The organism is Escherichia sp. E2586, assembly GCF_005781105.1.
Classification (GTDB): Bacteria; Pseudomonadota; Gammaproteobacteria; order Enterobacterales; family Enterobacteriaceae; genus Escherichia.
This window is the reverse complement of record NZ_VATN01000007.1, coordinates 1-57,671: the sequence shown is the minus strand read 5'-3', so window position 1 is coordinate 57,671 and position 57,671 is coordinate 1. Positions and strand designations below refer to the sequence as shown.

Annotated in this window: 57 protein-coding genes, 1 tRNA gene, 1 pseudogene and 1 riboswitch (1 of these 60 running past the window's edge); of the genes and pseudogenes, 24 read left to right on the top strand and 35 right to left on the bottom strand. The window is 51.5% G+C overall.

The genetic code is table 11. From position 1 onward, the window contains the following. Both FEK50_RS08185 and FEK50_RS08180 read right to left on the bottom strand, forming a co-directional pair. Positions 1-191: the start of an iron ABC transporter permease gene (locus FEK50_RS08185; RefSeq protein WP_131162525.1), read on the bottom strand. The gene continues 793 nt to the left of window position 1, outside the view; 191 of the gene's 984 nt are visible here — the first part of the coding sequence; it begins with the start codon at positions 189-191; its stop codon lies off the left edge, out of view. Then, complete coding sequence (locus tag FEK50_RS08180) at positions 188-997, bottom strand: ABC transporter ATP-binding protein (RefSeq protein WP_130210349.1); 810 nt, start codon at positions 995-997, stop codon at positions 188-190. The genes FEK50_RS08185 and FEK50_RS08180 overlap by 4 nt, the downstream gene beginning before the upstream one ends. A gap of 373 nt (positions 998-1,370) precedes the next feature. Here FEK50_RS08180 and FEK50_RS08175 point away from each other — a divergent pair, with 373 nt between their 5' ends. Continuing rightward, the gene (locus tag FEK50_RS08175) at positions 1,371-3,512 is read left to right on the top strand and encodes a TonB-dependent siderophore receptor (RefSeq protein WP_131162526.1); all 2,142 of its coding nucleotides are present in this window, start codon (positions 1,371-1,373) and stop codon (positions 3,510-3,512) included. Between the two features lie 63 nt (positions 3,513-3,575). Here the strand turns inward: FEK50_RS08175 and parE are convergent, their stop codons facing one another. Genes parE through nudF form a run of 5 tightly spaced genes read right to left on the bottom strand, consistent with a single transcriptional unit; the run spans position 3,576 to position 7,982 of the window. Continuing rightward, positions 3,576-5,468, bottom strand: coding sequence for a DNA topoisomerase IV subunit B (gene parE / locus FEK50_RS08170; protein ID WP_130210353.1), 1,893 nt, complete (start codon positions 5,466-5,468; stop codon positions 3,576-3,578). 28 nt (positions 5,469-5,496) lie between these two features. After that, positions 5,497-6,078 carry an esterase YqiA gene (gene yqiA, locus FEK50_RS08165; protein WP_000105733.1) on the bottom strand — a complete coding sequence of 194 codons (582 nt, stop codon included), beginning with the start codon at positions 6,076-6,078 and terminating at the stop codon, positions 5,497-5,499. Continuing rightward, on the bottom strand, positions 6,078-6,905 hold the full coding sequence (cpdA, locus tag FEK50_RS08160; protein ID WP_130218206.1) for a 3',5'-cyclic-AMP phosphodiesterase: 828 nt from the start codon (positions 6,903-6,905) through the stop codon (positions 6,078-6,080). The genes yqiA and cpdA overlap by 1 nt, the downstream gene beginning before the upstream one ends. 24 nt (positions 6,906-6,929) lie before the next feature. Beyond that, a complete protein-coding gene (locus tag FEK50_RS08155; RefSeq protein ID WP_000833390.1) occupies positions 6,930-7,352 on the bottom strand; it encodes a DUF1249 family protein in 423 nt (140 codons plus the stop codon). After that, positions 7,353-7,982 carry an ADP-ribose diphosphatase gene (nudF, locus tag FEK50_RS08150; RefSeq protein WP_021564655.1) on the bottom strand — a complete coding sequence of 210 codons (630 nt, stop codon included), beginning with the start codon at positions 7,980-7,982 and terminating at the stop codon, positions 7,353-7,355. Positions 7,983-8,186: 204 nt separating this feature from the next. On the opposite strand from nudF, the gene tolC reads away from it, so the two are divergent. The 6 genes from tolC (at position 8,187) to dsbI (ending at position 15,304) form a co-directional block, all read left to right on the top strand. Continuing rightward, the gene (gene tolC / locus FEK50_RS08145; protein ID WP_130210361.1) at positions 8,187-9,668 is read left to right on the top strand and encodes an outer membrane channel protein TolC; all 1,482 of its coding nucleotides are present in this window, start codon (positions 8,187-8,189) and stop codon (positions 9,666-9,668) included. A 147-nt stretch (positions 9,669-9,815) separates the two neighbouring features. Next, entirely contained in the window at positions 9,816-10,487 is a 672-nt protein-coding gene (locus tag FEK50_RS08140) for a DUF1190 family protein (RefSeq protein WP_000831534.1), read from the top strand. Between the two features lie 5 nt (positions 10,488-10,492). Beyond that, complete coding sequence (locus tag FEK50_RS08135) at positions 10,493-11,653, top strand: glutathionylspermidine synthase family protein (RefSeq protein WP_130210363.1); 1,161 nt, start codon at positions 10,493-10,495, stop codon at positions 11,651-11,653. Between the two features lie 482 nt (positions 11,654-12,135). Then, complete coding sequence (locus FEK50_RS08130; protein WP_131162527.1) at positions 12,136-13,932, top strand: aryl-sulfate sulfotransferase; 1,797 nt, start codon at positions 12,136-12,138, stop codon at positions 13,930-13,932. A 17-nt stretch (positions 13,933-13,949) separates the two neighbouring features. Beyond that, the gene (locus tag FEK50_RS08125) at positions 13,950-14,618 is read left to right on the top strand and encodes a thiol:disulfide interchange protein DsbA/DsbL (protein ID WP_131162528.1); all 669 of its coding nucleotides are present in this window, start codon (positions 13,950-13,952) and stop codon (positions 14,616-14,618) included. Between the two features lie 14 nt (positions 14,619-14,632). After that, positions 14,633-15,304, top strand: a complete 672-nt coding sequence (gene dsbI / locus FEK50_RS08120) for a protein-disulfide oxidoreductase DsbI (RefSeq protein WP_130218214.1) — start codon at positions 14,633-14,635, stop codon at positions 15,302-15,304. A 47-nt stretch (positions 15,305-15,351) separates the two neighbouring features. Here the strand turns inward: dsbI and ygiD are convergent, their stop codons facing one another. Beyond that, entirely contained in the window at positions 15,352-16,140 is a 789-nt protein-coding gene (gene ygiD / locus FEK50_RS08115; protein ID WP_167852359.1) for a 4,5-DOPA dioxygenase extradiol, read from the bottom strand. 142 nt (positions 16,141-16,282) lie between these two features. Between ygiD and zupT the strand changes: the two genes are divergently transcribed. Then, on the top strand, positions 16,283-17,056 hold the full coding sequence (gene zupT, locus FEK50_RS08110; RefSeq protein ID WP_001295627.1) for a zinc transporter ZupT: 774 nt from the start codon (positions 16,283-16,285) through the stop codon (positions 17,054-17,056). A gap of 55 nt (positions 17,057-17,111) precedes the next feature. Here the strand turns inward: zupT and yqiD are convergent, their stop codons facing one another. Together yqiD and ribB are read right to left on the bottom strand one after the other, a co-directional pair. Next, a complete protein-coding gene (yqiD, locus tag FEK50_RS24170) occupies positions 17,112-17,282 on the bottom strand; it encodes a protein YqiD (RefSeq protein WP_165382779.1) in 171 nt (56 codons plus the stop codon). A 263-nt stretch (positions 17,283-17,545) separates the two neighbouring features. Continuing rightward, a complete protein-coding gene (ribB, locus tag FEK50_RS08105) occupies positions 17,546-18,199 on the bottom strand; it encodes a 3,4-dihydroxy-2-butanone-4-phosphate synthase (RefSeq protein ID WP_131162530.1) in 654 nt (217 codons plus the stop codon). A 103-nt stretch (positions 18,200-18,302) separates the two neighbouring features. After that, a riboswitch (FMN riboswitch) is annotated at positions 18,303-18,451 on the bottom strand. Positions 18,452-18,572: 121 nt separating this feature from the next. Here ribB and ubiK point away from each other — a divergent pair. After that, positions 18,573-18,872 carry a ubiquinone biosynthesis accessory factor UbiK gene (ubiK, locus tag FEK50_RS08100; protein ID WP_064529620.1) on the top strand — a complete coding sequence of 100 codons (300 nt, stop codon included), beginning with the start codon at positions 18,573-18,575 and terminating at the stop codon, positions 18,870-18,872. Between the two features lie 34 nt (positions 18,873-18,906). On the opposite strand, the gene glgS is transcribed toward ubiK, so the two are convergent. Next, complete coding sequence (gene glgS, locus FEK50_RS08095; protein WP_130210460.1) at positions 18,907-19,107, bottom strand: cell surface composition regulator GlgS; 201 nt, start codon at positions 19,105-19,107, stop codon at positions 18,907-18,909. Between the two features lie 266 nt (positions 19,108-19,373). Between glgS and FEK50_RS08090 the strand changes: the two genes are divergently transcribed. The 5 genes from FEK50_RS08090 (at position 19,374) to ibsE (ending at position 22,740) form a co-directional block, all read left to right on the top strand. Further along, positions 19,374-20,003, top strand: a complete 630-nt coding sequence (locus FEK50_RS08090) for an OB-fold-containig protein (protein WP_131162531.1) — start codon at positions 19,374-19,376, stop codon at positions 20,001-20,003. Positions 20,004-20,029: 26 nt separating this feature from the next. Beyond that, positions 20,030-21,691 carry a flotillin family protein gene (locus FEK50_RS08085; protein WP_130218218.1) on the top strand — a complete coding sequence of 554 codons (1,662 nt, stop codon included), beginning with the start codon at positions 20,030-20,032 and terminating at the stop codon, positions 21,689-21,691. A gap of 238 nt (positions 21,692-21,929) precedes the next feature. After that, positions 21,930-21,989, top strand: coding sequence for a type I toxin-antitoxin system Ibs family toxin (locus FEK50_RS08080; protein WP_001387081.1), 60 nt, complete (start codon positions 21,930-21,932; stop codon positions 21,987-21,989). 316 nt (positions 21,990-22,305) lie between these two features. Beyond that, positions 22,306-22,365, top strand: coding sequence for a type I toxin-antitoxin system Ibs family toxin (locus FEK50_RS08075; RefSeq protein ID WP_104917541.1), 60 nt, complete (start codon positions 22,306-22,308; stop codon positions 22,363-22,365). A 315-nt stretch (positions 22,366-22,680) separates the two neighbouring features. Then, positions 22,681-22,740 carry a type I toxin-antitoxin system Ibs family toxin gene (ibsE, locus tag FEK50_RS08070; protein ID WP_001387082.1) on the top strand — a complete coding sequence of 20 codons (60 nt, stop codon included), beginning with the start codon at positions 22,681-22,683 and terminating at the stop codon, positions 22,738-22,740. Positions 22,741-22,859: 119 nt separating this feature from the next. Here ibsE and hldE read toward each other — a convergent pair whose 3' ends face one another. From hldE to ygiF, 3 genes are read right to left on the bottom strand one after another with little or no spacing between them, the layout of a single operon-like run. After that, complete coding sequence (gene hldE / locus FEK50_RS08065; protein ID WP_130210454.1) at positions 22,860-24,293, bottom strand: bifunctional D-glycero-beta-D-manno-heptose-7-phosphate kinase/D-glycero-beta-D-manno-heptose 1-phosphate adenylyltransferase HldE; 1,434 nt, start codon at positions 24,291-24,293, stop codon at positions 22,860-22,862. 47 nt (positions 24,294-24,340) lie between these two features. Beyond that, positions 24,341-27,181 carry a bifunctional [glutamate--ammonia ligase]-adenylyl-L-tyrosine phosphorylase/[glutamate--ammonia-ligase] adenylyltransferase gene (gene glnE / locus FEK50_RS08060; RefSeq protein WP_131162532.1) on the bottom strand — a complete coding sequence of 947 codons (2,841 nt, stop codon included), beginning with the start codon at positions 27,179-27,181 and terminating at the stop codon, positions 24,341-24,343. Positions 27,182-27,203: 22 nt separating this feature from the next. Continuing rightward, positions 27,204-28,505 carry an inorganic triphosphatase gene (ygiF, locus tag FEK50_RS08055; RefSeq protein WP_130260133.1) on the bottom strand — a complete coding sequence of 434 codons (1,302 nt, stop codon included), beginning with the start codon at positions 28,503-28,505 and terminating at the stop codon, positions 27,204-27,206. Between the two features lie 243 nt (positions 28,506-28,748). Here ygiF and FEK50_RS08050 point away from each other — a divergent pair, with 243 nt between their 5' ends. Together FEK50_RS08050 and cca are read left to right on the top strand one after the other, a co-directional pair. Further along, positions 28,749-29,369, top strand: coding sequence for a TIGR04211 family SH3 domain-containing protein (locus FEK50_RS08050; protein ID WP_130210468.1), 621 nt, complete (start codon positions 28,749-28,751; stop codon positions 29,367-29,369). Positions 29,370-29,432: 63 nt separating this feature from the next. Next, positions 29,433-30,671: a fused tRNA nucleotidyltransferase/2',3'-cyclic phosphodiesterase/2' nucleotidase/phosphatase Cca gene (gene cca, locus FEK50_RS08045; protein ID WP_131162533.1), complete on the top strand. Its 1,239-nt coding sequence runs from the start codon at positions 29,433-29,435 to the stop codon at positions 30,669-30,671. Positions 30,672-30,861: 190 nt separating this feature from the next. On the opposite strand, the gene bacA is transcribed toward cca, so the two are convergent. Together bacA and folB are read right to left on the bottom strand one after the other, a co-directional pair. Continuing rightward, positions 30,862-31,683 carry an undecaprenyl-diphosphate phosphatase gene (gene bacA, locus FEK50_RS08040; protein WP_130210446.1) on the bottom strand — a complete coding sequence of 274 codons (822 nt, stop codon included), beginning with the start codon at positions 31,681-31,683 and terminating at the stop codon, positions 30,862-30,864. Positions 31,684-31,773: 90 nt separating this feature from the next. Further along, positions 31,774-32,142, bottom strand: coding sequence for a bifunctional dihydroneopterin aldolase/7,8-dihydroneopterin epimerase (folB, locus tag FEK50_RS08035; RefSeq protein WP_010347879.1), 369 nt, complete (start codon positions 32,140-32,142; stop codon positions 31,774-31,776). Between the two features lie 104 nt (positions 32,143-32,246). Between folB and plsY the strand changes: the two genes are divergently transcribed. Continuing rightward, positions 32,247-32,864 (top strand): glycerol-3-phosphate 1-O-acyltransferase PlsY, encoded by a 618-nt coding sequence (gene plsY / locus FEK50_RS08030; RefSeq protein WP_130210442.1) that lies wholly within the window; start codon positions 32,247-32,249, stop codon positions 32,862-32,864. Between the two features lie 12 nt (positions 32,865-32,876). Here plsY and ttdR read toward each other — a convergent pair whose 3' ends face one another. After that, positions 32,877-33,809, bottom strand: a complete 933-nt coding sequence (gene ttdR / locus FEK50_RS08025) for an L-tartrate utilization transcriptional activator TtdR (RefSeq protein WP_130210440.1) — start codon at positions 33,807-33,809, stop codon at positions 32,877-32,879. A gap of 206 nt (positions 33,810-34,015) precedes the next feature. Between ttdR and ttdA the strand changes: the two genes are divergently transcribed. From ttdA to ttdT, 3 genes are read left to right on the top strand one after another with little or no spacing between them, the layout of a single operon-like run. Further along, complete coding sequence (gene ttdA, locus FEK50_RS08020) at positions 34,016-34,927, top strand: L(+)-tartrate dehydratase subunit alpha (RefSeq protein ID WP_130210438.1); 912 nt, start codon at positions 34,016-34,018, stop codon at positions 34,925-34,927. Further along, positions 34,924-35,529: a L(+)-tartrate dehydratase subunit beta gene (gene ttdB, locus FEK50_RS08015; RefSeq protein ID WP_021559517.1), complete on the top strand. Its 606-nt coding sequence runs from the start codon at positions 34,924-34,926 to the stop codon at positions 35,527-35,529. The genes ttdA and ttdB overlap by 4 nt, the downstream gene beginning before the upstream one ends. Before the next feature lie 48 nt (positions 35,530-35,577). Beyond that, positions 35,578-37,041, top strand: coding sequence for an L-tartrate/succinate antiporter (gene ttdT / locus FEK50_RS08010; protein ID WP_131162534.1), 1,464 nt, complete (start codon positions 35,578-35,580; stop codon positions 37,039-37,041). 42 nt (positions 37,042-37,083) lie between these two features. Here the strand turns inward: ttdT and tsaD are convergent, their stop codons facing one another. Further along, complete coding sequence (gene tsaD, locus FEK50_RS08005; RefSeq protein ID WP_001264352.1) at positions 37,084-38,097, bottom strand: tRNA (adenosine(37)-N6)-threonylcarbamoyltransferase complex transferase subunit TsaD; 1,014 nt, start codon at positions 38,095-38,097, stop codon at positions 37,084-37,086. A 237-nt stretch (positions 38,098-38,334) separates the two neighbouring features. On the opposite strand from tsaD, the gene rpsU reads away from it, so the two are divergent. The 3 genes from rpsU to rpoD all read left to right on the top strand — a co-directional run bounded on the left by rpsU (position 38,335) and on the right by rpoD (position 42,442). Then, the gene (gene rpsU, locus FEK50_RS08000) at positions 38,335-38,550 is read left to right on the top strand and encodes a 30S ribosomal protein S21 (protein WP_001144069.1); all 216 of its coding nucleotides are present in this window, start codon (positions 38,335-38,337) and stop codon (positions 38,548-38,550) included. A 110-nt stretch (positions 38,551-38,660) separates the two neighbouring features. Further along, positions 38,661-40,406, top strand: coding sequence for a DNA primase (gene dnaG, locus FEK50_RS07995; RefSeq protein WP_131162535.1), 1,746 nt, complete (start codon positions 38,661-38,663; stop codon positions 40,404-40,406). Between the two features lie 194 nt (positions 40,407-40,600). After that, positions 40,601-42,442 (top strand): RNA polymerase sigma factor RpoD, encoded by a 1,842-nt coding sequence (rpoD, locus tag FEK50_RS07990; protein WP_064529606.1) that lies wholly within the window; start codon positions 40,601-40,603, stop codon positions 42,440-42,442. 78 nt (positions 42,443-42,520) lie between these two features. Here rpoD and mug read toward each other — a convergent pair whose 3' ends face one another. After that, positions 42,521-43,027: a G/U mismatch-specific DNA glycosylase gene (gene mug / locus FEK50_RS07985; RefSeq protein ID WP_131162536.1), complete on the bottom strand. Its 507-nt coding sequence runs from the start codon at positions 43,025-43,027 to the stop codon at positions 42,521-42,523. Between the two features lie 125 nt (positions 43,028-43,152). On the opposite strand from mug, the gene FEK50_RS07980 reads away from it, so the two are divergent. Beyond that, positions 43,153-43,228: transfer RNA gene (locus FEK50_RS07980), tRNA-Ile, on the top strand. Positions 43,229-43,326: 98 nt separating this feature from the next. Here FEK50_RS07980 and FEK50_RS07975 read toward each other — a convergent pair. From FEK50_RS07975 to FEK50_RS07895, 16 genes and pseudogenes are all read right to left on the bottom strand, one after another. Further along, complete coding sequence (locus FEK50_RS07975; protein ID WP_001696810.1) at positions 43,327-44,172, bottom strand: DUF4942 domain-containing protein; 846 nt, start codon at positions 44,170-44,172, stop codon at positions 43,327-43,329. An 84-nt stretch (positions 44,173-44,256) separates the two neighbouring features. Next, entirely contained in the window at positions 44,257-44,454 is a 198-nt protein-coding gene (locus FEK50_RS07970; RefSeq protein WP_001696812.1) for a DUF957 domain-containing protein, read from the bottom strand. 11 nt (positions 44,455-44,465) lie between these two features. Next, positions 44,466-44,954, bottom strand: a complete 489-nt coding sequence (locus FEK50_RS07965; protein ID WP_089581165.1) for a DUF5983 family protein — start codon at positions 44,952-44,954, stop codon at positions 44,466-44,468. Then, positions 44,951-45,325 (bottom strand): TA system toxin CbtA family protein, encoded by a 375-nt coding sequence (locus FEK50_RS07960; RefSeq protein ID WP_089581164.1) that lies wholly within the window; start codon positions 45,323-45,325, stop codon positions 44,951-44,953. The genes FEK50_RS07965 and FEK50_RS07960 overlap by 4 nt, the downstream gene beginning before the upstream one ends. A gap of 82 nt (positions 45,326-45,407) precedes the next feature. Next, a complete protein-coding gene (locus tag FEK50_RS07955) occupies positions 45,408-45,776 on the bottom strand; it encodes a type IV toxin-antitoxin system YeeU family antitoxin (protein ID WP_109955364.1) in 369 nt (122 codons plus the stop codon). Positions 45,777-45,938: 162 nt separating this feature from the next. After that, positions 45,939-46,160 (bottom strand): DUF987 domain-containing protein, encoded by a 222-nt coding sequence (locus FEK50_RS07950; RefSeq protein ID WP_000692345.1) that lies wholly within the window; start codon positions 46,158-46,160, stop codon positions 45,939-45,941. Positions 46,161-46,222: 62 nt separating this feature from the next. Next, positions 46,223-46,699, bottom strand: a complete 477-nt coding sequence (locus FEK50_RS07945; protein WP_001186747.1) for a RadC family protein — start codon at positions 46,697-46,699, stop codon at positions 46,223-46,225. 15 nt (positions 46,700-46,714) lie between these two features. Next, positions 46,715-47,188: an antirestriction protein gene (locus FEK50_RS07940; protein WP_001367563.1), complete on the bottom strand. Its 474-nt coding sequence runs from the start codon at positions 47,186-47,188 to the stop codon at positions 46,715-46,717. Positions 47,189-47,281: 93 nt separating this feature from the next. Further along, positions 47,282-47,527, bottom strand: coding sequence for an antirestriction protein (locus FEK50_RS07935; protein ID WP_131162537.1), 246 nt, complete (start codon positions 47,525-47,527; stop codon positions 47,282-47,284). Continuing rightward, a complete protein-coding gene (locus FEK50_RS07930) occupies positions 47,527-48,345 on the bottom strand; it encodes a DUF932 domain-containing protein (protein ID WP_089581163.1) in 819 nt (272 codons plus the stop codon). The genes FEK50_RS07935 and FEK50_RS07930 overlap by 1 nt, the downstream gene beginning before the upstream one ends. Before the next feature lie 339 nt (positions 48,346-48,684). Next, positions 48,685-49,755, bottom strand: coding sequence for a patatin-like phospholipase family protein (locus tag FEK50_RS07920; protein WP_109955363.1), 1,071 nt, complete (start codon positions 49,753-49,755; stop codon positions 48,685-48,687). Continuing rightward, positions 49,752-50,657: a diguanylate cyclase regulator RdcB family protein gene (locus FEK50_RS07915; protein ID WP_001696852.1), complete on the bottom strand. Its 906-nt coding sequence runs from the start codon at positions 50,655-50,657 to the stop codon at positions 49,752-49,754. The genes FEK50_RS07920 and FEK50_RS07915 overlap by 4 nt, the downstream gene beginning before the upstream one ends. Continuing rightward, complete coding sequence (locus FEK50_RS07910) at positions 50,654-53,038, bottom strand: dynamin family protein (protein WP_109955362.1); 2,385 nt, start codon at positions 53,036-53,038, stop codon at positions 50,654-50,656. The genes FEK50_RS07915 and FEK50_RS07910 overlap by 4 nt, the downstream gene beginning before the upstream one ends. A 110-nt stretch (positions 53,039-53,148) precedes the next feature. Continuing rightward, on the bottom strand, positions 53,149-55,995 hold the full coding sequence (locus FEK50_RS07905; RefSeq protein WP_109955361.1) for an Ag43/Cah family autotransporter adhesin: 2,847 nt from the start codon (positions 55,993-55,995) through the stop codon (positions 53,149-53,151). A 372-nt stretch (positions 55,996-56,367) separates the two neighbouring features. Next, a pseudogene (locus FEK50_RS07900) lies at positions 56,368-57,239 on the bottom strand (GTPase family protein). Between the two features lie 286 nt (positions 57,240-57,525). Further along, positions 57,526-57,671: transposase domain-containing protein (locus tag FEK50_RS07895; RefSeq protein ID WP_131162538.1), on the bottom strand; the 146-nt coding region annotated here is incomplete at its 5' end.

Genomic DNA, 57,671 nt, shown 5'->3' with positions numbered 1-57,671 from the left:
AATGCTGCAGCTAAACGCGGCAAACGGAGTCTTACAATTACGTTGTGATCGAAGTTTTGCGGTTCAAAATGAAGAAATGCCTGCAACACCGTTTGTGGTGCAATAAATCGGGCACCAATCCCTGGATATACCACGCATCCCACCAACAGTAAGGCGAGGAAAAAAACAGTAACCAGCCCCGTGCGCATCATACTTTTTCTACACCACGAAACGGCATGAAGAACGGTTTCCCCGTCAGAGGATTTATTGATGCGTGAACATCAACGTCAAAAACCGCTTTTACCAGCTCAGGCGTGCAATATTCCCCCTCATTTAACACACGCACCACTTTCCCCTGGCGTAAAAATATCAGCGTATCGCCATAATTCACGGCAAAATTCAGATCATGCAACACCACGACGACAGTACGCCCGTGATGACGCGTTAAATCATGTAATAACTCAAGAATTTCAACCTGATAACGTAAATCAAGCCAGGTTGTGGGTTCATCCAGCAGGATATAAGGCGTCTTTTGCGCCAACACCATCGCAATCCAGCAACGCTGGCGCTGCCCACCAGAGAGTTTTTCAACAGGTAAATGTGCAAACTCCTGCGTACCGGTTAATTTCAGAGCCTCTTCTACCGCCAGCTCATCGGCGTCGCTCCATTGACGTATGAAATTTTGCCAGGGAAAACGCCCACGCGACACCAGTTCATAAACGGTTAAGCCCTCCGGCAATAATGGCGACTGCGGCAAGATCCCAAGTCTACGGGATAACGCTTTCGTTGGTTGCTCGTGAATCGCTTTACCATCCAGCAATATCGCGCCGCCCATGGGTTGCAAGATACGTGCAATGGTGCTGAGCAACGTCGACTTTCCACAGCCGTTTGCCCCAACCAGAACGGTCATTTTTTCTGTGGGAACGGAGAAAGAAACACCATCAACAATGATTTTCTTGTGATACCCGGCAGAAACATTGTCGAGGATCAGCCCCTGCCCTTTTGCGTTATGTGCCACGTGTACGCCAACTTAATCAAAGACAAACAAAAATAAAACTCATTCTCCTTTGAGAGTTTGACGCCACAAAATGTAGTAGTCAAGAAGTTAAAAGCCATACAAAAACAAGGTAAATAACAGGTGAAATATTTTTAAAAATAAAAACAAAACCATTAAATATTAATAAGTTACCATCAATTTAATTGCATTAACCTCTCATAAAAACACATGTAGCAATTTTTTGTTATTTCTAATTTACTACTACATCACCGCATGATTGAATGATTCTCAATTACATATCCGATGGCGAAATAACAAACGGATAGTGCTTAGTGAGCAACAAGAAACAATTTTCACTCGCGACAATCCGTGAGTTTTTGGGATAACAGACTAAATGGCTAAGTTCACACCTTCATTCTCAGGAATCAAAGGTCGGGCGCTCTTTTCACTGCTCTTTGCAGCACCGATGATTCATGCAACCGACACTGTAACGACCAAAGATGGCGAAACAATCACTGTTACAGCGGATGCAAATACCGCAACTGAGGCGACCGATGGTTATCAACCCCTGAGCACCTCCACGGCGACATTAACCGATATGCCGATGCTGGATATCCCGCAGGTGGTCAATACGGTTAGCGATCAGGTTCTGGAAAATCAGAATGCGACGACGCTGGATGAGGCGCTTTATAACGTCAGTAACGTGGTACAGACCAATACATTAGGCGGAACTCAGGACGCCTTTGTACGTCGTGGGTTTGGTGCTAACCGGGATGGCTCCATCATGACCAATGGTCTGCGAACCGTACTTCCTCGTAGCTTCAACGCTGCAACTGAACGTGTGGAAGTGCTAAAAGGTCCGGCCTCCACGCTGTATGGCATTCTCGATCCTGGCGGACTGATTAACGTCGTGACAAAGCGCCCGGAAAAAACATTCCATGGTACTGTCTCAGCCACTTCCTCCAGTTTTGGCGGAGGCACTGGGCAACTGGATATCACAGGCCCCATTGAAGGTACTCAGCTGGCATATCGCCTGACGGGGGAAGTGCAAGATGAAGATTACTGGCGGAATTTCGGTAAAGAGCGCAGCACATTTATTGCCCCATCACTCACCTGGTTTGGTGATAATGCAACAGTAACCATGCTCTATTCACATCGGGATTATAAAACGCCGTTCGATCGTGGAACGATTTTCGACCTTACGACGAAACAGCCCGTCAACGTTGATCGAAAAATACGTTTCGACGAACCGTTTAATATTACAGATGGTCAGTCCGATCTGGCGCAACTCAACGCAGAATATCATCTCAATAGCCAGTGGACAGCGCGCTTTGATTACAGCTACAGCCAGGATAAATACAGCGATAATCAGGCTCGTGTTACCGCGTATGATGCAACGACAGGAACGCTGACACGGCGTGTTGATGCAACTCAGGGATCTACCCAGCGTATGCATTCTACTCGTGCGGATCTGCAAGGGAATGTTGATATTGCTGGATTCTATAATGAGATTCTGGGTGGGGTGTCATATGAATATTATGATCTTCTGCGCACAGATATGATTCGCTGTAAAAACGCTAAAGATTTCAATATCTACAACCCCGTTTATGGCAATACCAGCAAATGCACAACGGTTTCGGCGTCGGACAGTGATCAGACGATCAAACAGGAGAGCTACTCAGCTTATGTACAGGATGCGCTCTATCTGACAGATAACTGGATTGCTGTCGCCGGGCTCCGCTATCAGTATTACACGCAATATGCGGGTAAAGGCCGTCCTTTTAATGTCAATACTGACAGCCGCGATGAACAATGGACGCCCAAACTGGGGTTAGTCTACAAACTGACGCCATCGGTATCTTTATTTGCCAATTATTCGCAAACATTTATGCCGCAATCGTCAATTGCCAGCTACATTGGCGATCTTCCACCGGAATCATCTAATGCTTACGAAGTCGGGGCAAAATTCGAGCTGTTCGATGGTATAACCGCAGATATTGCGCTGTTTGATATCCATAAACGTAATGTGTTGTATACCGAAAGTATTGGTGATGAAACCATCGCCAAAACGGCGGGCCGCGTTCGTTCAAGAGGGGTAGAAGTCGACCTTGCAGGAGCATTAACAGAAAACATTAATATCATTGCCAGCTACGGCTATACCGATGCTAAGGTTCTGGAAGATCCTGATTATGCAGGAAAACCATTGCCGAATGTTCCTCGTCATACCGGTTCGCTATTCCTGACCTATGACATTCATAACATGCCTGGCAATAACACACTGACGTTTGGCGGTGGCGGACATGGCGTAAGCCGTCGTTCGGCAACCAATGGGGCTGACTATTATCTGCCAGGCTATTTTGTTGCCGATGCCTTCGCCGCATACAAAATGAAATTGCAGTATCCAGTCACTCTGCAATTAAACGTCAAAAACCTGTTTGATAAAACGTATTACACCTCTTCCATCGCCACAAATAATCTGGGTAATCAGATTGGCGATCCGCGTGAAGTACAATTCACGGTGAAAATGGAATTTTGATAAAAAAAGCCCGGTATACGCGTGTATACCGGGCTATGTTTTATTCTCCTGACGGGAAGATCATCAGACCTCAATCTCCGCCATGTCACCTTTCTCTTGCAACCAGTTACGGCGGTCTTCCGAGCGTTTCTTCGCCAGCAGCATGTCCATCATCGCGTCGGTACGCTGATCGTCTTCATCGTCGATGGTCAACTGCACCAGACGGCGAGTGTTCGGGTCGAGCGTGGTTTCACGTAGTTGCAGCGGGTTCATTTCACCCAGACCTTTAAAACGCTGGACATTTGGCTTGCCTTTCTTGCGTTTTAATTGTTCGAGCACGCCCTCTTTCTCTTCTTCCGTCAAGGCGTAATAGACCTCTTTACCAAGGTCAATGCGGTAGAGCGGTGGTAGCGCTACATATACGTGACCGTGTTTCACCAGCGTACGGAAGTGTTTTACAAACAAGGCGCAGAGCAACGTGGCAATGTGCAGACCATCGGAGTCAGCATCCGCCAGGATACAGATCTTGCCATAACGCAGTTGGCTAAGATCGTCGCTGTCAGGATCGATACCGATCGCTACCGAAATATCGTGTACTTCCTGTGAGGCCAGCACTTCGTCGGAAGAAACTTCCCAGGTGTTAAGGATCTTACCTTTCAGCGGCATGATCGCCTGATATTCACGATCGCGCGCCTGCTTGGCAGATCCGCCTGCAGAGTCCCCTTCCACAAGGAACAGTTCGGTACGGTTAAGATCCTGCGCGGTACAGTCTGCCAGTTTGCCAGGCAGTGCCGGGCCGCTGGTCAGCTTTTTACGCACCACTTTTTTGGCCGCACGCATACGGCGCTGGGCGCTGGAAATCGCCATCTCCGCCAGCAGTTCAGCCGCCTGAACGTTCTGGTTCAGCCACAAGGTGAAGGCATCTTTCACCACGCCCGAAACGAATGCCGCACACTGACGCGAAGAGAGACGCTCTTTGGTCTGCCCGGCAAACTGCGGATCCTGCATTTTCACCGACAGCACATAAGCACAGCGATCCCAGATATCTTCCGCCGACAGCTTCACTCCGCGCGGCAGAATGTTGCGGTATTCGCAAAACTCACGCATCGCGTCCAGCAGCCCCTGACGCAGACCGTTAACGTGCGTACCGCCCTGCATCGTTGGGATCAGGTTGACGTAACTTTCGGTCAGCAGTTCGCCACCTTCAGGAAGCCACAATAGCGCCCAGTCCACCGCTTCGGTATCGCCAGAAAAATTACCGATAAACGGTTTTTCTGGCAGCGTCGGCAGACCATTTACCGCTTCCGCCAGGTAATCATTCAGACCGTCCTGGTAGCACCAGCGTTGTTCGGTATTGTTGATCTCATCTTTAAAAGTGATCTCAACGCCAGGGCACAGTACCGCTTTGGCTTTCAGCACATGTGTAAGACGGGAAACAGAGAAGCGCGGGCTGTCAAAGAAAGTTTCATCCGGCCAGAAGTGCACGCTGGTACCAGTGTTGCGTTTACCGCAAGTACCAACAACCTGCAAATCCTGCACCTTTTCGCCATTTTCAAAGGCGATGTTATAAATCTGACCATCGCGGCGCACGTTAACTTCTACGCGCTTCGACAGGGCGTTAACCACCGAGATCCCCACGCCGTGCAGACCGCCAGAGAACTGGTAGTTTTTGTTAGAAAATTTACCGCCCGCGTGCAAACGGCAAAGAATCAGTTCTACCGCCGGAACACCTTCTTCCGGGTGAATATCCACCGGCATCCCACGGCCATCGTCAATCACTTCCAGCGACTGGTCAGCATGTAAAATAACGTCCACGCGTTTTGCGTGACCGGCCAGTGCTTCATCCACACTGTTATCAATGACTTCTTGCCCCAAATGGTTAGGGCGAGTGGTATCGGTATACATCCCCGGACGGCGGCGAACCGGCTCAAGCCCGGTGAGTACCTCAATGGCATCAGCGTTATAAGTTTGCGTCATGGTTTAAGTTAGTAATTCGAGTTGATCGTCAGAGATGGTGCAGACCAAGAAAATCGACGATCGGGTTGAAATAATCTTCGAAGCCCGTGAATGCGTGGTTGCCGCCTTCTATAACAGTCTGGCGGCAGGAAGCGTAGTACGCCACCGCCTGGCGGTAATCCAGCACTTCATCTCCCGTCTGTTGCAGCAGCCAGATCAAATCCGGCGCTTCCAGCGGGTCAATCTGCATGACTTTAAGATCGTAAATATGGCGAGACTCTAGCACATATTGCTGCCCGGTGTAGGGGTTCTCGTTCTGACCGAGATAGTCAGTAAGCAGTTCAAACGGGCGCACCGCCGGGTTTACCACCACTGCGGGCAGCATAAAACATTGCGACAACCAGGTGGCGTAATATCCCCCCAGTGACGAACCGACAATACCCAGCGAATCGCCGCCATGTTCCAGGACAATGGATTCCAGCAGTTCTGCCGCATCGGAAGGATACGGCGGTAACTGCGGAATAATCATCTCAACGTCAGGGTGATGTTCCGCCAGCCAGTTTTTCAACAAGCTCGCTTTCGCAGAACGCGGCGAACTATTGAAACCGTGTAAATAAAGAAGCGTCGACATCAGTAACCTTCTGAAGCGGTATCTGGTTGGAAACGGGAGTCTGCCAGGCGGTGTACTTCTGTGGTCAGCGTACCATCGGCATGGAGTTCCAGCGTACGCCAACCGGGCGCGATAGTGTCCAGCGTGAAGTTGGAACAGTGCGGCTTAAACTGCACGCAGGTCGATGGCGTTGCCAGCAGGCGACGACCATTCCAGTCGAGATCCAGTTCCTGATGGATATGGCCGCATAACAGATATTTGACGTGCGGAAACTTCACCAGCACGTTATCCAGTTCACCCGCGTTACGCAGACTGTGTTGGTCAAGCCAGCTACAGCCCGCAGGCAACGGATGATGATGCAGCAAAAGCAAGGTATGGCGCTCTGGCGCATCAGCCAGTTTACGTTCCAGCCACTCGAGTTGAAACTCGCTTAGCTCACCGTGCGGTACGCCAAACACCTGGCTGTCCAGCAACAGGATTTGCCACTGTTCACCGATAAACACGCGTTTCGCTGAAGATATACCCGCGTCCTGTAGCGCGCTGTACATCGCAGGCTGGAAATCATGGTTGCCCGGCAGCCAGACGCAGGGCGCACGAAAACTTGCGATGCCTTCAGCGAAGTGCTGATAGGCCGCAGCCGTTTGATCCTGCGCTAAATCACCTGTCGCGACAATCAGGTCGAATTCGTGCTGGTGTGGGCGAATCGCCTCCAGCACCGCCTGGTAACTTTCCCAGGTGTTCACCCCTAACAGGGCTTCGTGCTTTTGCGCAAACAGGTGAGTATCGGTAATTTGTAAAATCCTGACTCTGGACTCACCAGCCAGAGGAAGGGTTAACAGGCTTTCCAAATGGTGTCCTTAGGTTTCACGACGCTAATAAACCGGAATCGCCATCGCTCCATGTGCTAAACAGTATCGCAACCAGTCCGCTAAAAACTGATTAATTTGATGCTTTTCGTCGCGTTGATGCAACTTTTTATTAGGATAATCATACCGCGCTTTGAAGCGAAAAATCTGCTGACTTGAACACACTTCAGCCACCATCGCGTCATGATACAGACGCACAGTCATCGACGGAAGGCTCCAGTAACTGATCGCTGGCGCAATCTGTTCAATAGTCACCAGGGTAGTGTATCGGGTCGATTCCACAATCGTTAGCCGATATTGTGCGTTTGCCACCTGATAGCTTACAGTTTCACCGGGTGCGTCATTGCGCGGTAACAAACGGCGCAATTGTGAAAAGTTCATCTCGCACAGGCGCATCATTTCAGGAAAGTCAGGTGTGTAACGCTTCATTTATGCCCACTCATTTTTTAACGCTTGATGATGCAGTTGCAGCCATTGCAAAGCGATGACCGACGCTGCGTTGTCGATTTTCCCCTCTTCTACCCATTGGTATGCCTGTTCCCGACTTACCACATGAACGCGAATATCTTCGTTTTCATCAGCCAGACCGTGAATGCCGCTTGCGGTCGTGGCGTCCACTTCGCCCACCATAATTGACGAACGCTCGCTGGTGCCGCCTGGGCTTGCCAGGAAACTTAACACCGGTTTGGTCCGTTTCACTTTTAGTCCCGCCTCTTCAATCGCTTCGCGACGGGCAACATCTTCCACACTCTCACCTTCTTCAATCATCCCGGCAACCATTTCCAGTAACCAGGGCGTTTCGCTGGTGTCATACGCGGCGATTCGTATCTGCTCAATCAGTACAACTTCATCGCGCACTGGGTCAAAGGGTAGCAAGACTGCGGCGTGACCGCGTTCAAAAATTTCCCGCCGGACCTCATGACTCATTTGCCCGTTGAATAAACGATGACGAAATCTATAAAGATCTAATGAAAAAAAGCCGCGATAAAGTGTTTCTCGTGCAATAATTTCTACATCGTTTTTGCCAAATGTAACGGGCAGGTTGTCTGGCTTAAGCATGGCTAATGTCCTGGCACTAATAGTGAATAAAATGTGAATTTCAGCGACGTTTGACTGCCGTTTGAGCAGTCATGTGTTAAATTGAGGCACATTAACGCCCTATGGCACGTAACGCCAACCTTTTGCGGTAGCGGCTTCTGCTAGAATCCGCAATAATTTTACAGTTTGATCGCGCTAAATACTGCTTCACCACAAGGAATGCAAATGAAGAAATTGCTCCCCATTCTTATCGGCCTGAGCCTTTCTGGGTTCAGTTCGTTGAGCCAGGCCGAGAACCTGATGCAAGTTTATCAGCAAGCACGCCTTAGTAACCCGGAATTGCGTAAGTCTGCCGCCGATCGTGATGCTGCCTTTGAAAAAATTAATGAAGCTCGCAGTCCATTACTGCCACAGCTAGGTTTAGGTGCAGATTACACCTACAGCAACGGCTACCGCGACGCGAACGGCATCAACTCTAACGCAACCAGTGCGTCCCTGCAGTTGACCCAGTCCATTTTCGATATGTCGAAATGGCGCGCACTGACCTTGCAGGAAAAAGCTGCCGGTATTCAGGACGTCACTTACCAGACCGATCAACAAACTTTGATCCTCAACACCGCGACCGCTTATTTCAACGTGTTGAATGCCATTGACGTGCTTTCTTATACTCAGGCACAAAAAGAGGCAATCTACCGTCAGTTAGATCAAACCACCCAACGCTTTAACGTGGGCCTGGTGGCGATCACCGACGTGCAGAACGCCCGCGCACAGTACGATACCGTGCTGGCGAACGAAGTGACCGCACGTAACAACCTCGACAACGCCGTTGAGCAGCTGCGTCAGATCACCGGTAACTACTATCCGGAACTGGCGGCGCTGAATGTCGAAAACTTCAAGACCGACAAGCCACAGCCGGTTAACGCGCTGCTGAAAGAAGCCGAAAAACGCAACCTGTCGCTGTTACAGGCACGTTTGAGCCAGGATCTGGCGCGCGAGCAAATTCGCCAGGCGCAGGACGGTCACTTACCGACTCTGGATTTGACGGCCTCTACCGGAATTTCTGACACCTCTTACAGCGGTTCAAAAACCCGTGGTGCGACAGGTACCCAATATGACGACAGCAATATGGGCCAGAACAAAGTGGGCCTGAGCTTCTCGCTGCCGATTTATCAGGGCGGAATGGTTAACTCGCAGGTGAAACAGGCACAGTACAACTTTGTCGGCGCCAGCGAGCAACTGGAAAGCGCCCATCGTAGCGTCGTGCAGACCGTGCGTTCCTCCTTCAACAACATTAATGCATCTATTAGTAGCATTAACGCCTACAAACAAGCCGTGGTTTCCGCCCAAAGCTCTTTAGACGCGATGGAAGCGGGCTACTCGGTCGGTACGCGTACCATTGTTGACGTGTTGGATGCGACCACTACGCTGTACAACGCCAAGCAAGAACTGGCGAATGCGCGTTATAACTACCTGATTAACCAGCTGAATATTAAATCAGCTCTGGGTACGCTGAACGAGCAGGATCTGCTGGCACTGAACAATGCGCTGAGCAAACCGGTTTCCACTAACCCGGAAAACGTCGCGCCGCAAACGCCAGAACAGAATGCTATTGCTGATGGTTATGCACCTGATAGCCCGGCTCCAGCCGTTCAGCAAGCATCCGCACGCACTAACACCAGTAACGGTCATAACCCTTTCCGTAACTGATGACGACGACGGGGCTTCGGCCCCGTCTGAACGTAAGGCAACGTAAAGATACAGGTTATCTGCCGCATTCTTCCCCCTTCTCGCTTCAATTTCGACCAGCCATCCTCTATTCTGATGGGTATTTACCACTGGTCCCGGAAGACAAAAATGAAACGGACAAAATCCATACGCCACGCATCGTTCCGCAAAAACTGGAGCGCACGCCACCTGACACCTGTCGCTCTCGCTGTTGCTACTGTTTTTATGCTGGCAGGCTGTGAAAAGAGTGATGAAACAGTGTCTCTCTATCAAAATGCTGACGACTGTTCAGCTGCAAACCCAGGCAAAAGCGCCGAATGTACCACCGCGTACAACAATGCGCTGAAAGAAGCAGAACGTACTGCGCCGAAATACGCCACTCGTGAAGACTGTATTGCCGAATTTGGTGAAGGTCAGTGCCAGCAGGCACCAGCCCAGGCTGGCATGGCACCTGAAAACCAGGCGCAGGCCCAGCAATCCAGCGGGAGTTTCTGGATGCCGCTGATGGCCGGCTACATGATGGGACGTCTGATGGGCGGCGGCGCGGGATTTGCACAGCAGCCGCTGTTCTCCTCGAAAAACCCAGCCAGCCCGGCTTATGGTAAATATACCGACGCGACGGGTAAAAACTATGGCGCAGCCCAGCCAGGCCGCACCATGACCGTACCGAAGACGGCAATGGCACCAAAACCGGCGACCACCACTACCGTTACCCGTGGCGGTTTTGGTGAATCTGTTGCCAAACAAAGCACTATGCAGCGTAGCGCAACCGGCACCTCTTCTCGTTCAATGGGTGGCTGATACCGATGGAAAGAGTCAGTATTACCGAGCGCCCAGACTGGCGTGAAAAAGCCCACGAATACGGTTTCAATTTTCACACCATGTACGGCGAGCCGTACTGGTGTGAAGATGCTTACTACAAGTTGACCCTCGCCCAGGTTGAAAAGCTGGAAGACGTCACCGCCGAACTGCACCAGATGTGCCTGAAAGTGGTGGAAAAAGTGATCTCCAGCGATGAGCTGATGACCAAATTCCGCATTCCAAAGCACACGTGGAGTTTTGTGCGTCAGTCATGGTTGACGCACCAGCCGTCGCTTTATTCACGCCTTGATCTGGCGTGGGATGGCACTGGCGAACCTAAACTTCTGGAAAATAACGCTGATACGCCCACGTCACTGTATGAAGCAGCATTCTTTCAGTGGATCTGGCTGGAAGATCAGCTTAACGCGGGCAACCTGCCGGAAGGCAGCGACCAGTTTAACAGTCTGCAAGAAAAGCTGATCGATCGCTTTGTCGAGCTGCGTGAACAGTATGGCTTCCAGTTGCTGCATCTCACCTGCTGTCGTGACACGGTGGAAGATCGTGGCACCATCCAGTATTTGCAGGACTGCGCGACGGAAGCTGAAATCGCTACCGAGTTCCTGTACATCGACGATATTGGTTTAGGCGAAAAAGGTCAGTTCACGGATTTGCAGGATCAGGTGATTGCTAACCTGTTCAAGCTTTATCCATGGGAATTTATGCTGCGCGAGATGTTCTCCACCAAGCTGGAAGATGCTGGCGTACGCTGGCTGGAACCGGCGTGGAAGAGCATTATCTCCAACAAAGCACTTCTGCCGCTACTATGGGAGATGTTCCCGAATCATCCGAACCTGTTGCCCGCTTATTTTGCTGAAGATGATTATCCAGAAATGGAAAAATATGTGGTTAAGCCAATCTTCTCGCGTGAAGGCGCAAACGTGTCGATTATCGAGAATGGCAAAACCATTGAAGCAGCAGAAGGTCCGTATGGCGAAGAAGGCATGATTGTTCAGCAATTCCATCCGTTACCAAAATTTGGCGACAGTTATATGCTGATTGGTAGCTGGCTGGTGAACGATCAACCCGCCGGAATTGGCATTCGTGAAGACCGTGCGTTGATCACCCAGGATATGTCTCGGTTTTATCCACATATTTTTGTTGAATAACACTGCTTAATATTGCCCCGATAATCGGGGCAACTTTTCATAATCCATCATTTATAATCTTCATCAATATATAAATCCATACATCTCCAACTTTTATTTAACATTAATAACCAATTTAATGTTAAATCGTCATATGTAAGTGGTATTGCAATTAAAGTAAGTAAATAAATCACCGCACAACACATTGATATATATTAAATATTTTATATTTACCTCTTCATATTTTAATTTAATAATTAAAAAACAATGTCGCAGAGATCACACTACGCAATATTGAACATTGTTATTGATATATCGCCACCCTACTATCCATTAAAAATAAATAGTTATTTCAACAAATAACAACATATTCAAAAGCAGCAAAACATTCTCATGTTTTATTAGAGTTACATTATTTATTCACAAAACAAATTTATTAGTACCATCTCAACAGTCGATATTCATCATTATTATATATTTGCGTTATATAAGGAGATATATCCATGTTTGATAAATATAGAAAAACACTAGTAGCCGGAACAGTAGCATTAGCCCTGGGGTTGTCTGCAACTAGCGTAATGGCGGCGGGTTTTAAACCTGCACCACCTGCCGGGCAACTCGGTGCAATCATTGTCGATCCCTACGGCAATGCACCACTGACCGCTCTGGTTGACTTAGATAGCCACGTCATTTCTGACGTCAAAGTTACCGTCCACGGGAAGGGCGAAAAAGGCGTTGAAATCAGCTATTCCGTGGGCCAGGAGTCACTAAAAACTTACGATGGTGTACCGATTTTTGGTCTTTATCAGAAATTTGCCAACAAAGTGACCGTTGAGTGGAAAGAAAACGGCAAGGCCATGAAAGATGATTACGTGGTGCAAACTTCAGCCATCGTCAACAATTACATGGATAACCGTTCCATCTCTGATCTACAGCAGACCAAAGTCGTTAAAGTCGCACCTGGTTTTGAAGATCGCCTCTATCTGGTTAATACCCACACCTTTACTGCACAAGGTTCCGATCTCCACTGGCACGGTGAGAAAGATAAAAATGCAGGGATCCTCGATGCAGGTCCGGCAACCGGCGCACTGCCCTTTGATATCGCGCCCTTTACTTTCATTGTCGATACCGAAGGTGAATACCGCTGGTGGCTGGATCAAGACACCTTCTACGATGGCCGTGACCGTAATATCAACAAACGTGGTTATCTGATGGGTATCCGCGAAACACCACGCGGCACCTTTACCGCAGTACAAGGCCAGCACTGGTACGAGTTCGACATGATGGGTCAGGTGCTGGAAGATCATAAACTGCCGCGCGGATTCGCTGACGCCACTCATGAATCCATTGAGACGCCTAATGGTACGGTACTGTTGCGCGTAGGTAAGAGTAACTACCGTCGCGATGACGGCGTACACGTCACCACCATTCGTGATCATATCCTCGAAGTCGATAAATCTGGTCGCGTTGTCGATGTATGGGATCTGACGAAGATCCTCGATCCGAAACGTGATGCTCTGCTCGGTGCACTGGATGCAGGCGCAGTTTGCGTTAACGTTGATCTTGCTCACGCCGGACAGCAGGCAAAACTGGAACCAGATACGCCGTTTGGCGACGCGCTGGGTGTAGGACCAGGTCGTAACTGGGCGCACGTCAACTCCATCGCCTATGACGCGAAAGATGACTCAATTATCCTCTCGTCTCGTCACCAGGGCGTTGTGAAAATTGGTCGTGATAAACAAGTGAAATGGATCCTTGCCCCCTCGAAAGGCTGGGAAAAACCATTGGCCAGCAAATTGCTGAAACCCGTTGACGCTAACGGTAAGCCGATCACCTGTAACGAAAATGGCCTGTGTGAAAACTCAGACTTCGACTTTACCTATACCCAGCATACCGCATGGATCTCCAGCAAAGGTACACTCACTATCTTTGATAACGGCGACGGTCGCCATCTGGAACAACCTGCCTTACCAACCATGAAATATTCCCGTTTTGTGGAATATAAGATTGATGAGAAGAAAGGTACCGTTCAGCAAGTTTGGGAATACGGTAAAGAACGCGGTTACGATTTCTATAGCCCAATCACCTCCATTATCGAATACCAGGCTGACCGTAACACCATGTTCGGCTTCGGTGGCTCCATTCATCTGTTTGACGTCGGCCAGCCGACCGTCGGCAAGTTGAACGAGATCGACTACAAAACCAAAGAAGTGAAAGTGGAAATCGACGTGATGTCTGATAAACCCAACCAGACTCACTACCGTGCGCTGTTAGTCCGTCCAAAACAGATGTTTAAATAATTAAGAAGGGAATAAAAATGTCGAAATTAGAGATCTCATCACTGTTTAAAAGCGTACTGCTTACTGCGGCTCTGGCGGTTTCATTTACTGCTTCTGCATTTACCGAAGGCACGGATTATATGGTACTGGAAAAACCGATTCCGAATGCCGACAAAACGCTGATTAAGGTATTCAGCTACGCCTGCCCGTTCTGTTACAAGTACGACAAAGCGGTTACCGGTCCGGTATCGGAAAAAGTGAAAGATGTCGTTGCTTTCACGCCGTTCCATCTGGAAACCAAAGGCGAATATGGTAAACAGGCGAGCGAAGTCTTTGCTGTCTTGATCAATAAAGATAAAGCAGCAGGTATTTCCTTATTTGATGCTAACTCTCAGTTTAAGAAAGCCAAGTTTGCCTACTACGCGGCTTATCACGACAAAAAAGAACGCTGGTCTGACGGTAAAGATCCCGCTGCCTTTATCAAAACGGGTCTGGATGCTGCTGGTATGAGCCAGGCAGATTTTGAAGCTGCACTGAAAGAGCCAGCGGTACAAGAAACACTGGAAAAATGGAAAGCCTCTTATGAAGTCGCCAAAATCCAGGGTGTTCCGGCTTATGTCGTTAATGGTAAGTACTTGATCTACACCAAGAGCATCAAATCCATCGACGCGATGGCAGACCTTATCCGTGAGTTAGCAAGCAAATAACAGGGAAACAGGCTATGGGTATTAAGGGAATGTGGAAAGACCTTCGCACATCACCAGTCGACACACTGGTCAGATGGCAGGAGCAACGCTTTTTGTGGTTGTTAATGGCCGTTGCGATGGGCGCGTTAATTATCCTGGCGCACTCTTTCTTCCAGATCTATCTCTACATGGCCCCCTGTGAGCAATGTGTATACATTCGCTATGCCATGTTTGTGATGGTTATTGGAGGATTGGTTGCGGCGATCAACCCGAAGAACATCATCCTTAAGCTGATTGGCTGCGTGATGGCATTTTACGGCAGCATCATGGGGCTGAAGTTTTCATTCAAACTGAACGATATCCACCATGCGGTGCATAACCCGGATCCCGATTCACTGTTTGGCGTTCAGGGTTGCTCTACCGATCCAACTTTCCCATTTAACCTGCCGCTGGCACAGTGGGCACCAAACTGGTTCAAACCTACCGGAGATTGCGGCTATGATGCGCCAATCGTTCCCGATGGCGTCACACTGAGCAGTATGCAGCAGTGGTTTGTGGCGATGTATCAGCAATCTGAAGGCTGGTATCTGCTACCACCGTGGCACTTTATGAACATGGCTCAGGCCTGTATGTTGGCTTTTGGTCTTTGCTTATTGCTGCTATTAGTGATGAGCGGCGCATGGGGACTCAAGCTGCTGAGAAAGTAAGGTAATGCAAACCGAAGCCAGAAATTGGCTTCGGTTTTCTTCATCTATTAACCTACCTGCACCGACAACATACTTAAACTGCCCATTTCTATACCATCGACCGGAATGGTAATTGGCTCCTGCCCATCCCATGCACCTAAAACATACAATAGCGGCAGGTAATGCTCCGGTGTTGGATTCGATAACGCGCCACCTTCATGGTCGAGATAATTCACCAGAGGATGCTGCTCCACCGGTCCTTGCCACGTCAGATTCGCTTTCACATACTCATTAAACGACGTCGCCCACGGATAGGGGGAACTATCGCCATGCCATTTCACCGTGCGCAGGTTATGCACCACGTTACCGCTGGCGACCAACATTATTCCTTCATCTCGCAGCGCTGCCAGTTTACGCCCCATCTCAAAGTGCCAGGCGGCGGGTTTGGTACTGTCGATACTCAACTGCACCATCGGGATATCCGCTTGCGGATACATCTTAATTAGTACGCCCCACGAGCCGTGGTCAAAGCCCCAGGCTTCTTTATCCAGTGTGACAGGCACTGGCGCTAACAGCTCAACCAATCGCTGAGCCAAAGCCGGTGAGCCAGGAGCCGGATAATGGGTGTCGTACAGCGCCTGCGGAAAGCCGCCAAAGTCATGAATCGTTGGCGGCGTCTCCATCGCAGTCACTCCTGTACCACGGGTAAACCAGTGAGCCGAAACCACGACAATCGCTTGCGGGCGTGGCAATGTCATCCCCAACTTCTGCCAGCTGCGGGTATACAAATTATCTTCCAGCACGTTCATCGGACTACCGTGACCTAAAAACAATGCTGGCATACGTGTTGAAGACATGATGATATCCTTAACTAAAGGTGTCATTTTGATATCCTCACAATACGCTTGTTCGGCGGAGTAAGAACCCGGATAACGATGATGATCATCATCAGTTATTTTGACGATCTGCCTGAAGGTGAAGATTTATAAGGAGTTGTCGATGTCAGTACCTCTCATTCTGACCATACTGGCGGGGGCAGCCACGTTTATTGGCGCGTTTCTCGGCGTTCTCGGGCAAAAACCCTCGAACCGACTGCTGGCATTTTCGCTAGGGTTTGCGGCGGGGATCATGTTGCTTATCTCATTGATGGAGATGCTCCCTGCCGCATTAGCCGCCGAAGGAATGTCCCCCGTTCTGGGCTACGGGATGTTTATTTTTGGTCTGCTGGGCTATTTTGGTCTGGACCGCATGTTGCCGCATGCGCATCCGCAGGATTTAATGCAAAAATCGGTGCAACCGTTGCCCAAATCAATCAAGCGCACTGCTATTCTGCTCACTCTTGGAATCAGTCTGCATAACTTCCCGGAAGGGATTGCCACCTTTGTTACGGCAAGCAGTAACCTGGAGCTGGGCTTTGGCATCGCACTGGCCGTGGCTTTGCACAATATTCCTGAAGGTCTGGCGGTTGCGGGGCCGGTTTACGCGGCAACGGGGTCGAAACGCACCGCAATTCTGTGGGCGGGGATTTCTGGGCTGGCGGAAATTCTCGGCGGCGTTCTGGCGTGGTTAATCCTTGGTAGCATGATTTCCCCGGTGGTCATGGCGGCAATCATGGCGGCGGTTGCAGGAATCATGGTGGCGCTCTCCGTGGACGAATTAATGCCGTTAGCCAAAGAGATTGATCCCAATAATAATCCCAGCTATGGCGTGCTGTGTGGGATGTCAGTAATGGGATTTAGTTTAGTGCTGTTACAAACGGCGGGAATTGGTTGAAAACAACTTCAGATGTTGTCCAGCATGGACAACATCTGCAGGCATCGCAGAAGCACTACTCCAGCTTTTCTGCTGTCTCTTCTCTCGCACTGTTTAAGTATTTGTTTCTCGCTTCAAGCAGTGCGTCTCTGTCCTGGCGAAACGCCCGGCAATAACGTTTCAAATGCAGGAAATACCCCACCACAACCAGCGCAATCAATACAATCCAGTACCAGGAGATAAACATCCTTTTTACCCTTAATATTTAACAATACCAAACATTTAGCGCATAAATTTCACATATCCATTTTCGGATATATTTATATGGTCGCATAATATCGGAACATTTATATGATTTTGATCATAATGAAAAAGGTTGTCTGATATTAGTGAAATTTACTCATAGATAAAGCGGTGAAATTTACATTCAGCAGGGTAAGGGCAAAATAAAACCGAAGCCTTCAACAGCTTCGGTTTCTTTGATTATCGCACCAGTTTTAGCAGTTATTTTCAGCTAGCTTTGCGCTCATGCGCCTGACGGTATGCAACCAGATCCTCAATAGTGACCAGCGCCATATTGTGTTTGTTGGCAAACTCGATGCACTCTGGCGCGCGGGCCATAGTGCCATCGTCATTAGTCAGTTCACACAGCACACCTGCAGGTTTAAAGCCTGCCAGCGTCATCAGATCAATAGTCGCTTCGGTATGACCGCCACGAGTCAGTACACCCCCCGCCTGTGCGCGCAATGGGAAAACGTGGCCAGGGCGATTCAAGTCTGAAGGTTTAGCACCATCAGCAATCGCAGCGCGAACAGTCGTGATACGGTCAGCGGCAGAAACACCGGTAGTCACACCTTCAGCAGCTTCAATGGTCACGGTAAAACCAGTGCCATAGGCGCTGGTATTATTTTCGACCATCATTGGCAGATCGAGTTGTTTACGGCGTTCTTCGGGTATGCACAAGCAAACAATACCGCTACCGTGGCGAATGGTCAGAGCCATCTGCTCAACGGTCATGGTTTCTGCCGGGAAGATCATATCGCCTTCGTTTTCACGGTCTTCATCATCAAGCACCATCACACCGCGTCCTTCACGCAGCGCAGCCAGTGCATTTTCAACACGTTCGAAAGGCGTACCAAAAGAGGAAAGTAGCGTCTGATTCATGGTAAAAAAACCTCACTAAAATTATGGTTACCAGAATCAGGGCAGTCTTAGGAGTGGCGGCATATAGCCAAAATAACGTGAGCGGGTCCATGCCCGACAGAATCGTTACTCTCTCCCATCCGGACTCTAACCGTCGGCCCCGGAATTACACCGGATCTGCTGTCCTTTGAGTTTGCACCCAAAGCGCTCGCGGGCTTTCAACTGAGTTGATTTACCGCCGGTGGGGAATTTCGCCCCGCCCTGAGAATAAGCGGATTCACTATAACGCTAATGATTAGCGGCAGCAACGCATAGGTTCACATAATTCTGGTTTATGACTTACCCTTATCGCACTACAATGGCACCAAACACCTATCAGTACAGGGAAACTACAATGATTGACCCGAAAAAAATTGAGCAAATTGCTCGCCAGGTTCACGAATCAATGCCTAAAGGAATCAGGGAGTTCGGGGAAGATGTGGAGAAAAAAATCCGCCAAACCCTACAAGCACAGCTGACTCGCCTCGATTTGGTAAGCCGCGAAGAATTTGATGTGCAGACGCAGGTCCTGTTACGGACTCGTGAGAAACTGGCGTTACTGGAGCAGCGCATCAGTGAACTGGAAGCTCGTAGTAATCCGGCAGCAGAAGTTCAATCTCCTCCCGCCATCCCGCCAGTTGATAAAGCAGAATAGAGCACCACAAAAACGGGCCTGACGGCCCGTAATCTCAATGTTCTAGTTCCAGTTCTCTTGACTGTGTCATTTGCTGGCAATACCAGGCATAACGAGCGCAAAACCAGGTTCTGTGTTCTTCATCCATATTACCAGTGACGGCCAGAATATCGACCGGTCGACCTTCAGCATTCATTCTGGCAAAACTACGCGCCAGGAAATCGAAATTATTTAAAGAATTAAGACCATGATCCATAAGCACATCCTCCGGTTATCGCATACCTTTTAAGGCCATATGCTTTTTCTGATTTCAGTATTCCTTAATCAGTGTAGTGCCTTTAAACATAACGTGCGTAAATATATTGTTTTGGATCACACTTTTTATTGAAAATAATTACAACGTTAAAAGACTTTCCCTTTTAAAATTTCACTAACGCATGTTATTATTAGCAAAGATAAATGTAAGAAAGGAAATCATACCATAGTAAACAATGCGTCACTGAATGGACGATGGAGTGACTGATGATTTTATTTGCCGACTATAACACACCTTATCTTTTCGCTATTTCCTTTGTACTTTTGATCGGCCTGTTAGAAATTATTGCTATTGTCTGCGGTCACATGCTCTCCGGTGCTCTTGATGCACATCTTGATCATTACGATTCCATAACCACAGGTAATATTAGTCAGGCACTTCATTATCTTAATATTGGAAGGCTACCAGCCCTCGTCATCCTCTGCCTGTTGGCTGGTTTTTTTGGCCTTATCGGCATCGTTCTACAGCATGCCTGCGTGACGGTCTGGAAAGCTCCACTCTCAAACCTGTTGGTGGTTCCTATTTGTTTACTGCTCACTGTTATTACAGTGCATTATATCGGCAAGGCGATCGCCCCCTGGATTCCTCGCGATCATAGTTCTGCTATTACAGAAGAAGAATATATTGGCTGCATGGCATTAATTACCGGTCATCAGGCAATATCAGGCAGACCCTGTGAAGGAAAACTTACCGATCAATTTGGTCAAATACACTATTTATTACTGGAACCTGAAGAAGGAAAAAACTTCACCAAAGGTGACAAGGTATTGATTATTTGCCGACTTTCTGCAACACGATATTTAGCAGAAAAAAATCCCTGGCCAAATATATTGTAAATATTTAAACAAAAGGAAATTTAATAATGGATGATATCGTTAACTTAGTACCGTCATGGATGTTTATGGCGATTGTTGCCGTATGTGTTCTGTTTATTATCGGTATTATTTTCGCGCGACTTTATCGTCGGGCATCTGCCGAGCAGGCATTTGTTCGTACCGGGTTAGGCGGGCAAAAAGTGGTAATGAGCGGCGGCGCAATCGTAATGCCGATCTTCCACGAAATCATTCCTATCAATATGAATACGCTTAAGCTGGAAGTCAGCCGTTCTACTATTGATAGCCTGATTACGAAAGATCGTATGCGTGTTGATGTTGTAGTGGCTTTCTTTGTACGGGTAAAACCGTCAGTAGAAGGCATCGCCACTGCGGCCCAGACGTTGGGGCAACGCACGCTATCACCAGAAGATTTACGTATGCTGGTCGAGGATAAATTCGTCGATGCCCTACGCGCCACCGCTGCGCAAATGACCATGCATGAGTTACAGGATACCCGCGAGAACTTCGTGCAGGGTGTACAAAATACCGTGGCAGAAGACTTGTCGAAAAACGGACTGGAACTGGAAAGTGTTTCACTCACCAACTTTAACCAGACTTCGAAAGAGCATTTTAACCCGAACAACGCTTTTGACGCCGAAGGTTTGACCAAACTAACCCAGGAGACGGAACGCCGTCGTCGCGAGCGTAACGAAGTTGAACAGGATGTAGAAGTTGCAGTTCGTGAGAAAAATCGAGACGCTCTTTCGCGGAAGCTGGAGATTGAACAGCAAGAAGCGTTTATGACGCTTGAGCAGGAGCAGCAGGTTAAAACCCGTACCGCTGAGCAGAATGCGAAAATTGCGGCTTTTGAAGCTGAACGTCGTCGTGAAGCAGAGCAGACGCGAATTCTGGCTGAACGACAGATTCAGGAAACGGAAATCGACCGCGAACAGGCCGTCCGCTCAAGAAAGGTTGAGGCTGAACGTGAAGTTCGCATTAAAGAGATCGAACAGCAGCAGGTTACCGAAATCGCCAACCAGACGAAATCGATCGCTATTGCGGCAAAATCAGAACAACAATCACAGGCGGAAGCGCGTGCCAACCTCGCACTTGCAGAAGCGGTAAGTGCGCAACAAAACGTAGAAACCACTCGCCAGACAGCCGAAGCCGATCGTGCTAAGCAGGTGGCGCTGATCGCAGCAGCGCAAGACGCAGAAACCAAAGCGGTCGAACTGACCGTCCGAGCAAAAGCAGAGAAAGAAGCCGCAGAAATGCAGGCGGCAGCGATCGTTGAGTTAGCCGAAGCTACGCGTAAAAAAGGTCTGGCGGAAGCAGAAGCGCAACGTGCGCTGAACGATGCAATCAACGTGCTTTCTGATGAACAAACCAGCCTTAAATTCAAACTGGCGCTATTACAGTCGTTACCTGCGGTAATAGAGAAATCCGTTGAACCGATGAAGTCTATCGACGGCATCAAGATTATTCAGGTCGATGGATTGAACCGTGGTGGCGCTGCGGGAGATGCGGCATCAGGCAGCGTTGGTGGCGGAAATCTGGCGGAACAGGCATTGTCTGCCGCCCTTTCTTACCGCACACAGGCACCGCTGATTGACTCCTTGCTCAATGAAATTGGCGTTTCAGGCGGCTCGCTGGCGGCATTGACTTCACCCTTAACCTCAACAACTCCCGTCGCAGAAAACGTAGAATAAATTTTCATCTATGAACATCCCTGGCCCAAAAAGCCGGGGATTTTTTATATCTGCGTTCCACTAAAAAGTGCAAATGATCAGTTTGTTACAGCGTTTTACGTGACCGCTCGGGGAAGAGAAAACTGTATCAGGGAAAGCGTTGCGCGGGGTCCAGCGCTAATCAACAATCGGGGAGTCAGCAAGGGGCTGAAACGGGAAAGCCCCTCCCGAGGAAGGGGCCTTACAGAAGGAAAGGGTTATGATGAAGCTTGTCATCATACTGATTGTGTTGTTACTCGTAAGTTTCGCAGCTTATTAACAGCCAATCAGAGGGGGGAGAAATCCTCCCTCACCCTTGTTCCTTTACTCTAGGTTGAAAAAACAACAGCGTCAAGAAGGTTTCATTAACACACATCCCTGGCCCAAAAAGCCGGGGATTTTTTATATCTGCATTCCGCTAAAAAGTGCAAATGATCAGGTTGTTACAGCGTTTTGCGAGTCGACTCGGGGAAGAGAAATCTGTATCAGGGAAAGCGTTGCGCGGGGTCAGGCGCTAATCAACAACCGGGGAGTCAGCAAGGGGCTGAAACGGGAAAGCCCCTCCCGAGGAAGGGGCCTTACAGAAGGAAAGGGTTATGATGAAGCTCGTCATCATACTGATTGTGTTGTTACTGATAAGTTTCCACGCTTACTAACAGCCAATCAGAGGGGGGAGAAATCCTCCCTCACCCTTGTCCCTTTACTCTAGGTTGAAAAAACAACAGCGTCAAGAAGGTTTCATTAACACACATCCCTGGCCCAAAAAGCCGGAGATTTTTATATCTGCGTTCCGCTAAAAAGTGCAAATGATCAGGTTGTTACAGCGTGTTGCGAGTCAACTCGGGGAAGAGAAAACTGCATCAGGGAAAGCGTTGCGCGGGGTCATGCGCTAATCAACAATCGGGGAGTCAGTAAGGGGCTGAAACGGGAAAGCCCCTCCCGAAGAAGGGGCCTTATAGAAGGAAAGGGTTATGATGAAGTTCGTCATCATACTGGTTGTGTTGTTACTGTTAAGTTTCCCGACTTACTAACAACTCATCAGAGGGGGGAGAAATCCTCCCTTACCCTTGTTCCTTTACTCTAGGTTGAAAAAACAACAGCGTCAATAGGTCTACCTGGCACGAAGCGAGATCTGTGAACCGCTTTCCGGTTAGCCTTTTTTATCCTGTTGGATCTTCTTGATGATGTTGGTCGTCGAGCAACCGTCTTCAAAGTTGAGCACCAGCACTTCGCCGCCGTTGGCCCAGACTTCTTTACTCCCGGCAATCTCTTCTGGTTTATAGTCGCCTCCTTTTACCAGCAGATCTGGCAGGATCCCGGCGATCAGGCGCTGCGGCGTGTCCTCTTCAAACGACACCACCCAGTCGACCGCTTCCAGTGCGCCCAGCACAATCATACGCTGTTCGAGCGGGTTAACCGGGCGAGAATCCCCTTTCAGGCGTTTGGTGGAAGCATCGCTGTTCACGGCGACAATCAAGCGGTCACCCAGCTTGCGGGCATTTGCCAGGTAAGAGACATGCCCGGCGTGGAGAATGTCGAAGACGCCATTGGTCATCACCACTTTTTCACCGCGTTTACGTGCCGCCGCTACGGCCAGCTTCAGTTCCTCTTCGGTCATCACGCCAAAACCAGTGTCTGCACGTCCACGTACTGCGTTTTCCAGCTCGATCGGCGAAACCGTGGATGTCCCCAGTTTGCCGACCACCACACCAGCCGCCGCATTGGCAAAGAAGCAGGCTTCTTCCAGCGAATTACCCGCCGCCAGCGTTGCCGCAAGCACGCCAATCACTGTGTCGCCTGCACCGGTAACGTCATAGACTTCTTGCGCCTGAGTTGGCATATGCAGCGGCTCTTTACCCGGTTGCAGCAACGTCATCCCCTGCTCGGAACGGGTTACCAGCAGCGCAGAGAGTTCGTAGTCGGCAATCAGTTTCATGCCGCGTTCAACAATCTCTTCTTCGGTTTTACATTTACCAACAACAGCTTCAAATTCCGAGAGATTAGGCGTTAAAAGCGTAGCGCCGCGGTAGCGTTCAAAATCGGTGCCTTTTGGATCAATCAACACCGGAACGCCCGCTTTACGCGCCAGTTGGATCATCTGCTGTACGCTTGCCAACGCACCTTTCGCATAGTCAGAAAGCACCAGCGCGCCAATCGTACCGAGAGCCTGATTAATCCGCTCATGCAGCGGCTGCGGATCAACACCTTCGAAACCTTCTTCGAAATCCAGGCGGATCAACTGTTGGTTACGAGAAAGCACCCGCAGTTTAGTGATGGTCGGATGCGTCGGCACAGAAACGAAGTCGCATTTTACGTTCACGTCCGCCAGCGATTTACTGAGCGCGCGCGCCGCATCATCAATACCTGTCAGTCCCACCAGGCGTGCGTTTGCACCGAGAGAAGCGATGTTCATCGCCACGTTGGCCGCGCCGCCCGGACGTTCTTCGATGGTATTCACTTTAACCACGGGTACTGGCGCTTCCGGCGAGATACGGCTGGTGGGACCGTACCAGTAACGATCCAGCATTACATCACCAACCACCATCACTCCTGCACGTTCAAACTCTGGCAGCGTTACTTTCATTCCTGTCTCCTGAGAGATTCAAAATTTGCGCGCGATAATACCATATTTCATTCCTCCACCAGCCACTTCTGCCAGCTTGCCCGGACCAGTTCACGCTCTGCGGTGAAGTAATCCTCCGGCACATGGCCTGGCAACTCTTGTAATGCCAGATGATGAAGTTCATCGCGAAGCGTAGTGTAAGCACGGGTCAGCGCCATCGCTTCCGGCTCTTCCATAATGTCGTTTTGCGCCAGTAGTTCCAGAATGCGCACGTTGTCTGACCAGCGCGTTAACTTCGGTTTTTCATGGGCGTAGCGCAACACCAGATATTGGGTAATAAATTCGATATCGGTAATTCCGCCTTCATCGGCTTTGATATCAAAGCGATCGCGATGTTTATTGCCGAGATGGGCGCGCATTTTCTCGCGCATTTCCCGCACTTCTGTCTGTAAAGTTTTGCCTTCACGCGGCAGCGTCATAATCTCCCGGCGTACTGCGTCAAATTGAGCGGTCAATTGTGGATCACCATATACCACGCGAGCACGTACCAGCGCCTGATGTTCCCACGTCCAGGCCTCGTTTCTCTGATAATCGGCAAACGCTTCTGCGGAAGTAACCAGCATTCCCGCCGCCCCGGACGGGCGTAGCCGTGCATCCACTTCGTACAAAATACCGGAAGACGTGCGCGTGCTGAACAAGTGCATAATGCGTTGCGCCAGACGCAGGTAAAACTGCCGCCCGTCGATTTCCCGCTCGCCGTCCGTCATTACATCCATCGGGCAATCATGGAGGAAGATCAGGTCAAGATCGGAACTGTAGCCTAACTCCCAACCGCCCAGCTTACCGTAGCCAACCACCGCAAAGCCGCGACCTTCACGTTCGTTCAGGTGGGTCGGTTTTCCGTAACGGGCGACCATTTGAACCCATGCCTGCTGAACGACGGCATCTATCATGGCTTCTGCCAACCAGGTTAAGTGATCGCTCACTTTCATTACCGGTAGCGTACCGGCAATATCCGCTGCGGCAATGCGTAACAGCTGCGCCTGTTTGAACTGACGCAGCGCCTCAAGCTGTTGTTCTTCGTCATCTTCTGGCACGCGCAGCAAATACTGGCGCAATTCGTCGCGATAGGCATCCGTCGCTGTCGGCTGGTAGAGGGTGTTCGGATCGAGCAGTTCATCCAGCAATAATGGATAACGCGCCAGTTGACTGGCAATCATCGGCGATGCGGCACACAGAGAAATCAAATGCTTAAGCGCCGCGGGGAATTCACTGAGCAATTCTAAATAGGTGGTGCGGGTAACAATCCCCACCAGCAAGGCGGTGATGCGCGACAGCGTGACAGCAGCGTCTTCACGCGCGCATACGTCACTTAACAAATGCGGCATGAGATGGTCGAGCACCTGACGTCCGCGCGGCCCAATAGTGCGCTTATCCAGCTCTTTGCGGAAATCGGCAATCAGCGTCAGCACCTTTTTGCGATCATCTTCTCTAAGATGCGCCAGCACTGGCGTGGTGTCATCTTCCTGCAATGCATCCTGCCACAGCTCACGCCACTGCTCCGACAGAGTCTCTTCCTGGGTTTCGCTTTCGTCGTCACCAATCAGATCGTTAAATACCCGACGCACATTAGCCATATGTCCGCCCAGCGCTCCGGTCAGTTGCTGCCAGTCAGCGAACTCCATCCCCCACGCCAGCCGCGCACGGTTAAGCTCATCTGCAGGAAGCGTCTGGGTTTGTTCGTCATTAATGCTTTGCAGCAGGTTTTCCAGGCGCCGCAGAAACAGATACGCCACTCGCAATTGTTCGGCATCATTCTCAGAAAGCAGATGCAGCGCGGCAATGGCGCTGAGCGTTGGCAGTAAAGAGCGCGATTGCAGCGACGGTTCGCGCCCGCCGCGAATAAGCTGGAACACCTGGACGATAAATTCAATTTCGCGAATACCGCCCGCGCCCAGTTTAATGTTGTCGGTCAAACCGCGGCGACGCACTTCACGGGCAATCATCCCTTTCATGTTGCGCAGAGACTGAATCACACTGAAATCGATGTAACGACGAAAAACAAACGGGCGCAGCATCGAACGCAATTCGTTAGCATAAGCGCCGTCGCTATCGCCCATAATCCGCGCCTTGACCATCGCGTAACGCTCCCAGTCACGCCCCTGCTCCTGGTAATAATCTTCCAGCGCCGCAAAGCTCAGCACCAGCGGGCCACTTTCGCCAAACGGACGCAGCCGCATATCTACGCGATAGACAAAGCCATCTTGCGTTGGTTGATCCAGCACTTTAATCAACCGCTGCCCCATACGGGTAAAGAACTGAGCATTATCCAGTTCCCGGCGTCCGCCCTGCGTACAACCATGTTCAGGCCAGGCAAAAATCAGATCGATATCTGAGGAGAAATTCAGTTCCCCACCGCCCAGCTTACCCATGCCTAAAATCAGCAGCGGTTGCGCTTCGCCCTGCGCATTGCACGGCGTTCCCCACTCACGGCAGCAGGCGTCATACAGCCAGTCACGCGCCGCAACAATCAGCGTCTCCGCCAAATGGCTGAGCTGCTGCAATACGCTCTCTTCAGTAACCAGCGCCAGCGTTTGCGCCCAGGCGATACGTACCATAATGCGCCGCCGGAACAGCCGCAGTTCACGCATTAACCCAGCCTCGTCACTCACGTTACTGAGCGCCTCCTGTAACCACTCGCCGTAATACTGCCATTCATCGGCTTGTGGCGGCTCGCTTTCCAGCTCCGTCAGCCACTCTGGATGCGCAATTACACTGTCCTGCACAAAATCACTAAAAGTAAGTACTGACTTCGCCTGTGCGCTAAGTGATTCCTCGGCTAAAGGCGCTGGCAGCCGCTCAACAACGGTCTGCCAGTACTGCTGTAACGGTGAAGAGAGCGGCTTCATAAGCGATTTTATCCTTGCCTGATTAACGTTTTCCGCTGTGCAACCAGAACGGTTCCTGATTGTTTGCTTCATTACGGAAATGTTCAATTTCAATGCGTTGCCCGGTCGCAATAGCGTGACGCAGCCCCTGCCAATTCTCCAGCCAGGCTTGCGCGACGACAGGATCGTAGTAACCCGCCAGTAACAGTATTGAGTCAATGTCACGTGTCAGGCGTGGCAACTGGTCACGGTAGCGATCGCCCAACGGCTGGCAAAAAACGCTTTTCAGTTCAGCGGCATGGCGGGAAAGATGGATATCGGCAAAGCGTTTGAAGGAATCGCTGATTTTGCCCTGCGCTTTGGCATCTAAAAACGGCTGCCAGGCTTTGCTTACCAGCCATTCGGTCAACGCCAGTTTCGCCATTGCCGTTTCGGTAGAATAGACCGCCGTCACGGCAGAAACCGCAGAAGCAATGGTCGCCTCGCATTGAGTCAGCAGATCACGTAAGTGAGTGCTCGCTTTACGCGGCACGATACCGCCGAACAGCATCAGAGTATGGCGAACCAGGCCGATTGCTGCCAGAACCTGCTCTTTCGCCGCCTCGTTGCCGCGTATCCACAACTCTTCATGGTACTGCCATTGTGCTAACGCCAGCTCGAGCGCCGCTTCCAGCCCCTGTTCCACATCGGCTTTTGCCGCAACATGCAAAATGGTGGTGGGTTTGATTTCACGCGCGGGATTTCCCTGCGCCAGATGATAGCCACGCGCCGCCTTGCTCAGGCTGCCCTGGCGTAAACCAGTTTGCGATACCAGTTGGTTTGCCAGTTTCAGCACCGCGCGCGTTTCGCCGCTAAGCAGTTCCAGTTCCAGCTCGCAGATAGGTTCAGCAAATTCTCCGGCTTTCACCTCGCCCTGATCGAGGGCGATTTCAATCTGACTGCCATCGATCTCCACCAGCCATTTTTCGCGATAAAAATCGGTGCTGAACAGCGGTTGTACGCGGGAAGCGAGATCGGCAGGTAACACGCCGTTCGGCCAGACTTCCGTCGGAAACTGCGCCAGGTCGAGCGTCGGTTCGCTCAACGCCACATTATATTCCGGGCGCTGGTGTAAACCGCCAGTCACTCGCCCGGCGACTTTCATCGTCATTTCATAGCGACCATTTTCGCCACGAATACGCAAGCCCATATCGTGCCCACGCAGCCAGTTATCCGACGTTTCGTAGTAAATATTCAGCAACTGCACGGGGTCATGGTGCTCGCCGCCCAGCGTATTGAGATGGTCACGCAACGCCTCAACGGCACTGTGATTAACAATAAACTTTAATTCGATTTCCTGAGCCATGGCCTTTACTTATCCGGTTATGTCACATTAGTGACGATGAACGGCGAACTTAATGCGATCTTTTTTGTCAGTAGATAGTATTTTGCGCCAAATTGCCATGCAACGGGCAATTTGACGGGCGTAAAAGATTGAAGCTGTGGCAAGACCTGACACAGAGGATTCCGATTGATAGCGAATGCTTTGCGTAGCGACACTGATGCCACTACTATCGTTCCACTTTTCCCAGACAATAACGACAGCCTGATGCCAAAATTACGCCTGATCGGATTAACTATACTTGCACTTAGCGCCACTGCCGTCTCGCACGCCGAAGAAAAGCGCTATGTTTCTGACGAACTGAACACTTGGGTCCGCAGTGGTCCGGGGGATAATTATCGCCTCGTGGGCACAGTTAACGCGGGCGAGGAAGTAACCTTATTACAAACTGACGCCAACACCAATTATGCCCAGGTGAAAGACAGCTCCGGCCGTACCGCCTGGATCCCGTTAAAAGAACTTAATACCGAGCCAAGCCTGCGCACTCGTGTACCGGTGCTGGAAAATCAGGTCAAAACGCTGACCGATAAGCTCACCAATATTGATAACACCTGGAATCAGCGCACTGCTGAAATGCAGCAAAAAGTGGCGCAGAGCGACAGCGTGATCAACGGGTTAAAAGAAGAAAATCAGAAGCTGAAAAACGAACTGATTGTCGCTCAGAAAAAGGTCGATGCCGCCAGCGTGCAGTTAGATGACAAACAGCGCACCATCATCATGCAATGGTTTATGTATGGCGGCGGTGTACTGGGTCTTGGCTTGCTGCTCGGACTGGTATTACCGCACCTGATCCCAACGCGCAAACGCAAAGATCGCTGGATGAACTAAATCGCCTTCTTCGTTGCACTGTCTTATTATTAGGAATTGTGTATTTGACGAAGGGAAGATGGCGTGAAGATTTATCTGGTCGGTGGTGCGGTACGGGATGCATTGTTAGGGCTACCGGTCAAAGACAGAGATTGGGTGGTGGTCGGCAGCACGCCACAGGAGATGCTCGACGCGGGCTACCAGCAGGTAGGCCGCGATTTTCCTGTTTTTCTGCATCCGCAGACGCATGAAGAGTATGCGCTGGCACGTACCGAACGGAAATCCGGCTCCGGTTACACCGGTTTTACCTGCTATGCCGCACCGGATGTCACGCTGGAAGATGATCTTAAGCGTCGTGATCTGACCATTAATGCGCTGGCCCAGGACGATGACGGCGAGATTATCGACCCGTACAACGGTCTGGGCGATCTGCAAAATCGTCTGTTACGCCATGTTTCCCCCGCTTTTGGCGAGGATCCGCTACGCGTGCTGCGCGTGGCGCGTTTTGCTGCGCGTTATGCCCACCTCAGTTTTCGTATTGCTGATGAAACCCTGGCGCTGATGCGCGAGATGACCCACGCGGGCGAACTGGAACATCTTACGCCTGAACGGGTGTGGAAAGAGACGGAAAGCGCCCTCACCACCCGCAATCCACAAGTGTTCTTCCAGGTGCTGCGCGATTGTGGCGCACTGCGCGTTTTATTCCCGGAAATTGACGCCCTGTTCGGCGTTCCGGCCCCCGCCAAATGGCATCCGGAAATCGACACCGGGATTCATACCTTAATGACACTCTCCATGGCGGCGATGCTAAGTCCGCAGGTCGATGTCCGTTTCGCAACGTTATGCCACGATCTCGGTAAAGGACTGACGCCGCCAGAACTTTGGCCACGTCATCATGGACATGGCCCGGCAGGTGTTAAGTTGGTGGAACAACTATGTCAGCGTCTGCGCGTGCCAAATGAAATTCGCGATTTAGCCAAACTGGTGGCTGAGTTTCACGATCTCATCCACACCTTCCCAATGCTGAACCCGAAAACCATTGTTAAATTGTTTGATTCCATTGACGCCTGGCGTAAGCCGCAACGTGTAGAGCAATTGGCGCTGACCAGTGAAGCAGACGTGCGCGGCAGAACCGGTTTTGAATCGGCGGACTACCCGCAAGGCCGCTGGTTGCGCGAAGCCTGGGAAGTGGCGCAGTCAGTGCCGACAAAAGCCGTCGTTGAAGCAGGATTTAAAGGTGTAGAGATTCGTGAAGAGCTAACCCGACGGCGGATTGCGGCGGTAGCCAGCTGGAAGGAACAACGTTGCCCAAAGCCTGAGTGAGTGTTGGGAATTTTGCCGGATGCGACGTGAACGCCTTATCCGGCTACATGTCAACGACGGTTGTAGGCCAGATAAGACGCGCAAGCGTCGCATCAGGCGAAGATTGCCGGATGCGGCGTAAACGCCTTATCCGGCCTACGCAATCTACGCAATCGTGGACAATTCCAGGCATCCGACACTATTCTTCACATCAAAAGAACACGACGTACACCGCAGCCGCCACAATAAAGCGATAAATGGCGAATGGGATAAACGAAATCCGCTTAATTAATTGCAGGAAGGTTTTAATCGCTATCAGCGCCACTACGAAGGCAGTGATAAACCCAACAGCAAACATCGGGATATCGCCGGTTGTCAGGAAGCCCCAGCTTTTGTAGAGATCAAGCGCCGTTGCGCCCATCATCATCGGCACCGCCAGCAGGAACGAGAACTCAGAAGCCGCGTAACGGCTCACCCCCATCAGCATCCCACCTGAAATGGTCGCCCCGGAGCGAGAGAATCCCGGCCACAGCGCCAGACACTGGAAGCAGCCAATCATAAACGCCTGGCGATAGGTCATATCATCCAGACCCGGCGCACGCGGCTCTTTCGGCTTCAGGCATTCGGCGGCAATCAGCAACAAACCGCCGACAACCAGCGCATACATGACATTTATCGGGTTAAACAATGATTTAATCATGTCGTGGAACAACAGTCCCAGCACCACCGCTGGGATCATCCCCAGCAAAATGTGGATCAGCGTTAAACGACCTTTGCTTTCTCCTTCGTGCTGCAACGGGCGTCCAAAGTGAATGCCAATCAGACCAAACAGACGCCGCCAGAACATCACTACTACCGCCAGAATTGATCCTAACTGGATCACGACTTCAAAGGTTTTCGCCGTGTCGCCCTCAAACCCCAACAAGTGACCGACAATAATCATATGGCCCGTGCTGGATACCGGCAGAAATTCTGTCAATCCTTCGACCACACCCAATATTGCCGCTATCAGCAGCGAGTGCATATCGCTCATCAATAAACCCCTAAATTATTAAAATGTACCGCTTGTCCGAACTACTGCAGTATGACCAGGATATAACCGTTTGGTTTAACAGCTGTAAAATTAATTATTTTCTTTCAGATTATTGCCACGCTCAATGATTACGCCAACATTCGCCGCCCGCGCCACTGCGCCTGGCTTGCTAAGTTTGATGCGAACCCACGGCGAATTAAAGCGAGTTAACAGCAGTTCCGCCACCTCTTCCGCCACGCGTTCCACCAGTGCAAAACGCGCCCCCTCGACGTGGCTGACCACCGTTTCTGCAATGTCAGCGTAACTGAGGCAATCCGCCACATCATCACTTTTCGCCGCTTTACGGTTATCCCACGCCATTTCGATATCGAACACCAGCTTCTGTTCGATGGTCTGTTCCCAGTCGTAAACACCAATAGTGGTGATTACCGAAAGTTGCTCTATAAATACAATATCCATCACGTCCTGCCTGCTTTTTGGCTAACCGGATACCACTTCCGGCGAAATGTGCGTATTATCCACAGATTCATCGTTGAACACGAATTTTCAAAACGGAACAGCTTATGAGTGCAATCGCGCCTGGAATGATCCTCATCGCGTACCTCTGCGGCTCCATTTCCAGTGCCATTCTGGTTTGCCGCCTTTGTGGCTTGCCCGACCCGCGAACCAGCGGCTCCGGTAATCCTGGCGCGACCAACGTTTTACGCATGGGTGGCAAAGGGGCAGCCGTAGCAGTGCTGATCTTTGACGTCCTAAAAGGTATGTTGCCTGTCTGGGGAGCATATGAATTAGGCGTCAGCCCATTTTGGCTGGGATTAATTGCGATTGCCGCCTGTCTTGGACACATCTGGCCCGTTTTCTTCGGTTTTAAAGGGGGAAAAGGCGTTGCCACCGCTTTTGGCGCTATTGCTCCGATCGGCTGGGATTTAACGGGCGTGATGGCGGGGACTTGGCTGCTTACCGTGCTATTGAGTGGATATTCGTCGCTGGGGGCGATTGTCAGCGCGCTGATTGCTCCGTTTTATGTCTGGTGGTTCAAGCCTCAATTCACCTTCCCGGTTTCGATGCTCTCTTGCCTGATCCTGCTGCGTCATCATGACAACATCCAGCGTCTGTGGCGTCACCAAGAGACAAAAATCTGGACGAAATTCAAAAGAAAGCGTGAAAAAGATCCCGAGTGATTTATGACGAGCCTACATAACCTGATAGCCCTCGTCAGGTTTACCCAGCCGTTGCTGGCACCACGCCGCCAAAAATTCCACGCAGACACGTAATTTCATGCTGCGATAGAGCGGCTCCCGGTAAACAGCCCAGATATTGGCGCTTTGTGCATACTCCGGCAATACTCGCACCAGTTTGCCACTCTCCAGAAACGGCAAAACATCCCACTCGGAACGCAGCATAATCCCTTTGCCCTCCAGCGCCCATTGCAGCACAATCTCGCCGCTGTTGGAGGAAAGATGCCCACTAACCTTCACCGACTTTTTCTCCTGGCCGTTCCCTAACTCCCATATTCCGTGGGTCATGTCACGCTCTTTAGTCACCAGACAGTCATGGCGACTTAATTCCTGTAATGATTGTGGCGGGGAATATTTTTTCAGATACTCAGGTGCTGCGCATAATATTCTTCTATTTTTCGTCAACAGATGCGCAATATAATAATCAGGAATGTCATCATTAATACGAATATCAAGATCAATATTATCCTGCACTAAATCAATTTGCCGATCGAACAATTCAAAATACACCTGTAATTCAGGGTAATTGCGCATCAGTTCGGTAATGGCTGGCGCAATATAACTGCGCCCAAAGCCAAAGCTGCAACCAATACGAATCATCCCCTCCGGGCGCGTTTTGATTTGCGTGACGTCATCGACCAGTCGCTGATATTGGGTGAGGATTTCCAGCGCATGTTCGTAACAACGTTGGCCACTTTCAGTCAGTGCCACGCCTCGGGCAGAGCGGTTCAGCAGTGTGGTTGCCAGCGTATTTTCAAGGATTTGGATCCGCTTGGTGACAAATGCAGGCGTTTGCCCAAGCGTTGCCGCAGCGGCGCTAAAACTCCCGCTATGGACGATTTCCACCAGTACCTGCAAGTCTTTGGCTAAAGGCCAGCTATTTAGCATTGTTAAATATCCGCAGTTTTGATAAACGCAGTGTATTTCGCAAAACATTGCCATTCCCTGCTCTGGCGCAATATTCGTTCTTATTTTCGTGTTGATTAACGAACTGTTAATTACATATTCACGGCGGCAAAAAATATAAAACCACATTTTTAGTGGTAGTTTGTGACGGTGAATTTTTCCAGACAAATACAGAAACTGGAGTTGCCATGATGAGCGAAAGTAATAAGCAACAGGCAGTGAATAAGCTGACGGATATTGTCGCTAACTTTACCGCTATGATATCTACCCGGATGCCTGATGACGTGGTGGATAAACTAAAACAGCTAAAGGATGCCGAAACATCGTCGATGGGAAAAATCATCTACCACACGATGTTCGACAACATGCAAAAAGCGATCGACCTGAATCGTCCTGCCTGTCAGGACACCGGGGAGATTATGTTCTTCGTTAAAGTCGGTTCCCGTTTCCCGCTGCTTGGCGAGCTGCGAAGCATTCTTAAGCAAGCTGTGGAAGAAGCAACCGTCAAAGCGCCACTGCGCCACAACGCGGTGGAAATTTTTGACGAAGTGAACACCGGCAAAAATACCGGCAGCGGCGTACCGTGGGTTACCTGGGACATCATTCCCGACGGTGACGATGCGGAAATCGAAGTTTACATGGCTGGCGGCGGCTGCACACTGCCTGGTCGCTCGAAAGTATTAATGCCTTCGGAAGGCTACGAAGGCGTAGTGAAATTCGTCTTTGAAAATATCTCTACTCTCGCTGTAAACGCCTGTCCGCCAGTACTGGTAGGCGTGGGCATCGCCACCTCAGTGGAAACCGCCGCCGTGCTCTCGCGTAAAGCCATTTTGCGCCCGATTGGCAGCCGCCATCCTAATCCAAAAGCGGCAGAGCTGGAGGTACGCCTGGAAGAAGGACTCAACCGTCTGGGGATTGGTCCACAAGGGCTGACTGGCAACAGTTCAGTGATGGGCGTACATATCGAATCTGCCGCCCGCCATCCGTCAACCATCGGCGTTGCTGTTTCTACAGGCTGCTGGGCGCATCGTCGCGGCACACTGCTGGTTCATGCCGATCTCACCTTTGAAAATCTGTCTCACACCCGGAGCGCGTTATGAAAAAGATCCTGACAACCCCGATCAAAGCTGAAGATCTGCAAGATATTCGCGTCGGCGATGTGATCTACCTGACCGGTACACTGGTGACCTGCCGTGACGTTTGTCACCGCCGCTTGATCGAACTGAAACGTCCGATCCCTTACGATCTCAACGGCAAAGCGATTTTCCACGCTGGCCCCATCGTGCGCAAAAACGGCGACAAATGGGAGATGGTGTCCGTTGGCCCGACAACCAGTATGCGTATGGAAAGTTTTGAACGTGAGTTTATCGAGCAGACCGGCGTGAAACTGGTGGTTGGCAAAGGCGGAATGGGGCCGCTGACCGAAGAGGGCTGTCAGAAATTCAAGGCGCTGCATGTGATTTTCCCGGCTGGCTGCGCGGTACTGGCAGCAACTCAGGTGGAAGAAATTGAAGAGGTGCACTGGACAGAACTCGGGATGCCGGAGTCGTTGTGGGTCTGCCGGGTCAAAGAGTTCGGCCCGCTGATTGTCTCTATAGATACCCACGGAAACAACCTGATAGCCGAAAACAAAAAGCTGTTCGCCGAACGCCGCGAGCCCATCGTGGAAGAGATCTGCGAGCACGTCCATTACATCAAATAACCCTCACGGAGAGGCTCGCCCCCTCTCCTTTTTCGCAGGCATAACACGATGAAACCTTCCACTGAATGGTGGCGATACCTTGCGCCGCTGGCGGTCATCGCCATTATTGCTCTAATTCCGGTTCCCGCAGGGCTGGAGAGTCATACCTGGCTCTACTTTGCCGTTTTTACTGGCGTGATCGTTGGGCTGATCCTCGAACCCGTGCCGGGTGCCGTGGTGGCGATGGTGGGTATCTCCATCATCGCCATTCTCTCTCCCTGGCTGCTGTTCAGCCCGGAGCAGCTCGCCCAGCCAGGTTTTAAATTCACCGCCAAATCTCTTTCCTGGGCGGTTTCTGGTTTTTCTAATTCGGTTATCTGGCTGATTTTCGCCGCCTTTATGTTTGGCACTGGCTATGAAAAAACCGGTCTTGGACGTCGCATCGCGCTGATTCTGGTGAAAAAGATGGGGCATCGCACACTGTTTCTCGGCTATGCGGTGATGTTCTCCGAGCTGATCCTGGCACCTGTAACACCGTCCAACTCGGCGCGCGGTGCGGGGATTATCTATCCCATCATCCGTAACCTGCCGCCGCTCTATCAATCACAGCCGAACGACAGCAGTTCGCGCAGTATTGGCTCGTACATCATGTGGATGGGGATTGTTGCCGACTGCGTGACCAGCGCCATTTTCCTGACGGCGATGGCACCAAACTTGCTGTTAATTGGACTGATGAAAAGCGCATCTCACGCCACGCTGAGTTGGGGCGACTGGTTCCTCGGGATGTTGCCGCTCAGTATTTTACTGGTTCTGCTGGTTCCCTGGCTGGCTTACGTACTGTACCCGCCGGTATTGAAGTCTGGCGATCAGGTGCCGCGCTGGGCAGAGACGGAACTGCAGGCAATGGGCCCGCTCTGTTCGCGTGAAAAACGGATGCTGGGGCTGATGGTGGGCGCGCTGGTGCTGTGGATTTTTGGCGGTGATTATATCGATGCCGCGATGGTCGGTTACAGCGTAGTGGCACTGATGCTGCTTCTGCGCATTATCTGCTGGGACGATATTGTCAGTAATAAAGCGGCGTGGAACGTTTTCTTCTGGCTGGCTTCGCTTATCACCCTCGCTACCGGACTCAACAACACCGGTTTTATTAGCTGGTTTGGCAAACTGTTAGCAGGCAGCTTAAACGGTTATTCGCCGACGATGGTGATGGTGGCGTTGATTGTGGTCTTTTATCTGCTGCGCTACTTTTTTGCCAGCGCCACGGCGTATACCTCCGCCCTCGCACCGATGATGATTGCCGCCGCGCTGGCGATGCCGGGAATCCCGCTGCCGGTGTTCTGCCTGATGGTTGGCGCGGCAATTGGTCTGGGGAGCATTCTTACGCCATACGCCACCGGACCCAGCCCGATTTACTACGGTAGTGGTTATCTGCCAACGGTGGATTACTGGCGACTGGGGGCGATTTTTGGGCTGATATTCCTCGTGTTGCTGGTGATTACCGGCTTGCTGTGGATGCCCGTGGTGTTGCTTTAAGAAAGGAAGGTGCCGGAAGAGACTATCCGGCACCTGATAGTTTTACGCAGCCGGTAACTCCGCCAGCGGCCAGCGCGGGCGCACGCTAACGCCGAGATCCGCCGTCGCGCCTGCTTTAAACCGCACCATTCCGGCATAGGCGATCATCGCGCCGTTATCAGTACAAAATTCTGGACGCGCGTAGAACACTTCTCCACGGCGTTTTTTCATCATTTCCGCCAGTTTCGCCCGCAGCGTGCGGTTAGCACTCACGCCGCCTGCCATTACCAGTCGCTTAAAGCCCGTCTGATCCAACGCACGCTTACACTTAATCATCAACGTATCGACCACCGCATCTTCAAAAGCACGGGCGATATCAGCACGCGTCTGGTCGTCGGTGCCGTTGTCACGAATCGTGTTCGCGGCGAAGGTTTTCAGGCCAGAGAAGCTGAAATCCAGCCCCGGACGGTCGGTCATCGGGCGCGGGAAGACAAAGCGCCCGGCAGTACCCTGAGCCGCCATTTTCGACAGTAACGGCCCGCCAGGATAATCCAGCCCCAGCAGCTTTGCTGTTTTATCAAACGCTTCACCAGCAGCATCATCGATAGACTCACCGAGCAGCTCGTACTGACCAATGCCAGTCACGCTGATTAACTGCGTATGACCGCCGGAAACCAGCAGCGCGACAAACGGAAATTCTGGCGGGTTATCTTCCAGCATCGGCGCTAACAGATGCCCTTCCATATGGTGTACCGGGATCGCCGGAACGTCCCAGGCAAACGCCAGAGAACGCCCCACGGTCGCGCCAACCAGCAGCGCACCGACTAATCCAGGACCTGCGGTATAGGCCACAGCGTCAATGTCTTTTGCCGTTAAACCAGACTCCTTCAGCGCTGCCTGGATCAACGGTACGGTTTTACGCACGTGATCGCGGGAAGCCAGTTCAGGCACGACGCCGCCGTAGTCAGCGTGCAATTTCACCTGACTATACAATTGGTTGGCTAACAAACCTTTTTCATCGTCGTAAATGGCGATGCCAGTTTCATCGCAGGAAGTTTCAATACCCAGTACACGCATGACTTGTTTTACCTCGCTTTATTACCGCGCAGTGTAGGACCAATGCGGGTTGATGTAAAACTTTGTTCGCCCCTGGATAAAGCCTCGTGTATACTCCCCACCCTTATAAAAGTCCCTTTCAAAAGAGGCCGCGGTGCTTTACAAAGCAGCAGCAATTGCAGTAAAATTCCGCACCATTTTGAAATAAGCTGGCGTTGATGCCAGCGGCAAACCGAATTAATCAAAGGTGAGAGGCACATGCCGGTAATTAAAGTACGTGAAAACGAGCCGTTCGACGTAGCTCTGCGTCGCTTCAAGCGTTCCTGTGAAAAAGCAGGTGTTCTGGCGGAAGTTCGTCGTCGTGAGTTCTATGAAAAACCGACTACCGAACGTAAGCGCGCTAAAGCTTCTGCAGTGAAACGTCACGCGAAGAAACTGGCTCGCGAAAACGCACGCCGCACTCGTCTGTACTAATTCCTCGAGAGCGTTGCTCTCCGATCAGACCGAGTTGTAGTTGTAAGGCCGTGCTTCCGAAAGGAATGCGCGGCTTATTTTCGTTTATGAATTGCTAAAAATCGGGGCCTATGGCTGGACGAATCCCACGCGTATTCATTAATGATCTGCTGGCACGCACCGACATCGTCGATCTGATCGATGCCCGTGTGAAGCTGAAAAAGCAGGGCAAGAATTTCCACGCGTGTTGTCCATTCCACAACGAGAAAACCCCGTCATTCACCGTTAACGGTGAGAAACAGTTTTACCACTGCTTTGGATGTGGCGCGCACGGCAACGCGATCGACTTCCTGATGAACTACGACAAGCTCGAGTTCGTCGAAACGGTCGAAGAGCTGGCGGCAATGCACAATCTTGAAGTGCCATTTGAAGCAGGCAGCGGCCCCAGCCAGATCGAGCGCCATCAACGGCAAACGCTTTATCAGTTGATGGACGGTCTGAATACGTTTTACCAACAATCTTTACAGCAACCTGTTGCCACGTCTGCGCGCCAGTATCTGGAAAAACGCGGATTAAGCCACGAGGTTATCGCCCGCTTTGCGATTGGTTTTGCGCCCCCCGGCTGGGACAACGTCCTGAAACGGTTTGGTGGCAATCCAGAAAATCGTCAGTCATTGATTGATGCGGGTATGTTGGTCACTAACGATCAGGGTCGCAGTTACGATCGTTTCCGCGAGCGGGTGATGTTCCCTATTCGCGATAAACGCGGTCGGGTGATTGGGTTTGGCGGGCGCGTGCTGGGCAACGATACCCCCAAATACCTGAACTCGCCGGAAACTGATATTTTCCATAAAGGCCGCCAGCTTTACGGTCTTTATGAAGCGCAGCAGGATACCGCTGAACCCAATCGTCTGCTTGTGGTCGAAGGCTATATGGACGTAGTTGCGCTGGCGCAATACGGCATTAATTACGCCGTTGCGTCGCTGGGTACGTCAACCACTGCCGATCACATACAGCTGCTGTTCCGCGCAACCAACAATGTCATTTGCTGTTATGACGGCGACCGCGCAGGTCGCGATGCCGCCTGGCGAGCGCTGGAAACGGCGCTGCCTTACATGACAGACGGTCGTCAGCTACGTTTTATGTTTTTGCCTGATGGCGAAGACCCTGACACGCTGGTGCGCAAAGAAGGTAAAGAGGCGTTTGAAGCGCGGATGGAGCAGGCGATGCCGCTCTCCGCATTTCTGTTTAACAGCCTGATGCCGCAAGTTGATCTGAGCACCCCAGACGGGCGCGCGCGTTTGAGTACGCTGGCACTGCCATTGATATCGCAGGTGCCGGGCGAAACGCTGCGAATATATCTTCGTCAGGAATTAGGCAATAAGTTAGGCATACTTGATGACAGCCAGCTTGAACGATTAATGCCAAAAGCGGCAGAGAGCGGCGTTTCTCGTCCTGTTCCGCAGCTAAAACGCACGACCATGCGTATACTTATAGGGTTGCTGGTGCAAAATCCAGAATTAGCGACGTTGGTCCCGCCGCTTGAGAATCTGGATGAAAATAAGCTCCCTGGACTTGGCTTATTCAGAGAACTGGTCAACACTTGTCTCTCTCAGCCAGGTCTGACCACCGGGCAACTTTTAGAGCACTATCGTGGTACAAATAATGCTGCCACCCTTGAAAAACTGTCGATGTGGGACGATATAGCAGATAAGAATATTGCTGAGCAAACCTTCACCGACTCACTCAACCATATGTTTGATTCGCTGCTTGAACTGCGTCAAGAAGAGTTAATCGCTCGTGAGCGCACGCATGGTTTAAGCAACGAAGAACGCCTGGAACTCTGGACATTGAACCAGGAACTGGCGAAAAAGTGATTTAACGGCTTAAGTGCCGAATAGCGATCGGGAAGCCCCCGACAGCCGCACTGAGAGGCAGCGGCAAATATATAAGTACGCCCTCGTAATTATCGTTGGCGGTAAACAGCCGTTGGATTTCAGCGTTAACACCTGAAGGACATCGGGTCAATCGCCCAACACCAACCTCATGAAATAAGTGTGGATACCGTCTTATGGAGCAAAACCCGCAGTCACAGCTGAAACTTCTTGTCACCCGTGGTAAGGAGCAAGGCTATCTGACCTATGCCGAGGTCAATGACCATCTGCCGGAAGATATCGTCGATTCAGATCAGATCGAAGACATCATCCAAATGATCAACGACATGGGCATTCAGGTGATGGAAGAAGCACCGGATGCCGATGATCTGATGCTGGCTGAAAACACCGCGGACGAAGATGCTGCCGAAGCCGCCGCGCAGGTGCTTTCCAGCGTGGAATCTGAAATCGGGCGCACGACTGACCCGGTACGCATGTACATGCGTGAAATGGGCACCGTTGAACTGTTGACCCGCGAAGGCGAAATTGACATCGCTAAACGTATTGAAGACGGGATCAACCAGGTTCAATGCTCCGTTGCTGAATACCCGGAAGCGATCACCTATCTGCTGGAACAGTACGATCGTGTGGAAGCAGAAGAAGCGCGTCTGTCCGATCTGATCACCGGCTTTGTTGACCCGAACGCAGAAGAAGATCTGGCACCAACCGCCACTCACGTCGGCTCTGAGCTTTCCCAGGAAGATCTGGACGATGACGAAGATGAAGACGAAGAAGATGGTGACGACGATACCGCCGACGATGACAACAGCATCGACCCGGAACTGGCTCGTGAAAAATTTGCTGAACTGCGCGCTCAGTACGTTGTAACGCGTGACACCATCAAAGCGAAAGGCCGTAGCCATGCAGCCGCTCAGGAAGAGATCCTGAAACTGTCTGAAGTGTTCAAACAGTTCCGCCTGGTGCCGAAGCAGTTTGACTACCTGGTCAACAGCATGCGCGTCATGATGGACCGCGTTCGTACGCAAGAACGTCTGATCATGAAGCTCTGCGTTGAGCAGTGCAAAATGCCGAAGAAAAACTTCATCACCCTGTTTACCGGCAATGAAACCAGCGATACCTGGTTCAATGCGGCAATTGCGATGAACAAGCCGTGGTCGGAAAAACTGCACGATGTCTCTGAAGAAGTACATCGCGCCCTGCAGAAACTGCAACAGATTGAAGAAGAAACCGGCCTGACCATCGAGCAGGTTAAAGATATCAACCGTCGCATGTCCATCGGTGAAGCGAAAGCCCGCCGTGCGAAGAAAGAGATGGTTGAAGCGAACTTACGTCTGGTTATTTCTATCGCCAAGAAATACACCAACCGTGGTTTGCAGTTCCTTGACCTGATTCAGGAAGGTAACATCGGCCTGATGAAAGCGGTTGATAAGTTCGAATACCGCCGTGGTTACAAGTTCTCCACCTACGCAACCTGGTGGATCCGTCAGGCGATCACCCGCTCTATCGCGGATCAGGCGCGCACCATTCGTATTCCGGTGCATATGATTGAGACTATCAACAAGCTCAACCGTATTTCTCGCCAGATGCTGCAAGAGATGGGCCGCGAGCCGACGCCGGAAGAACTGGCTGAACGTATGCTGATGCCGGAAGATAAGATCCGCAAAGTGCTGAAGATCGCCAAAGAGCCAATCTCCATGGAAACGCCGATCGGTGATGATGAAGATTCGCATCTGGGTGATTTCATCGAGGATACTACCCTCGAGCTGCCGCTGGATTCTGCGACCACCGAAAGCCTGCGTGCGGCAACACACGACGTGCTGGCTGGCCTGACCGCGCGTGAAGCGAAAGTTCTGCGTATGCGTTTCGGTATCGACATGAACACCGACCATACGCTGGAAGAAGTGGGTAAACAGTTCGACGTTACCCGCGAACGTATCCGTCAGATCGAAGCGAAGGCGCTGCGTAAACTGCGTCACCCGAGCCGTTCTGAAGTACTGCGTAGCTTCCTGGACGATTAATCGGTAGCCGGATAAAGCGTTTACGCCACATCCGGCACTTGTCCCTTTGCACAAACGCCACCTTTTCGGTGGCGTTTTTTATCGCCCACGCACCACCAGTGCCTGATCCAGTTCCCGATACGCCTCCACCAGCTCTTCCAGAGAAACTCGACTTAAACCGCTGGGATTTGGCAGTACCCAGATCTGCGTCGAACCAATAGTGAGCGTTTGTTTCCCCCACTGTGCGCCGCGCTGGCTGAATCCCTGCTCATAGGCCTGTTTGCCCAAAATCGCCAATGCCTGAGGCTGATAATCTTCAATTTTTTCAATCAACTTACGCCCGCCTGCGTGCAGCTCCTGCTTTGAAACTTCATTGGCTTGCACTGTTGGACGGTCTACCAGTTTGGTGACGCCACAACGATAATCCAGCAGATGCTGTGCCTCCTGCGGCTTCAACTGTCTGTCAGTAAACCCGGCCTGATAAATCACCTTCCAGAAACGGTTCGCCGGATGAGCAAAAGGAAAGCCAGTATCCGCAGATGAAAGCCCCGGATTGATGCCGCAAAACACCACGCGCAACCCTGGTGTAATAATATCTTCAACCATATTAACCCCTAAACAACACAACCAAGGGAAAGTATAACGAATTGAAAACACATTGTTTATAAAAACAGCAGGCGCGCGGTAATGGCTGGATTGCGACACGGAGTTACTTTATAATCCGCTACCATGGCCCCTTAGCTCAGTGGTTAGAGCAGGCGACTCATAATCGCTTGGTCGTTGGTTCAAACCCAACAGGGGCCACCATACACAACAAAGGGTTAGCTAATAAACCAGCTAACCCTTTTTCTTTTTCCTTTGAATTGGGTCAGGTAATGGGTCAGGTAAGCTTTTTTCCATCTGACTCAGATGGCTGATAATTGTCCCGGATAACGCTTTGCAATGATGTCATTTAGCCGATCAACCAGTTCTGGTTTTCTGAATGTGATATGCGCGGAGCCCTTCTTAAAGTATCTGATGCTGAACATCTCATCTTCATAGCTCTCTTTACCCTGAACAGACTGAATGTGCTCATCCAGACGAATAGTGATGTTTTCCCGATTGTCGGGGATTGGTTTACCGCTGAACAGGTGCAACATTCTTTCCAGATCGGCGAGTCGGTCAGCCTGTTGTCCGGTGATAAGATGAAATCCCCACCGGTCCCATCTCACCAGATTGTTGACGATAATTTTACTGCCAAATTTACAGGGGCAATTGGTTTTGTAATTCCAGTTCAGCCCTCTGAAGACGTTGATCACCCCTCGCTCAAACACCTCATCCTTATTCTGGTGCAGTTGTTCAAATGTGCTCAGAATGTTCGCTTCGCTGATTTCCGGAAAATTATCGTATTCCAGTGACCGGTACCATGTGTCCCGGGTCTGCGCATCCATCAGACTCAGCATCCCGGAACGTTGCATCAGATCACGCCAGAGTTCGCGATCAAGATTGCGTGTGATGGCTTTCATTGCGGTTTCCGGTTTCTCCATCAGCCAGCAACCGCAGCGAAAATCCTGTTTCATGGCCCAGTCCAGAGCCGTTTTACCTCCAATACTTTCTGTCATTGCTGATATTTCAGCCAGTTGTCGGATAAGTGTGTCGATTTGCAGCAATGTACTCTTTCGTACAGCCAGAATGTGGCGGATACTGGTTGAGCAGATAACGTCCGTATGTCCGTTGACCACTTCCGGACGGGAGGCTGTGATTTCAGACATAATCGATATTCCTTTTTACAGATAAACGAAAACGCCAGTCGTATTCAGGCTGGCGTCAGTGGAATGAAGTCTGGTGAGTAAGACTCACCGGTTCTGTTGCAGAAACTGCAGCTGACGCAGGGTACGGACATCTTCTCTGGCCTGTTCGATACAGGGCAACAGTGCTGCCGAATCCGTTTTATCCTCATCGTTGTCAAAGATAATTCCCGATTCGCAGTCGATATTGTCCTGTAGCCACGCAATCAGAATATCCAGTGCGGTTTCCGTAGTTAATGATTTCATGTTGTTCCTGGTTACCAGTCGAAAGTGGGCAGGTCCGACAGACATTCAGCGCTGGCATCCAGATGAATGAGACTGACGCCATAACGTTGGATGAGTGTGACAACCAGACGACGGAACGTTTTTGACAGCCCCAGGCGTTTAAGCCGCAGAACCGGATATGACCACGCATCGGTACGTAACAGATATCCGCTACCGGTAAAATGAATCCATTCTGATTCGCCGAAGTCACTGGTCTGGTGTGACAGCGAGTACAGCCAGGCGTTATCCTTTTCCGTGATATGTGCGGTACTGCAGCGTATGCCGGCAAGGGTTGCAAACGGTGGTAGTGTGCAGGTTGACTGTTGGTCGGATTCCTCCACCACGCGGAGTGAATAACCGTTTTCAGCGACCTTGTTAATCAGTTCAGTGAGATTAACACCATCGACGTCAACGACAATTCGCCCCATGTTCAGTGCCTGCACATTAATGCTGTCGGCTTCCAGCATCAGGGAAAGTTTCATCGTTTCTCCGGATGCTTACCCAGGGTAATGTTATTTACTGTTCTGTAATTGTCGCGGGTCATCAGGCCGGTCGCCCGGCGAGCCTGGAGGATATCGATGCTGTTTATTAACTGAGAGTGGGTACAGGTGCTGAATCCCGGCTGGTCGGTACGTACCAGCGCGTATTTTTCCACGAGAAAATTCACCGCATCACACAGTGAAATGCCTGCCTCAATATGCTGCTCAATCACACGTTCATCAGCGAACGGTGTGTCATTCAGCGTGAGGCCGTAGTGCTGGTCCAGCAGTCGGGTGAGTAGTGTCTGCCAGACGGTGACGGGAGACGGGCAGCGCGATGCCTTCCGTACGTGTGTATCGGGTAATGTTTTCATACTGAAGGTTTTCCTGTTATGCAGAGATGGGAAAGTGGTGTGGTGAAAGCACCTGGCCGGAGCAGAAGGTTATTCTGATTATTTACTTTTTCGTTTCGGGCGTCGGATAAACAGCCATATAAACGTAGCCACAACTGCCGAGGGTGTCGGCTTCGCAGGTCAGCCCTATTGCATACAGCGTGACGGTATGCTGATGGCGGGGATTCAGTTCACCGCTGGTGAGCATGAGTTCCAGTTGTTTCATCAGCAGCGGAAAGGCCTGGTCCAGATGGTACGCATCCGCGTCGCTGAACCGGCCTCTGATACCGGCACGGTCTGCAAGGTAATGCAACCGGTTCCCTTCCTGCACCAGACGTGCCCCGAAACAGGGCGTCACGGTGCAGGGTAGCCCCCACCAGGAGCGGTCGTTGTTGTCGTCGGGATAATTTGTTTCATGGAGTGTGTCTGACACGATAAAATCCTCACAGAAAATCGGTGAATGATAGTTTAACGATGACGGGTCAGCCGGCGCGCAGACCGGCTTCGGTAAAGGTGTATTCGTTGATGAGCAGGACCTCATCCACAGCGGCGTCTGAGCTCAGCCAGTCGTACTCGTTTTCCGGGTGACGGAACATCAGTTCAGGGTGACGCTCATCAGCCGGACATACGGACCAAAACTGTCCTTACGGCGTTCTGCAAACACGGCCAGCACACCGGGAATATCCTGCACTTCACGACCGGTATACGCTTCAGCACTGCCGTGCCAGCGGTATTTTCCGGTACAGAACGGAAAAAGACGGGATGCCGGATGCTGACGGTGAATACGCATGGCTTCGCCACGGGTGATGATTTTCATAGTGGGATACCTCTGAAGACAGAAGATAAAAGTGAAAACAGGTGTGATGTGGTTGTGACGGGTTAAAGCAGACCATGTTCGGCAAAGGAGAAAACCTGGCTGCCACCGACTATCAGATGGTCCGGCACCCGGATATCCACCAGGCCCAGTGCCTGTACCAGACGTTCCGTGATAAGGCGGTCTGCCTTGCTGGGTGTGACTTCACCGGACGGGTGATTGTGTGCCAGCACCACAGCAGCGGCATTGTGATACAGGGCGCGTTTAATCACTTCACGGGGATGGACTTCCGTGCGGTTGATGGTGCCGGTGAAGAGGGTTTCACCGGCAATCAGCTGATTCTGGTTGTTCAGATACAGCACCCGGAACTCTTCACGCTCCAGTCCCGCCATGTTCAGAATCAGCCATTCCCGTGCCGCATGCGTGGAGGTGAAGGCCACGCCGGGTTCATGAAGATGGCGGTCCAGGGTTTTCAGGGCCCGTTGAATGAGGCTGCGCTCGCCGGGCGTCATCTCTCCGGGCAGAAAGGAAAGCTGTTGCATTGTGCTTCTCTCCATTCAGTCGATGATGCGCATAATGGCGCTGCATTCCGGATGTTGCAGGGCGTAATCCCGCAACCGATAATAATGGACCGTCATGGCATAACATTCCGTACGGCAGGCATGATGGCTGTATGCCATCAGACAGGCGGCAATACCGGCAGCTTCCGGGCTCATTTCAGCGCGGTTACCGTTCATGGCACTGAACAGTATCCATGTTTCGTCATCATCATCATCCGGTTCGGGGGCCATAAATGCCCCGCCGTTGTTCAGGGTGTACAGATTCCAGATACCACCGCAGTAGTTTTCGCAAAGACGGTCCATCCAGCCGAAGACACGGGGCTCCAGGGTCACCCACTGTGGAATGAGGCCAAAATGCTGCGGCCAGAAGCTGATGCGCTGTTCATCAGGGACTATGGTGGCAACCAGTTGTTGCAGGCCAGTCTCCGGTGCACAGGCCGAAGAGGTGGTGTTCTGAGACAATGTTTTCATGTATGAAATCCTTGTAATGTGAATAAATGAGAGGGAGTAAAGGTCGGGAGCTGGCAACATCACGTTCATCACTGACCATGAGACCCGGTAATATCAGGGATGAATGATATTCGGCTGAAATTCCGGACAGCCGTACGCGTAACCGCTCCGGTCACAGACGGATGGCCAGATGCCATTGCCTGTACTCAGTCTGCACAGACTGATTTCTCCGGGACGGTAAAACAGACGGGTACACCAGGCGCACAGGTCATCATCAGAAATGGAACGACACCCCGGCAGCGCCTCCGGGGCGTCGGGTGATTCTGGTACCTGAATCACGCCTTCAGGGATATGTTTCATCAGCGCATACTCTCCAGCAGCGTTTCTGCCATCACCCACAATGCGCGGTTGAGCTTAATATCGGTGTCGATGCTGTGAATGGCACGGGTGTGAATACGTTTTCCTTTTGCACTGCGACCGGAAATCCCCCCTTTCAGCATATTCTCCTGGATGGTCTGATAAGCACTCCACAGGTCCTTACCGTAATCCTCCCGGCGTCGCGGTGTCAGAATGTCAGCAGTGGTGACGGGCTGATGTTCGTCACCATAACGGTAAGTCAGTGCCGCCTGTGCCAGCGCCTGGCGTGCCGGTGGCGGCAGGACCAGCGACTGCATGGCATCACGCTTCTCCTCAATCCGGTCAAAAACCCCCACCACCTCGTAAGCCCCTTCGATAACTTTCTCCACTACGTCTCCCCGGTGTGGAACACGCACTTCCCCCAGAGACTGACCACAGACGCATCCGTTCTGGCAGACGAACCTGAAGTAACCCGGCAGCATCTGGTAGCAGGAGGTACCGTCATGGGAGTTGAGCAGAATGATTTCAGGGACATGTTGTCCGTTTATCTCTCCGGCCCGCCGCAGACGCAGCATGTGTTTGGTGTATCCCCGGCGGCCCGGGTCACGTACGCGGGTCTGGCAGGCGAAGAATGGCTGAAAACCTTCCCGCTGCAGGCTTTCCAGCACGGTGATGGTGGGGATCCAGGTATAGTTCTCGCTTCTGGATGTGTGTTTCTCTTCCCCGAATACGCTGGGGACGACCTGCATCAGTTCTTCACGAGTTAAGGGGCGGTCACGGCGTATCTGGTTCGCATAACCAAAACGACTGGCTAATCGCATGATTTACTCCTTATGAATGATTAAGCGATATAAATGAAAAAGCCGCGTCTCCCGGAGAAGACGCGGCCTGATGGGTGAAATGAATGAGGTTTATTGTCTGAGAAGCCCTTCACTGGCGAACCACGTATTAAGCTGTATTCCGGCATCGCCAGTGCAACTGACCTTCAGCATTGCGGATAACCCGCCGGAAATATGTTCACTGGTTGTTTTTGTATCTTCCCCCAAAATTAAATAAATTCATCTTAACCATCACCCAGATAATATATATCTGAAAATATTTTCAATAACACCAGACAGGAAAAACACCACCACAGGCGGTGGCGTTTCTTTGGGGCGTCTTTATTTAATCCGGACCATCGCGTTTCTCAGTGCCAAATCTGCCTCTTCCGTTATCTCCAGACTTTTCTGCAACACCGTTTCTGACCGGGACAGTGCCTGACGTGCTGCCAGCGGTTTCCGGATATGCTCCATCGCCAGCATCGTGTCCTCGTAGCCCTGCTGACGCCAGGCGTCGGTATGTGCCGACGCGAAACTGAGCAGACCGCCTCTGTTGCCACCATCACCTGCATGTTTCAGCCTTTTCCGGGGACGGATCTCAAGGATCGTTGTGTCCGGAAAAACCCGACGATCCCATAAAGAACCGTCACTCAGATGCGACACAATCACCATATTGCATCCGGCATCGACCAGAGGCGTTACAGGGGTATTTCCCTGCATATTTCGCCATCCTCCCATACCACCATCACCGTACATTGTCCCCTGAACCTCACGGGGACGGAACAACAGGGGCAGCGCGGCTGACGCAAGCAGAGCCTCTTTCTGCTGTCCGCGGGGCAGACTCTGGATATGCTGAAAAACGGCGTTTTTCGTGGTTCCGACACCCAGTTCAGCACGAATGCAGTCAATAATATCCTGCATGCCCCCTTCTGTGGGGTACAGCGACACATACAGCGGTAGCCCGTCTGCCAGAGCATCAGTATCAAGATAATGATCCATCAGCGCTGTCAGGGGCTCATCTGACAACAACGGCTGAGTCATCGGATTGTCGAACCCGTTGATTATCGATATATGGCGAAGAAGCGTCGTAAGCAGTGCTCCTGCACGTCCGGGGATCTGGCAGAGGTTCATTGCCTGGAACAATTTTTTCAGCAATGAAAAGTAAACCGCTCTGTTTACCGACAGCACCTGATTATTTCCCAGATGCTCCCAGAGCGCCTCCAGGCGTACGGCAGCTTCTGACAGATCGGGAGAGGCCGCGATAATGGCACCATTGAGTGCGCCAATGCTGGCCCCTGAAACCATGCTAATCTGTGTACCACACTCTGCCAGTGCCTTAACCACTCCCGCCTGATAAGCGCCCACCGCCCCGCCGCCGGACAGCACCAGCCCCGTTTTCATTTCTGTACTCATATCGCCCCCTTCTGAAATATTTCATCGACCATACTTTCAGAGAGGCGCTCTGCAGAGCAGAGACGGGGCATGCGAACCGGTAAGTGTTCTGCAGCCTGTGTGGTTGACCAGATCACCGGATGCTGCTCTTCACTGCACCAGTCCCCCAGCCAGTTAATCGCTTCATGCCATTCGTTATCTGACTGCTCCCGGCCCTGACCACCAAGCCAGTCCAGAGTGTGCAGACGCACGGTTGCACTACCGCCACTTTCCTGTGCCATCTGCGTTAATGCTTTATGTCTGAGAATATCCAGTAACTGGTTAACCTGGCTTGTTTCGCCCTGACGTATCACATCACCAAACGCGCCCCAGCGAAGCTCTTCTAGCGCCACATAACAGCGTCCGGCTGGGGAAAAGGACGCATATCGCCCGGCACTCCACCATGAGAATATCTGCTCAAGATGTAACTGTGCCCGTTGAACCTGGTCAACACGGTGGAGTTTTTCTTCAAGATGATTCAGTTTCTGATGAACCTGTTCTGCCAGGGTGAGTAACTGCTCCCGCATGTCTGCCGAATAATGCGCCAGCCTGGCAGTATCACTGACCAGTGAGCTGACCCTGTCGTTTACCCGGGTAATCGCGTAATTTGTGGTGGCAAGCGACGTTGTCAGCTCCGTCAGCCAGCGCAGAGACGCCTCAACGCCCTGTGCAAGCGACGCATTGATGGCATTCTGCCGTGCAGCGCCTTCGCCGCTCAGCCCCTCTTTTAAACGCCGGAAGAACGTGCGCTCTCCGGCCGTGCGGATATGCTCCTGTGCAACATCGATTCCGTTTGCGAAATCAACCACAAATTTTTCAGGAAGACAGGTGAGTACCTGACATACCCGGTTATCAGCAATTTGTTGAATAAATGGTGAGGTCACAGCAGTGTCTCCAGTTCTTCCCTTAACGCCTTACTGTCAGTAATCAGCTCGGGAACCCTTTCATTTAATGCCTGAAGGCGCTCCGTAAGATGTTCCTGTGCCTGCTGATCGCGTTTATGATCTTCTGAGCTCTGAATGAGTGTGTTACGTAGCTGTTCGACTTTTTCCCTGAATGTACAGAAAAAATCATCGATCTCCTGGCGGACGGGCTGGTTAATATTCTGCTCAATGGATGCCTGCAACTCCCCGAAATATGCCCGGGTCAGCGACATCACTTCCTTCCTGACCTTGTTCATATTGATCACGCTGCAGCTCACATCCACACTGTACTCTTTCCAGCCCCAGTCACTGGTGTTTGCCCATCGACAAAGCGTACCCCAGACACCATCCTGTCGACGGCGACGGGTTACTGTCTCCGTTCTTTCCTCCATAAGCGCACTCAGATTTGTTTTTACTGCGAGCCGGGTCTGTAACTGGCTGACTGCCAGAAAACTGATTTTTACAGTGAAGCCCTCATCCTCCAGTCGGGCATTGATGCGTCCGGCGATCTTTTCTGTGGCATACAGGGCCGTACCACGAAAACCTGTTTCAATCCCCCTGACGATTTTCTCCAGCTCAGGTCGGAACTGTGCTTCAGCCTCACAGTGCAGGCTGGTCACGGTCGATTCGATTTGCATCATCAGTTCAAGGGCTGCCCTGCGATCACTGAATTTTATTTCGGGGCTGTCCGGATCAAAGTCCCGCATCCTGTCATGCTGATTTCCGGTTCCGAAAATATCGTGAAAGAAAGCGAATGCGTTTCTCTCCCGGGGCTGCGCTGAATTTTCTTCCTCCAGCATTTGCTGTTCTTTGCGTTTACCGCTTCTGAAATAGTCGTTCAGCTCCTCCTCCAGTGAGGCACAGACCTTCGTCAGTAATTCCCCGGTTTTGGTATTGATGTCCTCCATGGCCATTCTGACATCATCGGTCACCTGATTCTGACATTCCTCAATCTCCTGGATATCCGCCAGCAGGCTGGTAATATGCGCCTGCAGTGACTGAATGCTTTGCTGCAGCCCCTGATGACGTAATGACAGATATTCGCTGACATTTTCTGCATTCTGCATCAGTTTTGCGGCGGCAGAGTCAACCGCCAGTGCCGCCGCTCTGGAATGGGAGCTCTGTATGACTTCCGTTATCAGTTGATCGATCAGAGATATATTCCAGAGTTTTTCTGCCTTTTTATTTACCTTAGTGCTGTCTTTCCAGTCGTCCTCTTCCACCATAGGTCCGAAAGCTTCCCTGATAAAATCATCGACCCAGGCTTCATCAACCGGAAGCGCACCGTTTTTTCGTAACTCATGAAGCGCACGGTTAGCAAGGTACGCCTGACGTGATGAGCCGGGATAAACGCGGGAGACGGGCAACACATCGCTGTTCAGCATTGCCGGTACTTTCTGGCGTACGGCATCTGCTCCATCGCCATTGCGGTCTTTTTCATCAAATTTATTGACCAGCACAAACAGGCGGCCTGCTGATACGTCAGCAATGGCATTAAGCTCTTTACGAACCTCCTCATCGGCTTTCGAGTTCAACTGGGTGTAGTCCATCACCGCCAGCACTGCAGAGGCTTTCTGCAGTTGATCCCGCATCATCACTTCCATCTGTGGTTGTCCGGCTTCATTAGGGCCGGGGGTATCCAGCAGTGTGAGTGTTCCCTGACATGCATCCATTCCCACCAGGTGGCTGAACGCCACGTCGATCACCGGTAGTTTCTGCACTTCTGCGTATTCGTCAAAAGGAAATTCAGTCCCCATTGCCGCAGCAAGACGAACCAGGTCATTTAACGATGCCAGTCCGGTAAAGATTTCGTCTTCCCCGTGGTATTCATTTTTAAGCCAGACATCATCCGCCAGAATATCCAGTAGTTCGCGGGTATCCCCGGTTTGCTGCAGGGACTGTGCGACTTGCTGCCCTGCCGGGGTGGCGAGTTTTTCCTGCAGTGTGATTAATAAATTGCGGACGGGCTGAATATGTTCCAGATGGAGGACCGGTTCCGTTTTTCCGGGAACGTGGCGGATCAATGTCGGTACCGAGGTCATGGGGCGGTTACGGTTGGGCAGAATTTCCTGCCCCACAATGGCGTTGATGGTGGTTGATTTGCCCGCCTTCATCGTGCCGACCACAGCCAGCACCAGCTCCCTGCGGGCGGTTTTGATTTGTTCGCCCTCCAGCTCCTCAATTCTTTTCAGCGCTTTCTGTTTATCAAAAAGCTGCCCGTTTTCGTTCTTACTGTCAGATAACACATCCGGCTCATCAACCATTTGCCGGAGCAGATTGATGTTCAGTTGCAAAAGCCGGTCGGCTTCATCACAAAGCAGGGCGATGTTCTTTTCGTGCATCATTCACCTTTATAAATTCAATAATTCAGAACTGCGGTGAACAGCAATGAGCGTCCTTTCCCATTACTGCATGAATTTCCCTGAAATCGTATTTCCGGGATACCGTATAATCAGAAAGTCACATTCAGCGTGGCCTGACCGTTATAGCCTTCAGCGCTGCTGCCGCTGACACTGTGGGCATAACCGGCCTGAACGCCCAGGGTGATATTTTCCCGGACACGGGCTTCCAGTCCGGCCTGCAGGTCCAGTGACGTGCCATTCTGGGACGGTGAGAACGTCATGTTACTGCCGGCTGCGGCTGTACCCATGCTCATGTCCCCCCGGGAGCTGAAGGTGCGGATAACAGAAGGCTGTACCCACCAGCTCACGGGCAGTTCACGCACACTGTGTTTGGCACTGTCGCGCAGGGTGTCACGGGATGAGGTGCCTTCACCAAAGCTCATATCGTTGTGGCTGCCCAGACGGAAACCGGCACGCACATGTTGTGCACTACCATGCCCGAACTTCACATAACCGGCGTTATCCTGGCCGTCATCCAGGGAGAGCCCCTGCCAGGTGTACTGCAGTTGTGGCTCCAGCATCAGGTTGTCAGTGATACTGAAGGGCAGACCGCTTTCCAGTGAGCCCAGCCAGCCCCAGCCCCGGGCGCGGAAGTCGTTATTGTCCGATGACGCTTTCATGCTGTGGCGGGTTCCCTGTGCCACAATGTCAGCCCACAGGCCGGAGGACGTGTGTGTCAGATTCAGGTATCCGCCAAGGCTGCCGGCATCATCCCGGACCGTGCCGGCGCGGGAACCGTCATCATCCTTAACATCAACGGAAGAATGGCCTGCAGCACCATACACCCCTGTCGTCAGAGACATACCGGCAACCTCTGTTCTGAGCAGGTCACCCTCCAGACGGACGAAGCCATAGCTGCCGCTGCTTTCCGGCGTGGCTCCACGGGCAATACCGCCGTTGTTATCGTGACCGAGATGACCGCCCTGAATGCTGAGACGGACGCTGTTATTTTCACCGCTTACACCGGTCTGATGGCTGCGGGAGCCTGCCAGAATCCGGTCATAGTCCATTGCCTGTGTCAGCATGGAGGCATACAGGGGGACTTCAGCACGATAAGCATTTTCACTGCGCAGGTACCAGTCTTCATCGCTGTCACGGTTCAGGGTGTAGTTAAAGGCGCCGGCCTGAAGCGGGCGACTCAGGGCAAACGCACCTTCTTCTGTGGTGGCACCATTCTGTGCATCCACAACCCGGATACCCTGTCCGGAGGTTGCCACCCCGAGGTTACTGTTTCCGACATTTGTAAACGCAAGCCAGGTTTTGCCGGTTGCCTGACCACCATTAATCACCAGCTGGTCAGAGGCATTGCTGCCATCAAGGCGAACACGCATATTGATGGTGCCACCCTGACCGGTGAGGTTACTGGTGGTTAGTTTATGGAACGTTACCGGGGAGTCGCCTTTTGCAACAGCACGGCTCAGTACGGCATCCTGTGTCGTCTGATTATCAAAGTGAATCTCTCCTGCGTTAACAATATCGCCGGTACTGACCACATCACCATTCAGTACCATACTGGCGCCTTTACTGAGCTGTGTTCTGCCACTCAGACTTCCCCCGGCAGCCAGCGTCAGTGTTCCACGATATCCGACAGTGGTGTTACCGGCCTGTCCCCCGGCATTAACCGTAAAGCTGCCACCATTTTCCAGCAGCAGGCCGCTGGCCTGACCGGATATGCCATCAATACTGAACTTACCGCTGGCATTGGTCCCCTCAACAGTGGCACCACTGTCTGCAATCAGGGCACCACCGGATGTCATGGTGACATCTGTTGCCTTACCACCGGCAGACACTGCCAGGGTACCGCCGTCATCCACCAGTGTTTTCCAGGCTGAATGGCCCTCCAGTACATCCAGGCGACCACCGGACTCCAGAACAACACCGTCAGCATTACCGTTTTCCACAGTGAAATTGCCCAGACGGTTGCAGCCGGTGACGGTTGCCGCCGTACTGGTGACCAGTGCGCCTCCCTGCTTCAGGGTGACATTCGTGGCTGTACCACCGGCGTTCACCTGCAGTTTGCCTTTCTGGTTAACGATGGTGAAATCCGCCAGACCACCTTCCTTGACAATCTGCCAGCCGTCACTGTTAACAACAGTGTCAGATGCTGTACCTCCGTTGTGCACATACTGGTACCCCCCATTCAGCGTGGTATCCAGTGCGTGACCATGTACAGTCTGGTCGCCGCCGGCATAAACCACAGTGGTATTTGCCGTTCCTTCAGCAGCCACAATCTGACGACCATTTTTATTGATGGTGGTGCGTACGGCATCTCCGTAGACGGTCTGCCCGGTATCACCATTTTCCGCATCCGGTCCTCCTTCCGCGCCGGTATTCACAACCGTGTCGGTTGCCATTGCGCCGGATTTGACGGCCTGCCAGCCCTTCTCATTAATGACAGTACCCGTTGCAATCCCGCCTTCATGTACCCACTGCTCACCGCCGTTCAGAGTGGTGTTCACTGCCTGCCCCTGAAGACTCTGTCCGCCTCCGGCACTGATAACCGTGTCTGAAACGCTTCCTCCGGCATTCACTCTCTGAAGACCACCACCGGTGACAGTAGTGTTGTTGGCGATACCGCCATTTTGTATCCATTGCCCGCCGGTATTGGCCTCGTTATCCGGCCCATACTCCAGCCCGGTACTGATGGTCATTCCGTTGGCCGTACCGAAGACAATCTGGTTGTCATGATTTTCCAGTGCTCCGCCGCTCACGGTTTCTCCCGCCTGTACAACCGTGTCAGCAGCCAGTGCCGGGACTGACGTGACAGCAGCAAGAGACAGAGCAACCGCCACACCGGTGCGTTTTCCCCGTGAGCGGGCCAGTTCGGAAGCCACCACCAGGGTGCCCGTAATGTGATTCCATACCAGCCTGTAGCTGGTGTTCAGATGTCGTTTCATCAGCTTTTCCTTACAGAGGGTGAATAAAAAAGCCGGTACCCACAAATGTGGATACCGGCAGGTACAAAACAGCATGGTCAGATAAAGTGGTTTTTCCCGGACATAAATGCTTCCCCTCTCTCATCCGCCAGAGAAGTATCAGTCCGTTGTGTGCAATTCCGTTCTGCATGATGAAGAGATTCAGCTGCCTTTTCGCAGACCATTAACCACTATAAACGATCGATAGTAACGATCGATACCTGTTTTATCGATCGTTTTATTCTATTAACAGCAAGACAGTCACGCAAGAGAAACAGGAGGGGTATGAGGTGTTTGTGTCATGTTTTCAGTTGGTTAACGCAATGTAATCAGGCATTTCCCCTGGCAGACTGTTCAGAAGAAAATCCAGTTCCATACCGCGCGGGCAACAGAGACCACCGTGTCACGGACGGCACGCAGAACCGTGCGTGCAACAGAAGCAACACAGACGCTCTCCGCCGTGTCAAATATCCGGCCCACCGCACCGGTAAACTGTTCACGGGCCTGAGCGCGGACAGATTCCGTGCGCAGCTCGTCCTGCAGGCGGGTCATCAGGGGACTGGCGGCATGGTCGGGAAGTGCTGTCATGAGCGCACTGACCAGCGTATCCAGTTCCCAGCCGGTGCGGGCCGATACGGCAACAACCGGATGTACGGGCCGGAACAGACGGAATACCGCCTCCGTTTTTTCGCGAATGTTCTGTGCCTGTGCGGGAGAAGGCTGAATACCGGCCATATCCCATTCATGGCAGGGCTCCGTTTTATCGGCCTGCGTCACCACAAACAGTACCCGCTGATGTCCCCGGTGCAGGATGTGTCGCCAGAAATACTCATCCACAGACAGGGCACGGTCATCGGCTTTAATCAGCCACAGTACCAGGTCAAGTTCAGGCAGAATGTCACGGTACAGGGCTTCATACTCTGCATCCCTGTCCCGGCTCTCGCCCCCCCGGGCAGGTCAGTGATAACCATGCTGTGACCATGGCCACTCAGACGGAAGCGCTGCGCTTCCCGGGTGCCGGCGTGAACATCACTGACCGGGGTGACCTCCCCCTGAAACAGTGCATTACAGAGTGAGGATTTACCGGCCCCGCTTTTCCCCATAATGCCAATCACGGGTTCGTGACTGGTGAGTTTACGCAGATGTTCCAGGATGTGACGGGAAAGTGAGTAAGGCAGGGAAGAAAGTGGTTTTTCAATTGCCTCAATGGCATCAGACGGATTCATACATGTATTCCCGGTGAAAAAAGACAAAACCCCGCGCACCGGAAAGGTAGCGGGGGATTCACGGAGATAATATCTGTCTGAAATTATTTAGAATGCACCTGGTGCACTGCAAAGGAAAGGCAATATTCCGTTCCTCCTCCTTGTCGTGAATACCCCAGGTATCTCACAATGTACACCGACTTACTCCGGGGCTGCCTGAACCACAAGATTGCTGTAGAATTGCCTCCAATGATTCAGGTCCAAACCAGGAAAATGGGTAAGCGTTAACGGAGTGCCGTATTGATACTTATTTATTGGTGAGTGCTACGTTCCATGGCAGGAGCTCGTCAACACGGTTGGAAGGCCATTCCGGCAGTACACCCAGGATATGGCGCAGATACGCTTCCGGATCTATACCGTTCAGTCGGCAGGTGTAGTGGTCAAGTAATATTG

Coding starts and splice junctions, on each gene's coding strand:
- dsbI (WP_130218214.1), top strand. CDS start 14,633: ATGGGTATTAAGGGAATGTGGAAAGACCTTCGCACATCACCAGTCGAC.
- rpoD (WP_064529606.1), top strand. CDS start 40,601: ATGGAGCAAAACCCGCAGTCACAGCTGAAACTTCTTGTCACCCGTGGT.
- FEK50_RS08135 (WP_130210363.1), top strand. CDS start 10,493: ATGGAAAGAGTCAGTATTACCGAGCGCCCAGACTGGCGTGAAAAAGCC.
- nudF (WP_021564655.1), bottom strand. CDS start 7,982: ATGCTTAAGCCAGACAACCTGCCCGTTACATTTGGCAAAAACGATGTA.
- ttdT (WP_131162534.1), top strand. CDS start 35,578: ATGAAACCTTCCACTGAATGGTGGCGATACCTTGCGCCGCTGGCGGTC.
- ttdB (WP_021559517.1), top strand. CDS start 34,924: ATGAAAAAGATCCTGACAACCCCGATCAAAGCTGAAGATCTGCAAGAT.
- glnE (WP_131162532.1), bottom strand. CDS start 27,181: ATGAAGCCGCTCTCTTCACCGTTACAGCAGTACTGGCAGACCGTTGTT.
- FEK50_RS07960 (WP_089581164.1), bottom strand. CDS start 45,325: ATGAAAACATTACCCGATACACACGTACGGAAGGCATCGCGCTGCCCG.
- dnaG (WP_131162535.1), top strand. CDS start 38,661: ATGGCTGGACGAATCCCACGCGTATTCATTAATGATCTGCTGGCACGC.
- zupT (WP_001295627.1), top strand. CDS start 16,283: ATGTCAGTACCTCTCATTCTGACCATACTGGCGGGGGCAGCCACGTTT.
- tsaD (WP_001264352.1), bottom strand. CDS start 38,097: ATGCGTGTACTGGGTATTGAAACTTCCTGCGATGAAACTGGCATCGCC.
- FEK50_RS07920 (WP_109955363.1), bottom strand. CDS start 49,755: ATGAGTACAGAAATGAAAACGGGGCTGGTGCTGTCCGGCGGCGGGGCG.
- FEK50_RS07905 (WP_109955361.1), bottom strand. CDS start 55,995: ATGAAACGACATCTGAACACCAGCTACAGGCTGGTATGGAATCACATT.
- tolC (WP_130210361.1), top strand. CDS start 8,187: ATGAAGAAATTGCTCCCCATTCTTATCGGCCTGAGCCTTTCTGGGTTC.
- FEK50_RS08155 (WP_000833390.1), bottom strand. CDS start 7,352: ATGAAGCGTTACACACCTGACTTTCCTGAAATGATGCGCCTGTGCGAG.
- plsY (WP_130210442.1), top strand. CDS start 32,247: ATGAGTGCAATCGCGCCTGGAATGATCCTCATCGCGTACCTCTGCGGC.
- FEK50_RS07965 (WP_089581165.1), bottom strand. CDS start 44,954: ATGAAACTTTCCCTGATGCTGGAAGCCGACAGCATTAATGTGCAGGCA.
- FEK50_RS08125 (WP_131162528.1), top strand. CDS start 13,950: ATGTCGAAATTAGAGATCTCATCACTGTTTAAAAGCGTACTGCTTACT.
- parE (WP_130210353.1), bottom strand. CDS start 5,468: ATGACGCAAACTTATAACGCTGATGCCATTGAGGTACTCACCGGGCTT.
- FEK50_RS08085 (WP_130218218.1), top strand. CDS start 20,030: ATGGATGATATCGTTAACTTAGTACCGTCATGGATGTTTATGGCGATT.
- FEK50_RS07975 (WP_001696810.1), bottom strand. CDS start 44,172: ATGTCTGAAATCACAGCCTCCCGTCCGGAAGTGGTCAACGGACATACG.
- FEK50_RS08140 (WP_000831534.1), top strand. CDS start 9,816: ATGAAACGGACAAAATCCATACGCCACGCATCGTTCCGCAAAAACTGG.
- FEK50_RS07910 (WP_109955362.1), bottom strand. CDS start 53,038: ATGCACGAAAAGAACATCGCCCTGCTTTGTGATGAAGCCGACCGGCTT.
- ttdR (WP_130210440.1), bottom strand. CDS start 33,809: ATGCTAAATAGCTGGCCTTTAGCCAAAGACTTGCAGGTACTGGTGGAA.
- FEK50_RS07935 (WP_131162537.1), bottom strand. CDS start 47,527: ATGAAACATATCCCTGAAGGCGTGATTCAGGTACCAGAATCACCCGAC.
- ubiK (WP_064529620.1), top strand. CDS start 18,573: ATGATTGACCCGAAAAAAATTGAGCAAATTGCTCGCCAGGTTCACGAA.
- ttdA (WP_130210438.1), top strand. CDS start 34,016: ATGATGAGCGAAAGTAATAAGCAACAGGCAGTGAATAAGCTGACGGAT.
- yqiD (WP_165382779.1), bottom strand. CDS start 17,282: ATGTTTATCTCCTGGTACTGGATTGTATTGATTGCGCTGGTTGTGGTG.
- FEK50_RS07940 (WP_001367563.1), bottom strand. CDS start 47,188: ATGAAAACATTGTCTCAGAACACCACCTCTTCGGCCTGTGCACCGGAG.
- rpsU (WP_001144069.1), top strand. CDS start 38,335: ATGCCGGTAATTAAAGTACGTGAAAACGAGCCGTTCGACGTAGCTCTG.
- folB (WP_010347879.1), bottom strand. CDS start 32,142: ATGGATATTGTATTTATAGAGCAACTTTCGGTAATCACCACTATTGGT.
- FEK50_RS07930 (WP_089581163.1), bottom strand. CDS start 48,345: ATGCGATTAGCCAGTCGTTTTGGTTATGCGAACCAGATACGCCGTGAC.
- ygiF (WP_130260133.1), bottom strand. CDS start 28,505: ATGGCTCAGGAAATCGAATTAAAGTTTATTGTTAATCACAGTGCCGTT.
- bacA (WP_130210446.1), bottom strand. CDS start 31,683: ATGAGCGATATGCACTCGCTGCTGATAGCGGCAATATTGGGTGTGGTC.
- FEK50_RS08050 (WP_130210468.1), top strand. CDS start 28,749: ATGCCAAAATTACGCCTGATCGGATTAACTATACTTGCACTTAGCGCC.
- yqiA (WP_000105733.1), bottom strand. CDS start 6,078: ATGTCGACGCTTCTTTATTTACACGGTTTCAATAGTTCGCCGCGTTCT.
- FEK50_RS08130 (WP_131162527.1), top strand. CDS start 12,136: ATGTTTGATAAATATAGAAAAACACTAGTAGCCGGAACAGTAGCATTA.
- FEK50_RS07945 (WP_001186747.1), bottom strand. CDS start 46,699: ATGCAACAGCTTTCCTTTCTGCCCGGAGAGATGACGCCCGGCGAGCGC.
- ygiD (WP_167852359.1), bottom strand. CDS start 16,140: ATGTCTTCAACACGTATGCCAGCATTGTTTTTAGGTCACGGTAGTCCG.
- FEK50_RS08175 (WP_131162526.1), top strand. CDS start 1,371: ATGGCTAAGTTCACACCTTCATTCTCAGGAATCAAAGGTCGGGCGCTC.
- FEK50_RS07950 (WP_000692345.1), bottom strand. CDS start 46,160: ATGAAAATCATCACCCGTGGCGAAGCCATGCGTATTCACCGTCAGCAT.
- glgS (WP_130210460.1), bottom strand. CDS start 19,107: ATGGATCATGGTCTTAATTCTTTAAATAATTTCGATTTCCTGGCGCGT.
- hldE (WP_130210454.1), bottom strand. CDS start 24,293: ATGAAAGTAACGCTGCCAGAGTTTGAACGTGCAGGAGTGATGGTGGTT.
- ribB (WP_131162530.1), bottom strand. CDS start 18,199: ATGAATCAGACGCTACTTTCCTCTTTTGGTACGCCTTTCGAACGTGTT.
- mug (WP_131162536.1), bottom strand. CDS start 43,027: ATGGTTGAAGATATTATTACACCAGGGTTGCGCGTGGTGTTTTGCGGC.
- FEK50_RS08090 (WP_131162531.1), top strand. CDS start 19,374: ATGATTTTATTTGCCGACTATAACACACCTTATCTTTTCGCTATTTCC.
- FEK50_RS07970 (WP_001696812.1), bottom strand. CDS start 44,454: ATGAAATCATTAACTACGGAAACCGCACTGGATATTCTGATTGCGTGG.